The 57,671-nt window shown below is 70.5% G+C and carries 46 protein-coding genes (1 of these 46 cut by a window edge); 31 read left to right on the forward strand and 15 right to left on the reverse strand.

What is annotated here, in order from left to right:
* Positions 1-233: 233 nt before the first annotated feature.
* The 3 genes from ygiD to ACFU95_RS18680 are packed head-to-tail and all read left to right on the forward strand — an operon-like array spanning position 234 to position 2,877.
* The gene (gene ygiD, locus ACFU95_RS18670) at positions 234-1,043 is read left to right on the forward strand and encodes a 4,5-DOPA dioxygenase extradiol (protein ID WP_383828525.1); all 810 of its coding nucleotides are present in this window, start codon (positions 234-236) and stop codon (positions 1,041-1,043) included.
* An 8-nt stretch (positions 1,044-1,051) separates the two neighbouring features.
* Entirely contained in the window at positions 1,052-1,969 is a 918-nt protein-coding gene (locus tag ACFU95_RS18675) for a protein-ADP-ribose hydrolase (RefSeq protein WP_383828527.1), read from the forward strand.
* A 26-nt stretch (positions 1,970-1,995) separates the two neighbouring features.
* Positions 1,996-2,877: an NAD-dependent protein deacetylase of SIR2 family gene (locus tag ACFU95_RS18680; protein WP_383828529.1), complete on the forward strand. Its 882-nt coding sequence runs from the start codon at positions 1,996-1,998 to the stop codon at positions 2,875-2,877.
* A 305-nt stretch (positions 2,878-3,182) separates the two neighbouring features.
* Here ACFU95_RS18680 and ACFU95_RS18685 read toward each other — a convergent pair whose 3' ends face one another.
* Positions 3,183-3,890, reverse strand: coding sequence for a TetR/AcrR family transcriptional regulator (locus ACFU95_RS18685; protein ID WP_383828531.1), 708 nt, complete (start codon positions 3,888-3,890; stop codon positions 3,183-3,185).
* A gap of 40 nt (positions 3,891-3,930) precedes the next feature.
* Positions 3,931-4,692: an SDR family oxidoreductase gene (locus ACFU95_RS18690; RefSeq protein WP_383828533.1), complete on the reverse strand. Its 762-nt coding sequence runs from the start codon at positions 4,690-4,692 to the stop codon at positions 3,931-3,933.
* 292 nt (positions 4,693-4,984) lie between these two features.
* Between ACFU95_RS18690 and ACFU95_RS18695 the strand changes: the two genes are divergently transcribed.
* The gene (locus tag ACFU95_RS18695) at positions 4,985-7,066 is read left to right on the forward strand and encodes a HelD family protein (protein ID WP_383828535.1); all 2,082 of its coding nucleotides are present in this window, start codon (positions 4,985-4,987) and stop codon (positions 7,064-7,066) included.
* A gap of 92 nt (positions 7,067-7,158) precedes the next feature.
* Positions 7,159-7,452 carry a DUF4193 domain-containing protein gene (locus ACFU95_RS18700; RefSeq protein ID WP_383828537.1) on the forward strand — a complete coding sequence of 98 codons (294 nt, stop codon included), beginning with the start codon at positions 7,159-7,161 and terminating at the stop codon, positions 7,450-7,452.
* A gap of 69 nt (positions 7,453-7,521) precedes the next feature.
* Here ACFU95_RS18700 and ACFU95_RS18705 read toward each other — a convergent pair whose 3' ends face one another.
* The gene (locus tag ACFU95_RS18705) at positions 7,522-8,079 is read right to left on the reverse strand and encodes a carboxymuconolactone decarboxylase family protein (RefSeq protein ID WP_383828539.1); all 558 of its coding nucleotides are present in this window, start codon (positions 8,077-8,079) and stop codon (positions 7,522-7,524) included.
* A complete protein-coding gene (locus ACFU95_RS18710; RefSeq protein WP_383828541.1) occupies positions 8,076-8,870 on the reverse strand; it encodes an IclR family transcriptional regulator in 795 nt (264 codons plus the stop codon). The genes ACFU95_RS18705 and ACFU95_RS18710 overlap by 4 nt, the downstream gene beginning before the upstream one ends.
* Before the next feature lie 181 nt (positions 8,871-9,051).
* Here ACFU95_RS18710 and ACFU95_RS18715 point away from each other — a divergent pair, with 181 nt between their 5' ends.
* The 6 genes from ACFU95_RS18715 (at position 9,052) to ACFU95_RS18740 (ending at position 13,792) form a co-directional block, all read left to right on the forward strand.
* A complete protein-coding gene (locus ACFU95_RS18715) occupies positions 9,052-9,810 on the forward strand; it encodes an SDR family NAD(P)-dependent oxidoreductase (protein ID WP_383828542.1) in 759 nt (252 codons plus the stop codon).
* A 39-nt stretch (positions 9,811-9,849) separates the two neighbouring features.
* Complete coding sequence (locus tag ACFU95_RS18720; RefSeq protein WP_383828544.1) at positions 9,850-10,638, forward strand: SDR family NAD(P)-dependent oxidoreductase; 789 nt, start codon at positions 9,850-9,852, stop codon at positions 10,636-10,638.
* Between the two features lie 83 nt (positions 10,639-10,721).
* Positions 10,722-11,600, forward strand: a complete 879-nt coding sequence (locus ACFU95_RS18725) for a fumarylacetoacetate hydrolase family protein (RefSeq protein WP_383828546.1) — start codon at positions 10,722-10,724, stop codon at positions 11,598-11,600.
* 31 nt (positions 11,601-11,631) lie between these two features.
* Entirely contained in the window at positions 11,632-12,492 is an 861-nt protein-coding gene (locus tag ACFU95_RS18730) for a fumarylacetoacetate hydrolase family protein (protein WP_383828547.1), read from the forward strand.
* Positions 12,493-12,830: 338 nt separating this feature from the next.
* On the forward strand, positions 12,831-13,553 hold the full coding sequence (gene tcmP / locus ACFU95_RS18735; RefSeq protein ID WP_383828549.1) for a three-Cys-motif partner protein TcmP: 723 nt from the start codon (positions 12,831-12,833) through the stop codon (positions 13,551-13,553).
* Positions 13,553-13,792, forward strand: coding sequence for a hypothetical protein (locus ACFU95_RS18740; protein WP_383828551.1), 240 nt, complete (start codon positions 13,553-13,555; stop codon positions 13,790-13,792). The genes tcmP and ACFU95_RS18740 overlap by 1 nt, the downstream gene beginning before the upstream one ends.
* A 40-nt stretch (positions 13,793-13,832) precedes the next feature.
* Here ACFU95_RS18740 and ACFU95_RS18745 read toward each other — a convergent pair whose 3' ends face one another.
* Positions 13,833-14,573: a DUF5131 family protein gene (locus ACFU95_RS18745; protein ID WP_383828553.1), complete on the reverse strand. Its 741-nt coding sequence runs from the start codon at positions 14,571-14,573 to the stop codon at positions 13,833-13,835.
* Positions 14,574-14,982: 409 nt separating this feature from the next.
* Positions 14,983-16,335, reverse strand: coding sequence for a diacylglycerol/lipid kinase family protein (locus ACFU95_RS18750; protein ID WP_383828555.1), 1,353 nt, complete (start codon positions 16,333-16,335; stop codon positions 14,983-14,985).
* Between the two features lie 130 nt (positions 16,336-16,465).
* Between ACFU95_RS18750 and ACFU95_RS18755 the strand changes: the two genes are divergently transcribed.
* Entirely contained in the window at positions 16,466-16,999 is a 534-nt protein-coding gene (locus ACFU95_RS18755; protein ID WP_383828557.1) for a hypothetical protein, read from the forward strand.
* Here the strand turns inward: ACFU95_RS18755 and ACFU95_RS18760 are convergent.
* Positions 16,989-18,158, reverse strand: coding sequence for a serine hydrolase domain-containing protein (locus ACFU95_RS18760; protein WP_383828559.1), 1,170 nt, complete (start codon positions 18,156-18,158; stop codon positions 16,989-16,991). The genes ACFU95_RS18755 and ACFU95_RS18760 overlap by 11 nt on opposite strands.
* Positions 18,159-18,484: 326 nt before the next feature.
* Here ACFU95_RS18760 and ACFU95_RS18765 point away from each other — a divergent pair, with 326 nt between their 5' ends.
* Positions 18,485-20,194, forward strand: coding sequence for a sigma-70 family RNA polymerase sigma factor (locus ACFU95_RS18765; protein WP_383828561.1), 1,710 nt, complete (start codon positions 18,485-18,487; stop codon positions 20,192-20,194).
* Here the strand turns inward: ACFU95_RS18765 and ACFU95_RS18770 are convergent.
* Positions 20,130-20,915 (reverse strand): glycerophosphodiester phosphodiesterase, encoded by a 786-nt coding sequence (locus ACFU95_RS18770; protein WP_383828563.1) that lies wholly within the window; start codon positions 20,913-20,915, stop codon positions 20,130-20,132. The two genes, ACFU95_RS18765 and ACFU95_RS18770, sit on opposite strands and share 65 nt — an antisense overlap.
* A 50-nt stretch (positions 20,916-20,965) precedes the next feature.
* Positions 20,966-22,027 carry an adenosine deaminase gene (locus ACFU95_RS18775; protein ID WP_383828565.1) on the reverse strand — a complete coding sequence of 354 codons (1,062 nt, stop codon included), beginning with the start codon at positions 22,025-22,027 and terminating at the stop codon, positions 20,966-20,968.
* A gap of 419 nt (positions 22,028-22,446) precedes the next feature.
* Between ACFU95_RS18775 and ACFU95_RS18780 the strand changes: the two genes are divergently transcribed.
* Positions 22,447-23,013 carry a DUF4190 domain-containing protein gene (locus ACFU95_RS18780; RefSeq protein ID WP_383828567.1) on the forward strand — a complete coding sequence of 189 codons (567 nt, stop codon included), beginning with the start codon at positions 22,447-22,449 and terminating at the stop codon, positions 23,011-23,013.
* 216 nt (positions 23,014-23,229) lie between these two features.
* Here ACFU95_RS18780 and ACFU95_RS18785 read toward each other — a convergent pair whose 3' ends face one another.
* Complete coding sequence (locus ACFU95_RS18785) at positions 23,230-23,784, reverse strand: NADAR family protein (protein ID WP_383828569.1); 555 nt, start codon at positions 23,782-23,784, stop codon at positions 23,230-23,232.
* A 198-nt stretch (positions 23,785-23,982) separates the two neighbouring features.
* Between ACFU95_RS18785 and ACFU95_RS18790 the strand changes: the two genes are divergently transcribed.
* From ACFU95_RS18790 to ACFU95_RS18820, 7 genes are all read left to right on the forward strand, one after another.
* Positions 23,983-25,518 (forward strand): gamma-aminobutyraldehyde dehydrogenase, encoded by a 1,536-nt coding sequence (locus ACFU95_RS18790; protein ID WP_383828571.1) that lies wholly within the window; start codon positions 23,983-23,985, stop codon positions 25,516-25,518.
* Positions 25,519-25,590: 72 nt separating this feature from the next.
* Entirely contained in the window at positions 25,591-26,838 is a 1,248-nt protein-coding gene (locus ACFU95_RS18795; protein WP_383828573.1) for a PotD/PotF family extracellular solute-binding protein, read from the forward strand.
* 7 nt (positions 26,839-26,845) lie between these two features.
* Positions 26,846-28,009, forward strand: coding sequence for an ABC transporter ATP-binding protein (locus ACFU95_RS18800; RefSeq protein ID WP_383828575.1), 1,164 nt, complete (start codon positions 26,846-26,848; stop codon positions 28,007-28,009).
* The gene (locus ACFU95_RS18805; RefSeq protein WP_383828577.1) at positions 28,009-28,938 is read left to right on the forward strand and encodes an ABC transporter permease; all 930 of its coding nucleotides are present in this window, start codon (positions 28,009-28,011) and stop codon (positions 28,936-28,938) included. The genes ACFU95_RS18800 and ACFU95_RS18805 overlap by 1 nt, the downstream gene beginning before the upstream one ends.
* On the forward strand, positions 28,939-29,739 hold the full coding sequence (locus ACFU95_RS18810; RefSeq protein WP_383828579.1) for an ABC transporter permease: 801 nt from the start codon (positions 28,939-28,941) through the stop codon (positions 29,737-29,739). It abuts the gene before it with no gap.
* Positions 29,740-29,761: 22 nt separating this feature from the next.
* Positions 29,762-31,189, forward strand: coding sequence for an NAD(P)/FAD-dependent oxidoreductase (locus ACFU95_RS18815; protein WP_383828581.1), 1,428 nt, complete (start codon positions 29,762-29,764; stop codon positions 31,187-31,189).
* A gap of 121 nt (positions 31,190-31,310) precedes the next feature.
* Positions 31,311-31,754 (forward strand): hypothetical protein, encoded by a 444-nt coding sequence (locus ACFU95_RS18820; protein ID WP_383828583.1) that lies wholly within the window; start codon positions 31,311-31,313, stop codon positions 31,752-31,754.
* Here ACFU95_RS18820 and ACFU95_RS18825 read toward each other — a convergent pair.
* Together ACFU95_RS18825 and gabT are read right to left on the reverse strand one after the other, a co-directional pair.
* Positions 31,690-32,556 (reverse strand): phosphatase PAP2 family protein, encoded by an 867-nt coding sequence (locus tag ACFU95_RS18825; protein WP_383828748.1) that lies wholly within the window; start codon positions 32,554-32,556, stop codon positions 31,690-31,692. The genes ACFU95_RS18820 and ACFU95_RS18825 overlap by 65 nt on opposite strands.
* Before the next feature lie 222 nt (positions 32,557-32,778).
* A complete protein-coding gene (gabT, locus tag ACFU95_RS18830; protein WP_383828585.1) occupies positions 32,779-34,113 on the reverse strand; it encodes a 4-aminobutyrate--2-oxoglutarate transaminase in 1,335 nt (444 codons plus the stop codon).
* A gap of 232 nt (positions 34,114-34,345) precedes the next feature.
* Here gabT and ACFU95_RS18835 point away from each other — a divergent pair, with 232 nt between their 5' ends.
* From ACFU95_RS18835 to ACFU95_RS18845, 3 genes are all read left to right on the forward strand, one after another.
* Positions 34,346-36,487 carry an ATP-binding protein gene (locus tag ACFU95_RS18835; protein ID WP_383828587.1) on the forward strand — a complete coding sequence of 714 codons (2,142 nt, stop codon included), beginning with the start codon at positions 34,346-34,348 and terminating at the stop codon, positions 36,485-36,487.
* A gap of 135 nt (positions 36,488-36,622) precedes the next feature.
* Complete coding sequence (locus tag ACFU95_RS18840; protein ID WP_383828589.1) at positions 36,623-38,299, forward strand: PucR family transcriptional regulator; 1,677 nt, start codon at positions 36,623-36,625, stop codon at positions 38,297-38,299.
* Between the two features lie 285 nt (positions 38,300-38,584).
* A complete protein-coding gene (locus ACFU95_RS18845; RefSeq protein ID WP_383828591.1) occupies positions 38,585-40,030 on the forward strand; it encodes an aldehyde dehydrogenase family protein in 1,446 nt (481 codons plus the stop codon).
* Between the two features lie 112 nt (positions 40,031-40,142).
* Here ACFU95_RS18845 and ACFU95_RS18850 read toward each other — a convergent pair whose 3' ends face one another.
* The gene (locus tag ACFU95_RS18850) at positions 40,143-42,983 is read right to left on the reverse strand and encodes a glycoside hydrolase family 3 C-terminal domain-containing protein (protein WP_383828593.1); all 2,841 of its coding nucleotides are present in this window, start codon (positions 42,981-42,983) and stop codon (positions 40,143-40,145) included.
* Between the two features lie 389 nt (positions 42,984-43,372).
* On the opposite strand from ACFU95_RS18850, the gene ACFU95_RS18855 reads away from it, so the two are divergent.
* From ACFU95_RS18855 to ACFU95_RS18885, 7 genes are all read left to right on the forward strand, one after another.
* On the forward strand, positions 43,373-45,052 hold the full coding sequence (locus ACFU95_RS18855; RefSeq protein WP_383828595.1) for an extracellular solute-binding protein: 1,680 nt from the start codon (positions 43,373-43,375) through the stop codon (positions 45,050-45,052).
* Positions 45,052-46,113 (forward strand): ABC transporter permease, encoded by a 1,062-nt coding sequence (locus tag ACFU95_RS18860; protein WP_383828597.1) that lies wholly within the window; start codon positions 45,052-45,054, stop codon positions 46,111-46,113. The genes ACFU95_RS18855 and ACFU95_RS18860 overlap by 1 nt, the downstream gene beginning before the upstream one ends.
* Positions 46,110-47,036: a carbohydrate ABC transporter permease gene (locus tag ACFU95_RS18865; protein WP_383828599.1), complete on the forward strand. Its 927-nt coding sequence runs from the start codon at positions 46,110-46,112 to the stop codon at positions 47,034-47,036. The genes ACFU95_RS18860 and ACFU95_RS18865 overlap by 4 nt, the downstream gene beginning before the upstream one ends.
* A gap of 158 nt (positions 47,037-47,194) precedes the next feature.
* Positions 47,195-49,423: a WD40/YVTN/BNR-like repeat-containing protein gene (locus tag ACFU95_RS18870; RefSeq protein ID WP_383828601.1), complete on the forward strand. Its 2,229-nt coding sequence runs from the start codon at positions 47,195-47,197 to the stop codon at positions 49,421-49,423.
* Positions 49,423-51,408 carry a beta-galactosidase gene (locus ACFU95_RS18875; RefSeq protein WP_383828603.1) on the forward strand — a complete coding sequence of 662 codons (1,986 nt, stop codon included), beginning with the start codon at positions 49,423-49,425 and terminating at the stop codon, positions 51,406-51,408. Before ACFU95_RS18870 ends, ACFU95_RS18875 begins: the two co-directional genes overlap by 1 nt.
* Positions 51,405-53,594 (forward strand): glycoside hydrolase N-terminal domain-containing protein, encoded by a 2,190-nt coding sequence (locus tag ACFU95_RS18880; RefSeq protein ID WP_383828605.1) that lies wholly within the window; start codon positions 51,405-51,407, stop codon positions 53,592-53,594. Before ACFU95_RS18875 ends, ACFU95_RS18880 begins: the two co-directional genes overlap by 4 nt.
* A gap of 50 nt (positions 53,595-53,644) precedes the next feature.
* Entirely contained in the window at positions 53,645-54,361 is a 717-nt protein-coding gene (locus ACFU95_RS18885) for a hypothetical protein (RefSeq protein WP_383828607.1), read from the forward strand.
* 35 nt (positions 54,362-54,396) lie between these two features.
* On the opposite strand, the gene ACFU95_RS18890 is transcribed toward ACFU95_RS18885, so the two are convergent.
* On the reverse strand, positions 54,397-55,584 hold the full coding sequence (locus ACFU95_RS18890; RefSeq protein WP_383828609.1) for a sulfotransferase family protein: 1,188 nt from the start codon (positions 55,582-55,584) through the stop codon (positions 54,397-54,399).
* 109 nt (positions 55,585-55,693) lie between these two features.
* Positions 55,694-57,671 carry the 3' portion of a TIM-barrel domain-containing protein gene (locus ACFU95_RS18895; protein ID WP_383828750.1) on the reverse strand. Its footprint extends 104 nt past the window's final position, so only the last 1,978 of its 2,082 coding nucleotides appear in the window; its start codon lies beyond the right edge, outside the window; it ends in the stop codon at positions 55,694-55,696.

Consider the following 57,671-nt stretch of genomic DNA (forward strand, 5'->3'; position numbering starts at 1 on the left):
ACACCTACAGTCCCGACGCCGCCGCGGCCGGCAAGACCTGCCTCCCATACACATCCGACGCCGCCGACGAAGAGAGCGGTGTCGATCTAGGTGGTGGGAGTCTCGCTCAAAAGGAGGTGGGGGGGGGCGGGGGGGGGGGGTGGAAGTGGGGGGGGTGAGAGGGTTCGGGCCCCGTTGGGGGCGTGGGGAGACACGCGGGAGGGGGTCCCGGACCCCGTACCCGAGGAACCCCCGTGAACGCAGCTCCCTCCGCCACGATGCCGGCCGTCTTCCTCGGCCACGGCAGCCCCATGAACGCACTCGAGGACAACGAGTGGACCCAGGGCTGGACCGATCTGGCCCGCTCCATGCCCCGCCCCAAGGCGATCCTGTCGATCTCCGCCCACTGGTACGTTCCCGGCGTCCGGGTCACCACCGCCGCACAACCGCGCACCATCCACGACTTCGGCGGATTCCCGCCCGCCCTCCACCAGGTGCAGTACCCGGCCCCCGGCTCGGAGGAGCTGTGCCGCCGGGTCACCGAACTCCTCGGCCCGAACCCGGCCGTCGCCGCCGATCAGCGGTGGGGCCTGGACCACGGCACCTGGTCACTGCTGGTCCACATGTACCCCGAGGCCGACATCCCCGTCGTCCAGCTCTCCGTCGACGAGAACCTCACCCCGCGCCACCACTACGAACTCGCCAGGCGCCTGCGCCCGCTGCGCGACGAAGGCGTACTGGTCCTCGGCTCCGGCAATGTCGTGCACAACCTGCACACCTACGCCTGGGGCCTGACCCGCGACGAACTCTTCGACTGGGGCGTCCGTTTCAACCAGCGCATCCGCCAAGCTGTCCCCGCCGGACAGGTGGACGAGCTGATCGATTACGAGGACTGCGGCGAGGACGGTCAACTCGCCGTCCCCACCCCCGAGCACTACCTGCCGTTCCTCTACGTCATCGCCCAGTGCCGCCACGACGAGGGCATCACCGAACCGGTCACCTTCCCGGTCGACGGCTACGACGGCGGCGGCTCGATCTCCATGCTCGCCGTGAAGATCGGCTGACCCCCGCCATGCCCACCGGCTTCCTCCCCCTGAACGCCTACCGCGACGCTGTCGCCCTGGACTCCGTGTCCCGGCCACTCGCCGAACCCGCCCCACCCGGCGAACTCACCACCCTGACCCGTACTGCACTGCGGCTGCTCGCCGACGACCCGGCCGTCGCACACCTCGGTCTCACCACGACAGACCTGGAACAGGTGGACGACACCCGGGCCCGGCTACTGCTGCGCACCATCCTGACCGTACGACCACCCGGACCCCTGCCCGCCGAGGCGGCCCGGGCACTCGACGCCCTCCTCGACGGCGAACGCCTCACCCGGACGGGCACCGACCCGGGACACCTGCCCCTGCTCGCCGAGCAACTGCCCGAGACCTCCTACCCGGCGGCCGACCGAACCGTGCTGTGGCAGGGCGACATCACCACCCTCGCCGCCGACGCGATCGTGAACGCCGCCAACAGCGCACTGCTCGGCTGCTTCGTCCCCCTGCACCCCTGCATCGACAACGCCATCCACAGCGCCGCTGGCCCCCGCCTGCGCGATGACTGCCACACGATCATGGAACTGCAGGGCCACCCGGAACCCACCGGCACCGCCAAGATCACCCGAGGGCATCGGCTGCCCGCCCGCTATGTCCTGCACACCGTCGGCCCCATCGTCGACGGCCCCCTGCACCCCGAGCACGAGCGGGCCTTGGCCTCCTCCTACCGGGCCTGCCTCGATCTCGCGGCCGAAACGGGCGGCATCCGCACCGTGGCCTTCTGTTCCATCAGCACCGGCGTCTTCGGCTTCCCCAAGGCCCCGGCCACCCGCATCGCCTTGGACACCGTGGCCGACTGGCTCCACACCCACCCCACCGCCCTCGACCGCGTGGTCCTCAACGTGTACGAGGACGACGACCACGCCACCTACCTGCACGCACTGACCTGATCCGCCCCCGAAGGAACCGCCCCGCGATGAACACCCCCCATGCCGTCCCGGACCCCGGCCCGGCAGCCGCCGACACCGTCCGCACCTGGCTGGCCGAGGCCGACCGCGTCCTGATCACCGCGGGCGCCGGACTCAGCGCCGCCGCCGGATACGACTACGGCGACACCACCCGCCTCCAGGAACTCTTCCCCGCCCTGTATCGGATGGGCCTGCGCTCCCGCTACATCGTCGGCGTCCAGCTCCCGCCCGCCCTGTGGTGGGCCTACTGGGCCGTCCACATCGACGACATCCGCTACTCACCCGCCCCCAACCCCCTCTACCAGCAGCTGCGCAACGTCGTGGGGGAGAAGGAGCACTGGGTGATGACCTCGAACGTCGACGCTCTCTTCGCCCGCAACGGCTTCGACCCGGACCGCGTCTTCACCCCCCAGGGCGACTACGGCCGCTACCAGTGCACCGTCCCTTGCAGCCGCATCACCTGGGACAGCCGCCCCCTGGTCGAAACCCTGCTCGCCGCGTACGACCCCGCCACCGGCGAGATCACCGACCCGGCCGTGCTTCCCCACTGCCCCAACTGCGGTGAGGACGTGGAGATCAACGTACGTATAGGGCCCGAATTCATCGACGACCCCTACCTGCCCGCAGGCGCCAGGCTTCAGGAGTGGCTAAACGCCGCCGAGCCGGCCTCCAGGCTGCTGATCCTGGAGTTCGGAGCCGGATTCAACACCCCCGGCGTCATCCGCACCCCCGGCGAACACCTGACCCGCCACATCCCCGGCACACGCCTTGTTCGCGTCAACCCCACCCACTCGCAGACCCCTGTCGACCTGGGCGATCGCGCCCTGCCCGTTCCCTTCGACGCGGACCGCCTGCTCGACGCGCTGAGCAACGGATCCGCCTTCGGGTAGGCCATTTCCGATCTGGGCCCACAGGTGATGGATCGCATACCTGCCGGATACGGGCGCAGCCCCAGGGGGTCCACTGAGGGTGCAGGGTGCGCTGGCCGGCCATGGTGTGCCGGTGTTGGTCGCTGTGTCCGCGAAGCCGTGTACGTCATAGCAAGTGTCGGCTGGCGGTGCCGTCGAGGCGTCCAGGCGGGACAGTAGGCAGCACGCGTAGCCGAGTTCACCGGCAGGTCCAGGCCGAAGGCCGCACCGAGCAGGGCAGAGGTCCCCTGGCCACACAGCCTGCTCGGCGATGTCGCTTACAACGATCAGCGGGCCGCACGCCAGGGGTTGGTCGCGTAGCGGTCAAGCATGAAGGCGACGGCTTCTTTTACGACGGTGCCATGGACGGGGTCGGGCGGAACGAAGTCGTCGCGTACGAGTTGTGGCCACAGGAGCTGGCCGCAGATCAGGGCGAGGAACTGTTCGGCCACGGCAGAGGCCGGCTGCGTGTGGCCTTCGGCTGATCGGAAGTCGAGGGTGCCCGCTTGTTCCTCGGCTTCGAGGTACTGGCGCAGCCGGTCGAAGAACGGTCCGCGGTCGATGGCGAAGCCGGTGCCGACGGAGTCGGCGAGTTCGGGCAGGCGTGGCAGTTCGGTGATGACCAGGCGGCACAGGGCGGCGGTGCCGGGCCTGGCGAGGAGGCAGGCGTAGTCGCAGCCGATGTGAGTGAGGCCGTGGTGGGGGTCGCCGGGCGCGGGTGCCTCGGCGTACTCCACGGGCAACTGCCACTGCTCGCAGGTGACGGCCGAGAACAGAGCGGACTTGGACTGGTACCGCTTGAACAGGGTGCCGGTGGAGACGCCCGCCTCCCTGGCGATCTGGGCCAGGGAGGTCTTGTCGTAGCCGTGGGCCAGGAACAGGTCGCGGGCGGCGCTGATGATGCGTGCCCGGTTCTCCGCCTTGACCCGCGCGTGGTAGCCGGTCGGAGGTGTTTCTCCACAAGCGTTCGCCTGGTCACGGTCTACGCCCGTCATCTTCCTGCCTCTCTCCCGACCACTGAGGCATCCTGCCACGTCAGAGAATCGTCTGGCCTCCGTCCAGGACCAAGTCCTGGCCGACGGTGAACGCGGCGGCGTCGGAGGCGAGGTACACCACGGCCTCCGCGATCTCCTCGGGCCTGCCCATGCGCCCGAGCGGGACGTGGGAGGCGATGTTCTCCAGGAGGACGGCACGCTGTGCCTGGTCCTCGATCCCGAGCTTGGCGGACGAGTAGAGAGGGGTGTCCACCGGGCCCGGGCTGATGGCGTTGAACCGGATGCCGTGCGAGGCCAGCAGGTCCGCGTTCCACGACTGCATCAGCGACGACACGGCCGCCTTGGTGGCGGCGTAGGCGTTGGCCATTCCGTAGCCGCCGTGTGCGCTGTTGGACGAGTTGATGATCACTGACGACGGGTTCGCCAGGACTGGCAGCAGGGCCTGTGTGAGGAAGAAGACGCCCTTGACGTTGGTGTCGAAGAGCTGGTCGAAACTGTCCTCCGTGTGAGCCTCGAAGGGCCGCCAGTCCGAGACGCCGGCGTTGAGGAACACCACGTCCAGCCGCCCGAAGTGCCTGCCCACCTGCTCCACCAGATCACGCTGCGCGTCGAGGTCGCGGGCGTCCGCCCGCACGACGGGCACCTCCTCGCCGAGGATCTTCCGGGCCTTCTCGATGCTGTCGGGAGTGACCCCCGTGACCAGTACACGAGCCCCTTCCGCGAGGAACCGCTGTGCGGTCTCCAGGCCGATCCCGCTCGTGCCACCGGTGATGAGGGCGTGCTTGCCCGCAAGACGATTCATAGTGCTGGGTCTTTGCCGAGATAGGAGGTAAGTCGATGGACTTACTGTTTGACTGTAATCTCGCGCCCGCCGTGATGGCAAGTCGTTGGACTTACCATCACGACGAGCGTGCGAGGGTGCGTTTGCGGCTGTGTATTGAGTCTCAACTGGCCGACGGTGTCGGCGAATTCGCATCTCCCCAGGTCAGGGAGCATTTGCGTCCATCGGGTGATGATCTTCTCAAGTAAGTCAAGACTTACTTTCAAGAAATTTCCTCCTCATAGTGGGTGCTCGACCCGAGAGGAGCCCCCTGTTGTCACAGGAGCACGACCCCGCTGTACGCCAGGTCGATCTGGAACGAACCCACGTCTCCACGTTGTACGAGCTGCTCACCGAGCGGCTTTCGGAAGCACTCGCGAGCCAGGCGGCGGTACTCAAGGCCCGGCCCGAGAGCGCCGGTGAGGCGCACGAACGAGAGATCGCCACCGAACGGCTCACCAAGGAGATCGGCCGCCTGCGGGGGGCCGAGAACGGGCTGGTCTTCGGCCGGGTCGACTGGACGGACGGCACCACGCTCCGTGTCGGACGGATCGGCCTGCAGAGGCAGGACGACGATCTGCCCCTGCTGGTGGACTGGCGCGCGACTGCGGCACGTCCCTTCTACGAGGCGACCCCCGTCCACCCCATGGGGCTGCGACGCCGCAGGCATCTGCGCCTGGAAGAGCGCACGGTGGTCTCGGTCAGTGACGAAGTCCTGGACGGGACTGCCCCGACGGCCGAGGACGTCGTCGGTGACGGCCCGTTGACGGAGGCCCTGTCGGCGCGGCGGACGGGGCGGATGCAGGCGGCCGTCGCGACGTTGCAGTCCGAGCAGGACGACATCGTGCGCTCCGCGCACCGCGGGGTGACCGTGGTGCAGGGCGGCCCCGGCACCGGCAAGACGGTGGTCGCCCTGCACCGGGCGGCGTACGTCCTCTACGCCTTCCCGCGCGCCGCCGCGCAGGGCGTCCTGGTGGTCGGCCCGAACGCGCGGTTCCTCGACTACATCTCCCAGGTCCTGCCTTCGCTCGGCGAGAACGACGTCGTCCTGGCCACCTGTCAGGAACTGGCCGGAGTGTTCCCGGACGCCGCGGAGCCCTTCGACGTGGCGCGGCTCAAGGGCGGCACCGCACTGGCCGACGCGCTGGGTGACATGGTGCGCCTGAGGCAGGCCCCGGACGGCGACTTCACCGTGCGGGTCGGGCACGAACTGATGCGGCTGCCGCACGAGGTCGTCGCCTCGGCACGCGACGCTGCCGTGGCGACCGGGCTGGGGCACAACCCCGCGCGCCAGGTGTTCAAGGAGCTGCTGGTCGACGCCGTCACCGATGCGCTGGAGCGCAGCATGGGCGACATCCTGGAGCAGATCGACGCCGAGGTCGCCCAGTTGACTCGCCGGAACCTCGACCGCATGACCGGCGTCGACTACCACTCGGACCGCGACGGCGCCGCCTCGGGACCGGCCGACGAGTTCGACGCGGAGGCCGTCCGGGCCGGCCTCCTGGACGACGCCCATGTCGACCGCCTCGTGGAGACGCTGTGGCCGTGCCTGGTACCCGGCGATCTCGTTCGGGCTCTGCTGGCGGATCCGGAGGCTCTCGCCGCGCAGTTGCCGCTGCTCACCGACGACGAGCGGGCCGGCCTGCTGCGTGAGCCGGACGCCCCGTGGACCGACGCCGATGTGGCGCTGCTGGACGAGGCCGCGAGCCTGATCGAGGGCCCGCCCGAGCGGACCTACGGGCACGTAGTCGTCGACGAGGCGCAGGAACTGACCGCCATGCAATGGCGGATGATCGTAAGGCGCTGCCCGGCAAGGGCGATGACACTGGTGGGCGACTTCGCCCAGTCGAGCCCGGTCGCCACGGCCCGCGACTGGAAGGAGGCACTGAGCCCGCATGTCGGCCCGCGGTTCAACCTCCACAACCTGACCATCAGTTACCGCACCACCCAGGAGATCCTGGAGACGACCAAGGATCTTCTCGCGCGGATCGCTCCGGGCCAGGTACTGACCCGGTCCCTGCGCAGTGGCGAGGCCCCCCGGACCGTGAGCACGCCGCTGGACGCGCTCGTCGCCTCCGTGGTCACGGAACTCAAGGACCAGAGCGCCGCGCACCCCGGCGAACTGCTCGGGGTCATCTGCGCGGACACACGGCTGAGCGAGCTGACGGCCGCGGGTATCACGCAGTACGCACGCCTCGTGCCGGCGTCCGAGGCACGCGGGCTGGAGTTCGACGGGGTTCTCGTGGTGAGCCCGCAGGAGATCATCGCCGCCCGCCCCGGCGGGGAGCGGGACCTGTACGTCGCCCTGACCCGCGCCGCCAAGCGGCTCTGCACGATCACCGACCAACCCGCCTGACGGTCCATCCGCCGGTACGGATTCGACGTCAGCGCAGGACCTCGCGCCGCACGTGGCACGAGCACATGAAGAGCACAGACAGAGAAGGTGGCATGGCAACCGACTTCGACGCCCCTCGCAACGACGGCGTCAACTCCGACGACCTCGACGAGTTCAAGACAGGGCGCGACCCCAAGACCACTACCGCCCTCGACATCAACGAGTTCGAGATCGAGGGCCTTGAACTGCCTGGCGCCGACCTCTCCAAGGAGGAACTGGCCATCCAGGTACTGCCCGCCACGGAGGACGAATTCATCTGCGCCTCCTGCTTCCTCGTCCATCACCGCAGTCAGGTGGCCGCGCGCGGAGGGAGGGCACCCATCTGCCGGGACTGCGACGACGCCTGACGCCTGTCGTGGAGGGCCGCCGGTAGGGCCGTTTCGGTCATTGCCTCACATCCGGCTTCCTCCCCCGCGTCAATCGACTCCGAATACCCGCATCTGGAGGGCCAGCGTGCCGTAGTAGCCGACCAGCGCGGTGAGCTCGAAGAGTTGCGGCGGAGTGAGGGCTGCCACCGCCTCCGCGTACTGCTCGTCCGTGAGGCCGTGCCTCTTCAGCAGCAGCCGGGTGACGCGCACCACCGCAACTTCCTCGGGGTCGTCGAGGGTCGGCTCGATACCGTCGCGGACGGCGCCCATCTCCTGGTCGGTGAGGCCTGCTCGGCGACCCACACGCTCGTGCGCGTACTGCTCGAACCGGCTCTGCCAGTCGGCCGCGACGATGAGGATCGCGAGTTCGCGGGCCCGGTCCGACAGCGTTCCGCGGTATCGCAATGCGCTGCCGAGTTGTTGCAGCGCATGGCCGACCTCGGGGTGCAGCAGCATCGCGTTGAAGGGGCCCTCCAGCCCGCCGTCGGCGTCGGTCAGGGCGAACGTCTGCGGGCCCGCTGCCCTTGGACCGCCGGTGATCTCCTGGTACAGCGCGCTCTGCTCCGGAGTGAGATCCGTTGGCCGCAGTCTCGCGATCCGGCTCACAGGGCCACACCCGCGCGGTGCCCAAGGCGCAGCGAGATCTCCGCGCAGGTGTCCAGCAGGGGTTGCTTGAACTCGTTGAGCAGGCGCTCGACGTCGTAGCCGACTGCCTGGACGGCCACGTTGACGGATGCCACCACCTTGCCGCTCTGGTCGCGCACCGGCGCGGCGATGGACCGCAGCCCGTGTGCGACTTCCTGGTCCTGGAGCGCGTACCCGCGTTCCCGGATCAGTGCCAGCTGTTGGTCGAGGGCGGTACGGGAGCGCACGGCATGCGGGCCCGCTCCTTCGACGAAGGACTCCGGCCGGAGGAGTGCGTCGAGCTGTCCGCCGTCGAGGTAGGCCAGCAGCACTTTGCCCATGGAGGCGTACACCGCGGGCAATGTCGAGCCGACCTGGATGTTCGCCGTCACCAGTTCGGAGTTCCGCAGCCGCACGAGGTACAGCACCTGGTCGCCCGACAGCACTCCCAGGTTGACCGTTTCACCGGTATTGTCCGACAGGGTCTGCAGTGGACCCGTCGCGGTCTGCACCAGATCGAGGCCCTGGAGTGCGGCGAAGCCCAGGGTGAGTACCTTCGAGTCGGGGCGGTAGCGGCCGTCCGGCAGTTGCTCCAGGTATCCCTCGGACTCGAGCGTTGCGACGATCCGGAACAGGGAGCCCATCGGGATCCCTGTCTGCTCGACGAGGTCGCTCACGCGCAGTGCCGGTCTGCGCTCCGAGAACATCGCGAGCACGCGCAACCCCTTGGCGAGCGCCTCGATGCGGTACTTCGCGCGGTCATGCTCGGCCACTGTCGCCCCGTTCTCGCTTTATGAAGACTACTTTCACTCATTGAAAGTTAGCGCCCTGACCGACTCTCACGCAAGCCTCACCCGAAGCAAACCGCGCCGTGGCTCTTGCCTCCAATCTGCCTCACAGGTTACGGTCACGATGAATTCGAAAGTTGATTTCATTCAATGAAAGCCAGGTCGAATGAGTCGGTCGCTGGGGCTAGAAGGAAGCAGGGTTCTGATCGCCGGTGCGGGTGGCCTCGGCTCCGCCTGCGCGGCGGGATTCAGCGAGGCCGGAGCTCAGGTGGTCGTCTCGGACCTCAGTGAACAGCGGCTCACCGCGCTGGACGCCGAGCTCGGCCTCACCGAAGCCGGCGGCGGAGTGGTCACCGCGGATCTGAGCCGGGCGGCGGACTGCCGGTCCGCGGTCGACAAGGCGGTCGCCGTACTCGGGGGTCTGGACTCGTTCGTTCATGCCGTCGGTGTCAACAACCGTCAGCCGGTGCTCGACTTCTCCGACGAGGAGTGGGACCAGGTGCTGACGGTCAATCTGTCGAGCGCTTACTGGCTGGGGCAGGCGGTGGGCAGGGTGATGAGCGGGCAGCGCCACGGCAGGCTCGTCTTCGTCTCCTCGGTGTCCGGCCTGCTCGCCCACGCCAAGCACGGGCCGTACGCGGCGTCCAAGGGCGGCATCAACCAGCTGATGCGGGTGATGGCGCACGAGTGGGCCGCAGACGGAGTGGGCGTCAACGCGGTCGCGCCCGGCTACATAGAGACGGCGCTGACCACCGAATACCTCAACCGGCCCGGGGTGCGGGAGGACCTGACATCTCTGGTACCCGCGGGCCGGTTGGGAACCCCCTCGGAGGTCGTCGGCCCCACGCTGTTCCTGGCCTCACCGCTGGCCTCCTTCGTCACGGGCCAGGTGCTCTACGTGGACGGTGGACGCACGCTCGTCTAGAGAAACCCGCTTCGGCACAGATCGAGAAAGGCAGTTCGAATGATCGAGGGAACTCAGCCGTCCGGCCGATTCACCGGCAAGAAGATCGTGGTGACCGGTGCCGGCACGGGGTTCGGCGCGGCGATCGCCGAGCGCGCGGCCCGGGAGGGGGCCGATGTCGCCGTGCACTACAACTCCTCCAAGGCCGGTGCCGAGTCGACCGCGGAGCGGGTCCGTGCCCATGGCCGCGAGGCGGTCATCATCCAGGCCGACATCAGCACCTGGGACGGCGTACGGTCGCTCACCGAGCAGGCCTTCGAGCAGTTCGGGGTGGTCGACGTACTGGTCAACAACGTCGGGGACGTGGCGTCCGAGCAGATGTCCTGGCGCGACCTCACCCCCGAGACCCTGGACCGGGTGCTCGACGTCGACATCAAGGGCACCCTGCTGTGCACCCACGAATTCGGCGCGCGCATGCTCGACCAGGGACACGGCTCCATCGTGAACATCGGCTCCACGGTGATCGTGCGCGGCAGCGCGCGGGCCCCGCAGTACGCCGCCTCGAAGTACGCCATCGTCGGTCTCACGAAGTCCTACGCCGCGGCCTTCGCGCCCACGGTCCGGGTGAACGTGTTCGCTCCCGGGTTCATGGAGACCGAGATGACCCGCGGCCGTGCCGACTGGCAGTCCGGGCGCCGGGACAAGCTCATCTCCATGACGCCGCTCGGCCACATCCCGGCCCCCGAGGAACTCGCGGGTACCGCCCTGTTCCTGGCGAGCGAGGACGCCGCCCACATCACGGGCGGACTGATCATCGCCGACGGCGGCTTCAACATGGTCGGTGCCTGAGCGCACGGCACCTCGCCCAGTGCGGCGATTTTCCACCGGACAACGAGAACTTCTCACCAGGTGTCAAGAACAAGGAGAACGTGGTGAAGCTGATCACCTTTGACGTCGGTACGGAATCAGGGCTCGTCGGCAGCCTCGACGGGGAGACGGTCGTCGAACTGGATGTGCCCAGCACCCGCGAGTACTTCGAGCGGGGCGGCGCGGAGCCGACCGGCCGGACCTTCGCGGGCGCGGACGTACGACTGCGGGCGCCGATCGTGCCGAAGAAGTTCTTCCACACCTCGGGCAACTTCCGTGAGCACGAGGACGAGTCGAAGCAGGTGGGCTGGTCGCATCCGATCCACAAGGGGATCGTGTTCTTCCAGAACGTCGACGCGATCGTGGGACCGGACGAACCCGTCGTCTATCCGGAGCACCTGACATCCGAACTCGACTACGAGCTCGAACTCGCCATCGTGATCGGCAAGCCGGGCAAGTTCTTCACCGCCGAGGAGGCGGTCGACCACATCGCGGGATACGTCGTCTTCAACGACATCACCGCGCGCGACATCCAGCGCAAGGAGATGGCCTCGGGAGTCTTCTCGTACTGCAAGGCCATCGACACCTTCTGTCCGCTCGGCCCGTACATCGTCACGGCTGACGAGATCCCCGACCCCCACAACCTGAAGATGGAGCTGAGGGTCAACGGGGAGGTACGGCAGAGCTCCAACACCAGCCGCATGATCGTGAGCATCCCCGAGCTGGTCGCCTACCACTCGCCTCAGGGCTACAGCGCCGGAGACCTGATCACCACGGGCACCGTGTCCGGCGTCGCCGGCTTCCGCCCGGACGCCGAGGACTACTACCTGCGGCCCGGTGATGTGGTCGAGGCGGAGATCGAGGGAGTGGGCATGCTGCGCTCCCCGATCGTCTCCTGGAAGGACGCCTACGGGCAGCCCGCTCCGCCCAAGGTCACCTGGTGACCGGCCCCGCGACCACTACGGAGGTGTACCCGTGAGGCTTGTCACGGTGGGCGACAGGCTCGCACTGCTGCACAACGGCCGCGCCGTCGACGTGGCCGCGGCGAGCGAGGGACGCTTCGAGAGCGACCCGATGACCGTCTTCGAACGCTGGGCGGAGTTCACCGCCTGGGTCTCGGCGTACGTCCCCGCTCCCGACGCCGGCGAGCCGGTCGAGGTACACCGCCTCGGCCCGCCGGTGCCCCGGCCCCGGCAGGTATTCGCCGTCGCGCTGAACTATCCGCCGCACGCGGCGGAGGCCGGCTACCGGCCCCCCGACGACCCCCTGGTCTTCACCAAGTTCCCCACCTGCGTCACGGGTCCGGACGCGGTCGTCGAGCTGCCGGGCGAGAAGGTCGACTGGGAAGTCGAACTCGTCGCGGTGATCGGCACGGCCGGCCACCGGATCCCTCAGGAGGAAGCCTGGGCGCACGTGGCCGGCCTGACCGTCGGACAGGACCTGTCCGAACGGGCCGTACAGATGCTCGGCACGCCACCGCAGTTCAGCCTGGGCAAGTCGTTCCCCGGCTTCGGGCCCACCGGCCCGGCCCTGGTGACGACCGACGAGCTCGCCGACCCTGACGATCTGGAGATCTCCTGCTCGGTGTCGGGAACCGTCGTACAGCGGTCCCGCACCAAGGAAATGATCTTCTCCGTGCCGGTGCTCGTCGCCCGGATCTCCGCCGTCTGTCCGCTCCTTCCCGGTGACCTGATCTTCACGGGCACACCGGCGGGCGTCGGAAACCGGATGAATCCGCCTCGGTACCTCACTCCCGACGACGAACTGGTCAGCCGTATCGAAGGGATCGGTGAGATTCGCACGCGCTTCTCGACGACCGGCGGCGTGCGCCCGTAGGCGACACGAGAGCCCTTGGGATCTGGCCTCGCATCTTCGCGAGGTGGGATTGGGCTGTCCATGGCCCTCTTGTCCGGGATGGGCCAGTGGCTCACTGTGCGTAACGGCATGTAGTGGTCCGCTAACAGGCTGGGGGATCATGTCGACGGGGACAGCTGGGTCCTACTGGCAGGGCAAAGCCCTGCCCAGCGTGTTCAAGCACGACTTGCTGCGCCGCTACATACCACCGTTCGATGGCATGACCGGCGCCCAGGCTCAAGACCGGCGTGTGGTGTATCTCGACGGCTACGCCAGGTGAGGGCCGGTACGAGAGCGGGGAGCCGGGATCCGCGGAGATTGTGCTGCGGGTCGCCTCCTACTATCGCTCGCGTGGTCTGAACCTGTCGTGCTTCTTCGTGGAGCAGCAGGCCAAGTCGTTCGAGCGGTTGTTGGGGGTCATGCGCGGATACCAGGCACGCGGCGTGGAGGCCCACGCTCACCAGGGTGAGGTCGACGACGTCCTGGACGACGTCGTGTCGCGTGCCACGGGGGTGCCCCTGTTCCTCTTCCTGGACCCATGCGGGCTCTGTCTGCCGATGGAACGGTTGGCTGATGCGCTGGCCCGTCGTCGTCCCCAGCGCCGTCCGGCGACCGAGCTGCTGATGAACTTCAGCATGATGGCGGTGCGCCGCCTCGGCGGCCACGTTCGCTCGCCCAAGGGCAACGAGAAAAGCCTGGAGCGCTTCGATGCTGTCTGCGGCGGCCGATGGTGGCGGGACCACTTCACCGGCGGCGGCGCCGAGGAGGACGCTGCGGAGACAGTGGCTGCCGAGTATGCCCGCCGGCTGAAGCAGCGCACCGGCATGTTTGTCCACTCGGTGCCCGTCGCCAAACACCGACGTGGAAACCCGTTTATCACCTGGTCTTCGCGACTCGTAGCCCGTACGGCCTGTGAGTGTTCGGCGACGCGGTCGCCCGGGCCCGTGCCGAATGGTGGAAGACGCTGGAACTGCAGGAGGAGCAGAAAGACCCTGATGCCCTGTTCTCTGCGGCCTCGGTGCTGCGCCCGGACCCTGCTGTAGTGGAAAAGGAAGCCGTTGCCGTGATGGCGGCCAACCTTGCGCGGCTGTTGCAGCGGGGACGCCCCGTGAAGCTCGTCGACCACACGCTGGAACTGTTCGGAGACTACTACGGTCAGGTTACTGAACCGGTCGCTCGCAAAGCCGTCAAGTACCTGTACGGGGAAGGCGGGACGCCGACCACCGGCGTCGGTGGCGACAGGACCCGTGAACTGATGGTGCTACCGCCGACGCAGAGTTGACCAAGGCGTCCGCCCCGAGCCGTCGCCCGCCAGGCGCAGATCACGCTGTGACGGGCAGCGGCATTTCATCCCAGGTCCGGTCCCCGAGCACGCGCCCGGACGCCTTCGGCGTACGCCCGCCCCACTGCTTGAAGTAGAACGCGACCCCGGCATCCAGGCAGGTGTCGCGGATGTGGGTGATCCACTCCTCTTCCAACGGCCGGAACCCGGGGCCGGACTCGCCGCCGGCGATGACCCAGTGGATGTCCGCCAGATCCAGGCCGTCCAGCCGCCCCAGCAACGGCTCGCACGACAGGAAACGGACCGCGGCGGGGACTTGCCGTAGGTCATCGACACGCGGCAGCTCGTTCACGCTTTCCACAGAGACACCCATCCACAGGTTCTCCGGCCACTCCAGCCGGTCGGAGACCTGCCGAAGCCGCCGTGCGCGTTTGGTGAGCACCTGATAAGTGTGCTGCGGGGTGTCGGCAATCACGTTGAAGACTCGGCGTACGTAGTCGAGCGGGACGCGAGCGTGGAACAGGTCGCTCATCGAGTTCACGAACACCGTCCGCGGGCTCTTCCATCCGTACGGCACGTCCAGTGCGTCTGGGTGGAGCGTCAGTCCGAACCCTGGACCGGAGGTCCGTGGGTCACCGTCGGCCTGGTACTTCGCCGACCCCATCGCCTTCAGCCGTTTCGCCAGGGTCAGCGCGTAGCAGTTGTCGCACCCCTTGGAGACGCGGTCGCACCCCGTGGTCGGGTTCCATGTCGTTGAACCGAGCCCTATCCCTGAGGGCACAGCGAAACTCTGCAGTTTCCTCAATGACTCGCCGCACCACGTGGTACTGGCATCCAATCATCCGTCAGCTGTCCTGTACCCAGCCCCCCCCCCAAAAAAATGGAACACGTGTGCCTATATTTTCGGCGGGTGGTGCGCAGCGAATCAGCCAACTCCCGCTCCGCGAGGGGTTCCTGGCGCGCGATTATCCGGTCTTCGTCGCGGAAGGGCTCTGGTGCGACGGAATCCAGGGCGGGGAGAAGCGGATGGCTCCAAGGGCTGGACCGGTGCTCGGTTGCGATGACACCTCTCCTGACCTGCGCTGTACCAAAGTGCCAACCATGTCTCTGATTCTGTTCCTCCGGACGCCGAAGCTAGTTGGCATCAGTGCAGGTCACGAGCGTTGCCTAGTGCCAACTACCGCTCCCGGTCACATCCGGTGCCGGTGATGCACCGCGGCCGTCCGCCCCACCGTCGCCGCCAGCTTGCGCAGCCGCCGCCAGTCCATGCGGGGAACGGGCTGCGGGGTGCCCGGGCGTCTGCGGGGGACGCGGACGCGCAGGACGCCGGGGGCGATGCGGCAGTGGACCGGGGCCGGCAGGACGAGGGCCTCGCCGTCGATGCCGGCCTCGATCTCCGGGCGGTCGGCCTCGATGACCACCTCGGGCGCGGTCAGGATGGTGAGGCCACCCGGTGCGGGGTCGAGGAGCAGACCGGCGGCCTCGGCCGCGTTGTCGACCCGGATGCCGAGGACGCCGAGGACCGCCGCGTCGAGGCGGTCCCGGCGGCCGAGGCCGAACGGGTCGTCCGTGCGGTAGGGGTTGTTGCTGACCAGCAGGGCATGCGGAGCGTCGAGGGTCCTGTCCGCCGCGCGGGCGGTCAGTCGCGGGCCCTGCTGACGGGTGAGCAGGTCGGGCAGCAGCTCCAGGCTGGTGCCGATCTTGTCGTCGCGGTAGCCGGGGCTCTGCACGATGGCCGCGTACGCCCCGAAGGACGCGTTGTTGACGAAGGCCCGGCCGCCCGCGTAGCCGAGGTCGACACGGAGTTCCACGCCGTCGGTGAGCGCGTCGAGGCAGGTGGAGGGGTCCTCGCGGTCGAGGCCGAGGTCCATGGCGAAGTGGTTGCGGGTGCCGGCGCTGATCACCAGGAACGGGATGTCGTACGCGGCGGCGACGGCCGCGACCAGTGCCTGGGTGCCGTCACCGCCCGCCACGCCCAGCAGGTCGGCGCCCTCGTCCACGGCCTTGCGGGCCAGGGCGGTGACGTCCTGGTGCTCGTCGGGATCGAGCAGGACGACGCGGGCGCCGAGGCGCTCGGCCTTCTCCTGGAGCGCGAAGCGGACCACCTTCCCGCCGCCCGAGCGCGGGTTCATGATCAGGTACGGCCGCCGCGGCGGCGACGCCTTGCGCTCCCGCATCACCCGGACCCGGGAGCTGCCCGTCCCCCGCAGCGCGTAGCGGCCGCTCCAGACGGCCAGCGCCCACAGCGCGACGGACGCCAGCAGCGCCCAGAACAGAGTGGCCGCGAACAGGGCGACGAGGGCGGCGGGGAGGGCCACGGCGAGGACGGCGGCCGCCCAGCGCAACGGGCCGCGCAGGGTCAGCGTCCACCACACCGCGATCGCGCTGAGGCCCAGGCCCGCCGCCCCGGCCACCAGCAGGACGACCCCGCCGACGCCGCCGTACGCGAGCGGCACCAGTACCGCGAGCCCCGCGGCGGCCAACGCCGTCCGCGCCGCCCACCGCTGTGCGCGGTAGGCCCGCCCGCTCAAGTCCAGGGCCATGATTCCTCCGTTCGCCGCGGACATCGTAGGGCTGGTCGGGCTCCGGCTGGACAACCGAGGTCAGGGCGGGCGGGGGCGGAAGCGAGGGGAGTTTTTTGAACACGTTCAAGAATGGGCGTACGCTGACCCCATGAGCGACAGAGCCGCCCTGCTCAAGGGCATCCGCGTCTGGCTGGTCTTCTTCGTCGTCTGCCTCGTGCTCAGCGGCGCCACGGCCTTCCCCCTGGTCCATGAACTGCGCTGGACCGAGGACCTGTTGCGCGCCCTGTCCGCGCCGGAGCACCTGCCGGGCCTCATGGACAGGATCGAGCGGGTCCGGCGCGGGCTGGACGCCGCCGACGCCGACCACCCCTTCCTCCTCTACGGCACGGACTGGCTGGCCTTCGCACATCTCGTCATCGCCGTCGCCTTCTACGGCCCCTACCGCGACCCGGTCCGCAACATCTGGGTCGTCGAGTTCGGGATGATCGCCTGCGCGGGCATCGTCCCGCTCGCCCTCGTCTGCGGGCCGATCCGCGACATCCCCTTCTGGTGGTCGGTGATCGACATGTCCTTCGGCGTCTTCGGAGTGATCCCGCTGTATGCCGTTCGACGGAAGATCAAGCGGCTGGAGGCGCTGACGCCGCCGCCGGCGCCCCCGGCCGCGGTGCCCGTCAGCGGTTGAACGCCGGGAAGGCGAAGCGCTGGGCGATGGCCAGGCCGTCGCCCTTCGCGTCGGTGGAGTTGACCGAGTAGACCACCGTGCGGGACAGGTCACGGGTGGCCGCGACGACGGTGTGATAGCCGGGGCGGGCGCCCGTCTTGGCCCAGATGACCTTGCCGTTCAGCTCGAAACGCTGGAGCCCGGCACCCATGGTGGCCCCGTCGACGTCCGGGACCGTGAAGATCTCCTTCAGCTGCGGCTCGGGCACGACCTGCCCGCGGAACAGCGCGAACAGCAGCCGCTCCAGGTCTCTTGTCGTCGAGATCATGTCGCCGGCCGCGAACCGGTCGGACATGTTCCACTCGGTCACGTCGACCAGCTTGCCGTCGATCCAGTCGTATCCGCGGTTGTGCGGGCCGTGGATACGCGGGTCCGGGCCGGCCGGGAACGAGGTGTGCCGCATGCCGAGCGGACGGAGGATCCGCGCGGACGCCTGGTGGGCGTAGGAGTCGCCGGTGACCTTCTCGATCAGCATGCCCAGCACGGTGTAGTGGATGTTGCCGTACCGCTGGTGCTCGCCGGGCGCGTGCTCGGGGTCGGGGCCCTTGGCGACCGACGCGGCCACCACCTCCTCGGGGGTCAGCGTCTCGAAGCGGTGCTCGTAGCCGTCGTCGACGTCCTCGCCGAGGGAGGCGCCCGGCTGGAGGCCGCTGGTGAAGTTCAGCAGCTGCCGGACGGTGATGGGCGCGAAGTCCTTCGTGAGCAGGCCGGGCAGGTACCGCTGCACGGTTCCGTCGAGGGAGATCCGCCCCTCGGCGGCGAGCTGGAGCACGATCGCCGACGTCACGATCTTCGTCGTCGAACCGGCCCGGAAGCGGGCGTTCTCCAGCGCGGGCGCACCGGTTCGCATGTCCCGCACTCCGGCCACCCCGTGCCAGCTCCCCTTGCCGCCCACGCGGATCAGCGCGGCCGTCGCGTCCTGGTCGGGCAGTCCGGCGAGTGCCGCGCACAGGGCCTCGACGTCGGGGCCGTCCGCCGGGGAAGCCTCGATCGCCCGCGCGTCGCACGACGACGACACGGGCCGCGCGGACTGCGCGGACGCCGTCCCGGCCAGCGGCAGTGCGGTCAGCGTCAGGGCGAGCGCGGAGGTGAGGAGGGCGGGAAGCGGGCGTACGGGCATCTGCTGCTCCTGAGGTCGACGAGATGTCGTGATCATCGTCAGGGCGGGACGGGCCCGGCCGAATCGTCGGCGAGGAGGGCCCGCACCCTGGTGCAGCCCGGAGCAAGTGCCGTACAGGACAAGGGTGTTGTGAGGGTTCGCCCTTACGGGGCGAAAAAGTGTTATCGCCGCCCCCTTCACCGCGTCTCCACTCGCGTCCCCCCGTCCCCACACCCGGGAGACCTCCCCGTGCCCCTCCCCACGACTCGTCCGCACCGCAAGCGGAATGTGATCTCCGATATAGCCAACAGTGCTGGTCAGGCTGAGAAGGTGCGTACGGGCAGCGAATGACCTGGGAGAGGACGCACGTGGACGAGGGAGCCCGCAGGCAGTGGCGCTCCACCATCGCGGCGGCGCAGGCCGGTGACCGGCAGGCGCTGGACGAGCTGGTCGAGGGGTGGCTGCCGCTGGTCTACAACGTGGTCGGGCGGGCCCTGAACGGCCATGCCGACGTCGACGACGTCGTCCAGGAGACCATGCTGCGCGCCGTCGACAACCTCGGCTCGCTACGGGACCCGGACAGCTTCCGCTCCTGGCTCGTCGCGATCGCCATGCGGCAGATACGGGACCGGGCGCGCCGCAGGCAGACCGCCCCACTGGACGAGTCGGCCGCGCGCGAGGCCACCGACTTCGCCGAACTCACCGTGCTGCGGCTCCAGCTGGAGGGGCAGCGGCGCGAGGTCGCCGAGGCGGTGCGCTGGCTGGACGACGAGGACCGGCAACTGCTGTCGCTGTGGTGGCTGGAGGTCGCGGGCGAGCTGACCCGGCGCGAACTGGCCGCCGCGGCCGGGATCAGCCGGCAGCACGCCGCCGTGCGGGTCCAGCGGGTGAAGGAACGGCTGGAAACCGCGCGCGGCATCGTACGGGCACTGGACGGCGCCTGCCCCGGCCTGCGCGACCTCACCGCCCGCTGGAACGGCCGCCCCGACTCGGTCTGGCGCAAGCGGCTGGCCCGGCACATCAGGGGCTGCGGCTACTGCGGGGACACCCACGAGGCCGTCGTGCCGGCGGAACGCCTCCTCGTCGGCATCGCGCTCGTCCCCGTCCCCGTCGGCTTCACCCTCTCCCTGGCCCTCGGCGGCAAGACGGCGGTCGCGGCCACGGCGACCTCGGTCGGCTGGTCCGCGAAGGTGATGGCCGCGCTCACCCAGCCCGCCGTGGCGGTGACCGCCGGGGCGACGATCGTCGCGGGCGGCGCGTACGTCGTCACCCAGACCCCGGACGCGCCGCCGCCCGCGGTCGCCCCCACGGCCGCGAGCACGGCCCGCCCGCCGTCGCCCACGCCGCCCGTGTCACCGTCGGCCACGCCCTCACCGTCACCCTCGGCGTCGCCGTCCCGGACGCGAAAGGTCGAGCTGTACGGCACGGTCGTCGACGCCGTCGACCAGGCCCCCGACCCGAACGCCGAGCCCGCCGCGCTGCCCCGCCGCCCCGAGTCCGGCATCACCAGCACCGGGGGCGCGAAGGCCGTCATGCAGCACCGCGGCGAGAGCGTGACGCTGAGCGGACAGGGCTACGTCCTGGTGCGCTGGCAGATCGCACCGCACGACCGGCCGGGCGCGCTGGCCATGCCGACCTGGACCGGCCTGAAGGGCGAGATCTTCCACGTCGCCTCCGGCGGCGGCCGCCGTATGGACGACGTCATCGGCGACGGGTCCGACCGGGGTTACGTCACCGGCATGGGCGGCCCGGACATCGGCTACACGGTCCTGCCCGACGGCACGCAGCAGATGTGGCAGAACGAGTACTTCTACCTCGACGGCACCGTCGTCCTCCACCAGAACGAGCGCGGCGCCTCCTACGGCCTGACCGTCATGACGTCCAGCTGGGACAAGGCGAACGAGGACGTGCGGTACGGCCCTCCGCAGGGCGCCATCCGCTACGGCCTGGTCCGCGACAACGGCGAGGACACCGCGCCGGTCCCGCAGTACGTCACCCGCGGGACACCGGCCGACCCGGCGACGGTGGCTCAGCGCTCGCGCGTGTCGCCGCCGTAGCGGTCCTGGGCCGCCCGCGGTCGCGGCGCCCGCGGGTGCCGCGCTCACGCAGGCCGAGGAGGACGTCGATCCGGTTCGTCGTGATCGAGTCGACGCCGAAGTCCAGCAGGCGGCGCAGGGACCGTCGGGTGTCCGGGGTCCAGACGGACAGCAGGTGGCCGCCACGGTGGACGCGCTCGGTGAGGGCGCGGTCGACCAGGCCGAAGCGGTAGTTGAGCCACCGCGGGCGTACCGCCGCCAGCAGGCCGGGGCGCGGCGGGGCCAGCGTCGTCCAGGTCAGGGCGATCTCGGCGGCCGGGTCGGCGGCGCGGACGGCGAGCATGGCCGGGGCGCCCGCGCAGTAGTACACGCGATCCTGCGCCCCGCACTCGCGGACCACGTCCACGATCCGGCGCGCCGCCCGCACGTCGGGCGTGCCCGGCAGGTCGAGCATCACCCGGCTCCCGTCGCACGCCGCCAGCGCCTCCGCCAGCGTGGGCACCCCGCCCGCCGTCAGCCCCCGCACCTCGGCCGCCGACAGCGCGAGCAGCGGACGGTCCTGCTCCCACAGCCGCGTCAGCGTCTCGTCGTGCAGCAGCACCGGCACGCCGTCCTTGGTGAGGCGTACGTCGATCTCCACCGCGTCCGCGCCCCGTTCGAGCGCGGAGCGCAGGGAGGCGAGCGTGTTCTCGCGGACGCGGTAGGGGTCGCCGCGGTGGGCGACGGCGGTCACGTTGTGCATGAGGCCATTTCCGGTGGGGACGGGGGCGGGGCCGGTCGGCTCAGGTCGGCTCAGGAGGCGAACCAGTCGGTGGTGTACGTGTCGATCTCGGCGGCGATCCGGGCCTTGCCGGGCTCGTCGAGGAAGGACGCGTCGACGGCGTTCCTCGCGAGGTCGGCCAGGCCACGCTCGTCGAGGTCGAGGAGGCGGGCGGCGACCGCGTACTCGTTGTTGAGGTCGGTGCCGAACATCGGCGGGTCGTCGGAGTTGACGGTGACGACGACGCCGGCCTTCGCGAACTCCTTGATCGGGTGCTCGTCGATCGTGCGGACCGCGCGCGTGGCGATGTTGGAGGTCGGGCACACCTCCAGCGGGATCCGGTGCTCGGCGAGGTGCGCGAGCAGCTTCGGGTCGCGCGCCGAGCTGGTGCCGTGACCGATGCGCTCGGCGCCCAGGTGGGTGAGGGCGTCCCAGACCGTCTCCGGTCCGGTGGTCTCGCCGGCGTGCGGCACCGAGTGCAGTCCGGCGGCGATCGCGCGGTCGAAGTACGGCTTGAACTGCGGCCTCGGTACGCCGATCTCGGGCCCGCCGAGCCCGAAGGAGACCAGGCCCTCCGGGCGCAGCCGGTCGTCGGTGGCGAGCCGTGTGGTCTCCTCGGCGGACTCCAGGCCGGCCTCGCCCGGGATGTCGAAGCACCAGCGCAGCACGGTCCCGAACTCGGCCTCGGCGGACTTGCGGGCGTCCTCGATGGCGGCCATGAAGGCACCGGCCTCGATGCCGCGGCGGGTGGAGGAGAAGGGGGTGATGGTCAGCTCGGCGTAGCGCACCTGCTGGCGGGCCAGGTCGCGGGCCACCTCGTAGGTCAGCAGCCGTACGTCCTCCGGCGTGCGGATCAGGTCCACGACGGACAGGTACACGTCGATGAAGTGGGCGAAGTCCGTGAACGTGAAGTAGTCGACCAGGGCCTCGGCGTCCGTGGGGACCTTGGAGTCGGGGTGGCGGGCGGCGAGTTCCGCGACGATGCGGGGGGAGGCGGAGCCGACGTGGTGGACGTGCAGTTCGGCCTTGGGCAGTCCGGCGATGAAGGCGTGCAGGTCGCGCGGGATGCGGGCGTCGACGAGACGGTCGGTCAAGGTTCCTCCCCAGGAACGGCGTCCTCGGCCGGCGCCGCGGGCGGCGGGACGCGGGTGATCGGCTGATCGGTGACTCGGGGTCATCGTATGCCGGAGCCGTGCCGGGGATGCCCGGGCCTTAGCATGACGGCACGTACGACAGAGGGGGGCCGGGCATGTCCGACGACGCGCACAGGCCGGAAACAACGGGGGAGGCGCCGGCTGGGGAGCCGGGCGCCTCGTCGGACCAGCGGCCGATGACATCCTTGAGCAAGGGGGACAAGGGGGACAAGGGGGGTAAGGGGGACAGGGGTGCACCCCTGGGCGAGCCGGATCCGTGGGCTCCTCCGGTCGCGGGCGCGCAGGGGGCTCCCTCCGCGTCGGGAGGGCCCGGACACACCCTCGCCTCGAACGTGCCGCCGTCCTGGCCCGCTCCGTCCGTGCATGATCAGCAGACCGTCGCCTCCATGCCGTCCTCCGGTGTGCCGTCCGAGCCGCGGGACGCGGTGGCGGCGCCGCCACCGTGGATGAACCCGTCGGTCGGCCACCACCCGGCGGCGCCGCACGGCTCGACGGCCAACCCCTTCGCGCCACCGACGGCGTCCGTTCCCTACGCCGCCCATGGTGAACCCGTTCCTCCGCCGCCCATCGGGCCCGACGGGCCGGGGCCGGTGCCGTACGGCTATCCCGGTCCGGGGGGCTACGGCTACCCGCCGGGGCCGGGGGCCGGGGGCTACTACGGCTGGCCCGGGATGCGGGCGCTGCCGAGCAACGGGATGGGCACGGCCGGGCTGGTGCTGGGGATCATCTCCGCCGTGGTCTTCTGTCTGTGGCCGGTGGCCATCGTGGTGGGCGTGCTGGGCGTGATCTTCGGTGCGATCGGAAGGGCCAAGGCGCGGCGGGGCGAGGCGACGAATCCGGGTCAGGCTCTCGCCGGGATCATCTGCGGGGCGGCGGGTGTGGTCCTGGGGCTGGGGATGGTGGCGCTGCTGATCGTGGCGCCGTAGAGCGCCCGCCTTTCCTCGCCCCCGCCGCCCCTACCCGTCCCGTCCCGTCCTCCTGGGGCTCCGCCCCAGACCCCGCTCCTCAAACGCCGAAGGGGCTCTGGGCATTTCAGCCCGTCCGGCGTTTGAGGACGAGGCCCTTTAAGGGCCGAAGCGGGGGTCTGGGGGCGGCAGCCCCCAGGGATGGGACGGGTAGGGGCGGCGGGGGCGAGGAAAGCCCTACCCCCGCAACCGCTCCCGCGCCCCCATCAGCGCGAACCCCAGCAAGTTCGGCCCCCGCCACCGCTGAGGATCCCCCGCTCCCTCATCCCCCGCGGCCAGCCCGATCCCCCACACCCGATCCACCGGACTGGCCTCCACGAGCACCCGATCCCCGGTCCCCAGCAGAAACCCCCGCAGATCCGCGTGCGCGGCGAACTTGTGGACCGACCCCTCCACGACGATCCGGAACCGCTCCCGCTGCCAGAGCGCCTCGTCGAACCCCCGCACCAGCCGCCCGGCCTTCTTCGCCTCCGACGGATGCCCGGCGGCCAGCACCCGCCGCTCCGCCTGAGCGTCCTCGAACAGCCGTGCCTTCTCGGCCATCATCCAGTGCTCGGCCGTCGCGTACGACACGCCGTCCACGGTGAACGGCGACGCCCACCACTGGCTCAGACAGCTCGCGCTCACCTGTCCGTCCGGACGTGGCCGGTGCCCCCAGAAGTGCAGATACTTGACTCTCGTCCCCGCACGGATCTCCTGGATCAGGACATCCCAAGAATCGATCTTCGCCATGTGCCCGAGTCTGACAGGCGCCACCGACAATCCGTCCCTGGTTTTCAAGGCCAACTCGACACCTGGTCGACAGATTCCGTCGCGTAACCAAAAGGCAACAACGGAATCACTTGTTGGAGCCTTCCTGCTCTGTCAGGATCGGCACTCAAATCGAGCCTGAGCCACGCCGGCCCCCTCATGGGGCACGGAGGGAGCGACATGCACAACCCGGGCACCGCCACCCCGGAACGATTCCCGGCCCAGGACCGCTTCGCGGACGGCGCGCAGTACATCGCGGGCCGGCCGGCGAAGGGGACCTCGGGGCGTACCCATGCCGTCGTCGACCCCGCCACCGGCGAGGAGGTGTACACCTACGACCTGGCCCACCCCGACGACGTCGACGCGGCCGTCGCCGCCGCGCGTGCGGCCTTCCCCGGCTGGGCCGGCGCCACCCCGGGCGAGCGCTCCGACGCGCTGCACCGCTTCGCCGCCGTGCTCGCCGAGCGGGCCGAGGAATTCGCCCGCGCCGAGTCCCTGCAGTGCGGGAAGCCGCTGAAGCTGACCCGCGAGTTCGACGTGCCCGGCACGATCGACAACACCGCCTTCTTCGCGGGTGCCGCCCGGCATCTCCAGGGGCAGTCCGCGGGGGAGTACTCCGGCGACCACACCTCCTACACCCGTCGCGAGCCCATCGGCGTCGTCGGGTCCGTCGCCCCCTGGAACTACCCGCTCCAGATGGCCGCCTGGAAGGTCCTCCCGGCGATCGCCGCGGGCAACACCATCGTGCTCAAGCCCGCCGAGCTCACCCCGCTGACCTCGCTGCTCTTCGCCCAGGCCGCCACCGACGCCGGGATCCCGGACGGTGTCGTCAACATCATCACCGGGACCGGCAGGGAAGCCGGCGAGCACCTCGTCGGGCATCCGGACGTCGCCATGACCTCCTTCACCGGGTCCACGGCCGTCGGCAAGCGCGTCGCCGAGATCGCCACGGCGAGCGTCAAGCGGATCCATCTCGAACTCGGCGGCAAGGCGCCCTTCGTGGTCTTCGACGACGCCGACCTCGAAGCCGCCGTCCACGGCGCCGTCGCGGGCGCGCTCATCAACACCGGTCAGGACTGCACGGCCGCCACGCGCGCGTACGTGCAGCGACCGCTGTACGAAGCCTTCGTGGAGCGCACCGGCGCCCTCATGGAGAGCGTCCGCCTCGGTGATCCGTTCGCGCCGGGTACCGATCTCGGGCCGCTGATCTCCCACGCCCAGCGCGACCGGGTCGCCGGTTTCGTCGACCGTGCGCGTGCCTACGCGCGCGTGGTCACCGGCGGCGAGGCGCCACAGGGCGAGCTCGGCAACGGCGCGTACTACCGGCCCACTCTCGTCGCCGACGCACCCCAGGACAGCGAGATCGTCCAGTCGGAGATCTTCGGGCCGGTCCTGGTCGTCCTGCCGTTCGGCAGCGACGACGAGGGGATCCGGCTCGCCAACGACACCCCGTACGGGCTCGCGGCCTCCGCGTGGAGCCGCGACGTCTACCGGGCGAACCGCGCCACCCGCGAGATCAAGGCGGGGTGTGTGTGGGTCAACGACCACATCCCGATCATCAGCGAGATGCCGCACGGCGGCTACAAGGCGTCCGGCTTCGGCAAGGACATGTCCGCGTACTCGTTCGAGGAGTACACGCAGATCAAGCACGTCATGTTCGACAACACCGCGGTCGCCGCGAAGGACTGGCACCGCACTGTCTTCGGGGACCGATAGTCAGACCAGACAGGAGCGGCCGGCCGACCGACCCGCGGCCTGCCGCCCTCCCTCCGAAAGGGCACCACGCGCATGGAGCAGTACGAGCCCGACCGCCTCTCCCCGGCCCAGGTGGCCGCCATGCGGCGCAGCCTGCGCAACGGCCGGGCCGCCATGACCCGCCGTTCCCTGCTGCGCGCCTCCACGGGCGGCGCGCTCGCGCTGGGCGGACTGGGGACGCTCAGCGCCTGCGGGATTCCCGCGGCCGGCAAGACCGAGGGCGGCATGTCCGCCGAGGACCACTCGGCGAAGGAGAAGCAGGTCAGCTTCTCCAACTGGACCGAGTACATGGACGTCGACGACTCCGGCAAGCACCACCCGACGCTGGAGCAGTTCACCCGGCGGACCGGCATCAAGGTCAAGTACACCGAGGACATCAACGACAACAACGAGTTCTTCGGGAAGATCAAGCCGCAGCTCGCCGCGGGCCAGGACACCGGACGCGACATCATCGTCCTCACCGACTGGCTCGCCGCGCGTCTCATACGCCTCGGCTGGGTGCAGAAACTCGACCCGTCCAACCTGCCGCACGCCTTCACCAACCTGTCCCAGCAGTTCCGCGACCCCGACTGGGACCCGGGACGGGCGTACTCCTACCCCTGGCAGGGCATCTCGACGGTCATCGCCTACAACAAGAAGGCGCTCGACGGCGTCGAGGTGAAGACGGTCTCCGACCTGCTCGACAACCCCAGGCTCAAGGGCCGCGTCGGCTTCCTCACCGAGATGCGCGACACCGTCGGGATGACCCTGCTCGACATGGGCAAGGACCCGGCCAGGTTCACCGACGACGACTACGACGCGGCCATCGCCCGCCTCCAGAAGGCCGTCGACAACAAGCAGATCCGCCGGTTCACCGGCAACGACTACACCTCCGACCTCACCAGCGGCGACTTCGCCGCCTGTCTCGCCTGGGCCGGTGACGTCGTACAGCTCAAGGCCGACAGTCCGGACATCGACTTCCTCATCCCGGACAGCGGCTACATGACGTCCAGCGACAACATGCTGATCCCCAACAAGGCACGTCACAAGACGAACGCCGAGCGGCTCATCGACTACTACTTCGAGCCGAAGCCCGCCGCCGAGCTCGCCGCCTACATCAACTACGTCTGTCCCGTGGACGGCGTGAAGGAGGAGCTCGCGCAGATCGACGAGGACGCGGCGAACAACCCGCTGATCCTCCCCGACAAGGCCATGCAGGCCAAGTCCCGTGCCTTCCGTTCGCTGAGTTCGAGGGAAGAGACGGCCTACGAAGAGAAGTTCGCGAAGCTCACAGGGGCGTGACCACACCATGACGAACGACACCAGCGGCGACGTCCGCCTCTCCGGCATAGCCAAGACCTACGGCTCCTTCACCGCCGTACACCCGCTCGACCTGACCGTGCCGCAGGGTTCCTTCTTCGCCCTGCTCGGCGCCTCCGGCTGCGGCAAGACCACCACCCTGCGCATGATCGCCGGTCTGGAGGAACCTTCCTCCGGCACCGTCCACCTCGGTGACCAGGACGTGACCGCCCTGCCGCCGTACAAGCGTCCGGTGAACACGGTCTTCCAGTCGTACGCCCTTTTCCCGCATCTCGACATCTTCGAGAACGTCGCCTTCGGCCTGCGCCGGCGCGGCATCAAGTCGGTGAAGAAGCAGGTCGAGGACATGCTCGACCTGGTCCAGCTCGGCGAGCAGGCCCGCAAGAAGCCGCACCAGCTCTCCGGTGGCCAGCAGCAGCGCGTCGCCGTGGCCCGCGCGCTGATCAACCACCCCAAGGTGCTCCTCCTCGACGAGCCCCTCGGCGCCCTCGACCTCAAGCTGCGCCGCCAGATGCAGCTGGAGCTCAAGCGCATCCAGACCGAGGTCGGCATCACCTTCGTGCACGTCACGCACGACCAGGAGGAGGCCATGACGATGGCCGACACGGTCGCCGTGATGAACGCGGGCCGCGTCGAACAGCTCGGCTCGCCGACCGACCTGTACGAGAACCCGCGCACGACCTTCGTCGCCAACTTCCTCGGCACCTCCAACTTCATCGAGGCCGAGGTCGACTCCAGGGGCGGCGGCGACATCGTTCTGAAGGCGGGCGGCGGCAAGCTCGTCCTGCCCGAGGCGCGCTGCTCAGCGGCCACGACGACCGGGGGCAAGGTGCTGGTCGGCGTCCGCCCGGAGAAGATCTCCCTCACCCACGCCGACGACGCGGGCGAGATCCCCGAGGGCCGCAACCGCATCACCGGCAAGATCACCAATGGCAGTTTCATCGGCGTCTCCACGCAGTACGTCGTCGACAGCGCCGTCTGCCCGGACTTCGAGGTCTACGTCCAGAACGTCGACCGCGACACGCGTCTGGTCCCCGGCGCCGACGTCGTCCTGCACTGGAGCCCGGCCCACACCTTCGGCCTCGACGAGGCGCAGTCCCTGCTTGCTGGGACAACGGGCTCCGCCGGCGTAGAGGAAGGTGCGGCCGCCTGATGTCGACGCTCACCGAGGCGCCACCGCCTCTGACCCCGACCGCCCCCGAGAAGAAGCCACCCCGCAAACGCGGCCGTCTCGTCCCGTACTGGCTGCTGCTCCCCGGCATCCTGTGGCTGCTGGTCTTCTTCGCGCTGCCGATGATCTACCAGGCCTCCACGTCCGTGCAGACGGGCTCCCTGGAGGAGGGCTACAAGGTCACCTGGCACTTCGCCACCTACTGGGACGCGCTGACCGAGTACTACCCGCAGTTCCTGCGCTCGGTGCTCTACGCCGGCTCGGCGACGATCCTGTGCCTGGTCCTCGGCTACCCGCTCGCGTACCTCATCGCCTTCCGCGCGGGCCGCTGGAAGAACCTGATCATGATCCTGGTGATCGCGCCGTTCTTCACCAGCTTCCTGATCCGCACCCTGGCCTGGAAGACGATCCTCGCGGACGGCGGCCCGGTCGTCGGCGCCCTCAACACCCTCCACGTCCTGGACGTCACCAGCTGGCTCGGCATGACCTCCGGCGACCGGGTGCTGGCCACGCCGCTCGCGGTGGTGTGCGGTCTGACGTACAACTTCCTCCCGTTCATGGTCCTGCCGCTCTACACCTCGCTGGAACGCATCGACGGCCGGCTCCACGAGGCGGCGCACGACCTGTACGCCAAGCCGATCACCACCTTCCGCAAGGTCACCTTCCCGCTGTCGATGCCGGGCGTCGTCTCCGGCACCCTGCTGACCTTCATCCCGGCGGCCGGTGACTACGTCAACGCGGACCTGCTCGGCTCCACGGACACCCGCATGGTCGGCAATGTCATCCAGACGCAGTTCCTGCGGATTCTGGACTATCCGACGGCCGCGGCGCTCTCCTTCATCCTCATGGCCGCCATCCTCGTCATGGTGACGGTCTACATCCGTAAGTCCGGCACGGAGGATCTGGTTTAAATGACCTTCGTCAACTGGCCCAAGCGTCATCTCGTCGTCATAGCGGGACTGCTGACGCTCGCTTATCTCCTCCTGCCGAACGTCGTCGTCACGGTCTTCTCCTTCAACAATCCGAAGGGGCGCTTCAACTACGAATGGCAGGAGTTCTCCACGGCCGCCTGGCAGGACCCGTGCGGCGTGTCCGACCTGTGCGGATCGCTGTCCCTCAGCCTCCAGATCGCGTTCTGGGCGACGGTGGGCGCCACGCTGCTGGGCACGATGATCGCCTTCGCGCTGGTCCGCTACCGCTTCCGCGCGCGGGGCGCCGTGAACTCGCTGATCTTCCTGCCGATGGCGATGCCCGAGGTCGTGATGGCGGCCTCGCTGCTCACCCTGTTCCTCAACATGGGCGCCCGGCTCGGCTTCTGGACGATCCTCATCGCCCACATCATGTTCTGCCTGAGCTTCGTCGTGACGGCGGTGAAGGCGCGGGTGATGTCGATGGACCCGCGGCTGGAGCAGGCGGCCCAGGACCTGTACGCCGGCCCGGTCCAGACGTTCGTCCGGGTCACCCTGCCGATCGCCGCCCCCGGTATCGCGGCGGGCGCGCTGCTCGCCTTCGCGCTCTCCTTCGACGATTTCATCATCACCAATTTCAACGCGGGCTCCACCGTCACCTTCCCGATGTTCGTCTGGGGATCGGCCCAGCGCGGAACGCCCGTTCAGATCAACGTCATCGGTACGGCCATGTTCGTCATCGCCGTACTGTTCGTCCTGGCCTCCATGGTCATCAGCAATCGCCGTACCAAGCAAAAGGCGTAAACCCCTGTAGGGAGTTGAAATCATGGCCCCAAGCGCCATGAGTCGTGGCAACAACTGGACGAAATCCCTTTCCGACGCCCAGCCGGTCGTGTACTGGCTGGACGACCCCGGCAGGCCCCACCCCGAGCCCGCCCTCACCAGTGCCGAGACCTGCGATCTGCTGGTCGTCGGCGGTGGCTACAGCGGACTGTGGAGCGCGCTCATCGCCAAGGAGCGCGACCCGCAGCGGGATGTCGTCCTGCTCGAAGGCCGCGAGGTGGGCTGGGCCGCCTCCGGCCGCAACGGCGGATTCTGCGCCGCCTCCCTCACCCACGGTCTGCCCAACGGACTCACCCGCTGGCCGGACGAGATCCACCGGCTTCAGGAACTGGGCGCCCGCAACCTCGACGAGATCGAGAAGGCGGTCGCCCGCTACTCCCTGGACTGCGACTTCGAGCGCACCGGCGAGATCGACGTCGCCACCGAGACCTACCAGGCCCGGGAACTGCGCGACTGGTACGAGGAGTTGCGGGACAAGGGCCTCGCGGACGGCGTCGAGTTCCTGGACGGGGAAGCGGTAAGGGCACAGGTCGACTCACCGACCTTCCAGGCCGGCCTCCACGACCGCCGGGGCGTCGCCATGGTCAACCCGGCCAAGCTGGCGTGGGGCCTGAAGCAGGCGTGCCTCGACCTCGGCGTCCGCGTCTACGAGCACACCCCCGCCCTCACCCTGAAGCCGTACGGCGCCGGCATGGCCGTACGCACCCCCTACGGCCAGGTCCGTGCCCGCAAGGTGGCGCTCGGCACCAACATCTTCCCGAACCTGGTCAAGCGCGTCCGCGCCTACACCGTCCCGGTCTACGACTACGCCCTGATGACCGAGCCCCTCACCGACGACCAGCTCACGTCGATCGGCTGGCAGAACCGCCAGGGCCTCGGGGACTCGGCCAACCAGTTCCACTACTTCCGCCTCTCCGCCGACAACCGCATCCTCTGGGGCGGCTACGACGCCATCTACCCGTACGGCGGCCGGGTCCGCGCCGAGTACGACGACCGCCCGGAGACGTACGCCAAGCTCGCCGGGCACTTCTTCACCTGCTTCCCGCAGCTGGAGGGCGTCCGGTTCACGCACGCGTGGGGCGGCGCCATCGACACCTGCTCGCGCTTCTCGGCGTTCTACGGGACGGCCCACCAGGGCCGGGTGGCGTACGCGGCGGGCTTCACGGGCCTCGGCGTGGGTGCCACGCGGTTCGGCGCGGACGTGATGCTGGACCTGCTGGCGGGGGAGCCCACGGAGCGGACGCGGCTCGAGATGGTCCGCAAGAAGCCGCTGCCCTTCCCGCCGGAGCCCTTCGCCTGGACGGGCATCGCGCTCACCAAGTGGTCGCTGGCCCGGGCCGACGCGCACGGCGGGCGGCGCAACCTGTGGCTGAAGGCCATGGACCGCCTCGGCCTGGGCTTCGACAGCTGAAGCCGAATGTGATGCAGGTCACCATGAACTGGTGGCGAAAACCCGCGTAATGCCCGGCGCTGGCCTCCCTCTCCCTCGTGACGCGATCGGCGTCCACGCAGAGAACAGGGAGGTCATCGTCATGACAGGGGCGAAGACGGCGGTCGAGTGGCTGGCATCCGTTGCGCCGGATCCCGAGGCGTGTCGCTGGGAATGGGAGCGCAACCCCCTCGGGGTCACGTTGCTGCCGGCGGGCAAGGCGTGGGACGTGCTCATCCTGCCGGCCGAGCTCGGCTATCCGACCCTCGACGTCCTCACCCGCATCCTCGACCAGCCGGGCCCGGTCCTGGTCGACTTCGGCGACTCGCGCATGGGCTTCCTCGTGCCGCCCGGCACGGCGGCCCGCTGGCTCGGCACCGGCATCCGGACGGCCGGGGCCGGCACCTGGATCGTCGTGCCCTACCCGGGCCGCTCCGCCGGTGCCGTCCGCTGGCTGGTCCCGCCGGACGGCACAGGAACCCTCACGGACCCGGCTCTCCTCGAACTGGCCATGCACGAGGCTGTCGCCGGCCTTGCCGACGACTGAGGCGGGTGTCGCGACGGTCCCGTCGGGCGAGGTACAGCCACAGCAGCGTGAGCAGCACCGTGCACAGGAGCCAGCTGGCCACCACGTCCAGTGGCCAGTGGTAGCCGCGCCGCACCAGCCCGAAGCCGACGCCGAGGTTGAGGGCGGCGCAGGTGACGAGGAGTGCGCGGCGGGCGGGTGCGGAGGTCAGCCACGGGAAGAGGAGCAGGGCCGCGGCACCGTAGGCGATGGCGGCCGTGGCCGTGTGGCCGGACGGGTAGTAGCCGGTGGCGGGCGGTACGACGGGGGTGCCGGGGCGGTCGGTCAGCAGCTTCAGCGGGACGACCAGCGCCGGGACCAGCGCCATGAGCAGGGCCGCGGAGGTGGCCGGCAGCCACCATTGGTGTGTACCGATGCGGCGATGCCGCCAGGTGACGTACCCCAGGACCACGGCGAGGACCGGCACCGCGACCGGCACATTGCCCAGGTCGGCGAGGAGTTCGGAGAGGCGGTCCGGGTGGACGAGGGCCCGGCTGGCCGCCGCGTCGGCGTCCAGAAAGGGGCCGACGCTCATCACCTGCCAGGTGATGAGCGCGAAGAGAAGGGCGGGAAGCCCGAGAAGGAGGAAGAGGGAGGTCGGCCGCCCCGGAACAGGGGGGGTGGTTCCGGGGCGGCCGTCCGGACCGGATCGTCGCACGCCCCGGGGGGTTTGGGGCGAGCGACTGTCCGATCGGTGAGGAGATCCGGAGCCGGAAGCTCCGGGTGTGTGCGCGAGGGCACGACCAGGTCGAAGCTGGGGAGGCCTCGGCCCGATGTCGCCCAGAGTCCCCTCTGGGCGGGGTGTATCTCTCATCTGGTTAGAACCTACGACAGGGCGATGGCGTTAGACAGACGGAATCGCGTCCTGACATCCACCTCGCACACCTTCTTCACACGCTCTGACGGTAGCCGCCCCAGCCCCGGAATCGCGAACGATGACAGGGCTGGGGCGGATGGGGTTCCCGGGACGGGGACCCCGGCGTTCACCAGTGGTTTCGCTGTGACCTCAGATGCGGGTGAAGGCCTGCTCGATGATGTCGAGGCCCTCGTTCAGGAGGTCCTCGCCGATGACCAGCGGGGGCAGGAAGCGCAGTACGTTGCCGTAGGTGCCACAGGTCAGGACCAGCAGGCCCTCGGCGTGGCAGGCCCTGGCGAGCGCGCCGGTCGCCTCAGGGTTGGGCTCCTTGGTGGCGCGGTCCTTGACCAGCTCGATGGCGATCATGGCGCCGCGGCCCCGGACGTCGCCGATGATGTCGAACTTCTCGGCCATCGCCGTGAGGCGGGCCTTCATCGTGGCCTCGATCGCCTTCGCCCTGGCGTTGAGGTCCAGCTCCTTCATCGTCTCGATGGAGCCGAGCGCACCGGCGCAGGCGACCGGGTTGCCGCCGTAGGTGCCGCCCAGGCCACCCGCGTGCGCGGCGTCCATGATCTCGGCGCGGCCCGTCACAGCGGCGAGCGGCAGGCCGCCGGCGATGCCCTTCGCGGTCGTGATCAGGTCGGGGACGATGCCCTCGTCCTCGCACGCGAACCACTGGCCGGTGCGGCAGAAGCCGGACTGGATCTCGTCGGCGACGAAGACGATGCCGTTGTCGGAGGCGAACTTGCTGATCGCCGGGAGGAAGCCCTTGGCCGGCTCGATGAAGCCGCCCTCGCCGAGCACCGGCTCGATGATGATCGCGGCCACGTTCTCCGCACCGACCTGCTTGCTGATCTGGTCGATGGCCTGCGCCGCGGCCTCGGGACCGGCGTTCTCCGGACCGGTCGGCCAGCGGTAGCCGTACGCCACCGGCACCCGGTAGACCTCGGGCGCGAACGGGCCGAAGCCGTGCTTGTACGGCATGTTCTTCGCGGTCAGCGCCATCGTCAGGTTGGTACGGCCGTGGTAGCCGTGGTCGAAGACGACGACGGCCTGACGCTTGGTGTACGCACGGGCGATCTTGACGGCGTTCTCGACGGCCTCGGCGCCCGAGTTGAACAGCGCCGACTTCTTGGCGTGGTCACCCGGGGTGAGCTCGGCGAGGGCCTCGGCGACCTCCACATAGCCCTCGTACGGGGTGACCATGAAACAGGTGTGGGTGAAGTCGGCGAGCTGGGCGGACGCCCGGCGTACGACGGCCTCGGCGGACGCGCCCACGGACGTCACGGCGATGCCCGAACCGAAGTCGATGAGCCGGTTGCCGTCGACGTCCTCGATGATGCCGCCGCCCGCGCGCGCGGTGAACACGGGCAGCACGGAGCCCACGCCCTGCGCGACCGCGGCGGTACGACGGGCCTGAAGCTCCTGCGACTTCGGGCCGGGGATGGCGGTGACGACGCGGCGCTCCTGCGGAAGTGCGCTCATGAGGGGCTCCTGGGGGGTGTTGCGGACGCTTGTCTTCTCTTTTCTCGCAGGCTAGGGCGGGGAGTGGGGGGTGGGCATGCTCCATGTGGGCGTTGTCAGGAGGACGGGTTGTCCGTGGTGGACATAGCGTTTCGCGAAGGCGCCCGGCCGCGTAAGCGGTGAACTCCCCGTGCAAGGGCGTTAGATTGGCTCGCTGATGGTGGACGGAACGGCTGGTCAGGGGGCAAGGGCGATGGACAGCGACGGGACGCAGGACGCGCGGGGTACGCACGCGACGCCTGTACCGCGCCCGGCGGTGCCCCCGGAGGCGCCGGCGATGCCGCCGAGGCCGACGCGGGCGCCCGGTACGGGAGCGGGGCCGGACGGCTCGGCGTTCCTGACCTGGCTGCGGGCGCCGCGACCGGAGGCGCAGCCCGGCGTGTGGCGGTTCGGGCATGTGCCCCGGCCGGACGAGGAGCCCGAGCGGATCCCGACGCGGCAGCTGCTCAGCGGGGCGCTGATCGCCTTCCTGGTCGGGTGGCTGATCTGGTCGCTGCTCTGGAACGGCTATCTCGGCGGCTGGTGGGTGCTGCCCCTGGAACTGTTCACACCGGACTCCTGGCGCGAGAACAACGACGCCGTCGGCAACGCGATCCTCTGGTACGGCTACTACACGCTGATCGCCCTCACCATCATGTTCGGCGTCGGCCGTCTGGGCCGCTGGGGCGAGGTCTGGCGCCGCTTCGGCCCGCCCGCCTGGAGCAGGACGGCCCCGGCGCTCGAGCGGGGGCCCGCCCCCGAGCAGGACCCCGCGTCCTGGCCCGCGCTGCGCGCCGCCGGTGCCGCGGACGCCGCCGAGCGGCTCACCGCCGACGCCCGGTCCGGGCTGATGCGCGACGTCGACTACGCCCGGCTCACCCGCGCCTGGCAGGGCGTGCGCAGCGGGCGGCACAACCTCGCCACCTTCAGCGGCGCCGTGCTCAAGGACGGCGCCGCCGCCTGTCTGCACCCGTCGGGCGAGCGCGACGTGCCCGCCCGGGTGGCCCGGCACGACCTCGTCAGCGGACAGGTGCGGCTCGGCACCACCGCCGACGACCCGCGCAACCCGTACGCCTACCGGGGTGCCGGGCTCGGCCTCGGACCCGACCTGCTGGGCACCTCCCTGCTCGCCGTCGGGCCGGCCGGGTCCGGCAAGACGGGGACCATCGTGCGGCCGCTCGCCGAGTCGCTGTGTCTGCACGCGCTCGCCGGACGGGCCGCCGTGGTGGTCGTGGGCGCGGCAGGCGCGGGGCTCGGACCGGAGAACGCCTTCGACATCGTCGTACGGATCGGAAATCCGGACTCGGTCTACGACCTGGACCTGTACGGCGGCACCGCCGACCCCGACGAGGCCGCGGCCGTGCTCGCCGAGGCGCTCGTCGGAGACCTGGCCGACCCCCACCCCGGCAGCGACAGCCGTCGCTCCACCACCGTGCTGGCCCAGCTGCTCGGGCCGTTCCGGGCGGTCCACCAGCGCTTTCCGTCCGTGGCCGAGCTGCGGCAGCTGCTGGACGGTGCGCCCGGGGCGCTCGGCGCGCTGCGCACAGCGCTCGAGGGGTCCGGCCAGGAGGGCCTGCTGCGTGAACTCGACGCCCGCGAACGGCAGTTGGGGCATCCCGGCGATGTGGCGGCCGTGCTCGCGGACCGCGTCGCGCTGCTCGACCGGCCGGCCTTCGCCACGTTTTTCAAGAGCACGGCCTTCGACACATCGGGGCAGTCGCGGCCGTTCTCGCTGAAGGCCCTGGACCACCCCGTCCGGGTCCGTATCGATCTCCCCGCGCGCGGGCACGCCGAGGCCTCGCGCATGTTGGCGCGGCTGGTGCTGGCGCAGTTCACGGCGAGCATCGCGGTCCGGGAGGACCGGTCGCTGTTCGCCTGCCTGGTGCTGGACGACGCGACCGGGGTCGTGACGCCCGAGGCCGTCCGGGGGATCCAGCGGCTGCGGTCGGGCAACGCGGGCGCGGTGCTGACGCTGCGCACCCTGGACGACGTGCCGAGGCCGCTGCGCGGGCCGCTGCTCGGGTCCGCCGGGTGCCGGATGGCGCTGGCCGGGGTGACGCCGTGGGACGGGCAGGACTTCGCCGAGGTGTGGGGCAAGGAGTGGACCGAGGCGCGGGACGTCACCGACCGGCAGATCATCGCGGAGACTCCGGCCGGGAAGGCGGTGCACGCGCTGCGGCGGGTGATCACCGGCAAGGCGCCGACCGCGCGGGCGGTGACCGTGCGGCAGGTCGAACGGGAGCGCTGGTCGGCGTCCGAGCTGGCGCACGGGGTGCCGCCGGGGCACGCGGTGCTGTCGCTCACCAGCGTCAGCGGTGAGCACGCGCCGCCGCTGCTGGTGGATCTGCGCGGCTGACCTCGGGGTACGGGGGCCATCCGGGCGTGCGGCCGCGCGGTGACCGTACGGTGAGGCAGAATCGGCACAGGTCGTTCATACATGGCGGCCAAAAGATCACAGGGATCGCACAGATCACCCGATAGTGAAGGCCTCATGCCCCCGACGCTCGCCTCGCTGGTTCATCACTCCGCGCTGAAGCTGACCGTGCGGGCGGGCGAGGACCGCCTGGACGTGCCCGTGCGCTGGGCGCACGTCAGCGAGCTCGCCGACCCGGTCCCCTATATGGAGGGCGGGGAGCTGCTGCTGGTCACCGCGCTCAAGCTGGACGCGGAGAACCCCGAGGTGATGCGTCGCTATGTGCGGCGGCTGGCCGGGGCGGGCGTGGTCGGGCTCGGCTTCGCGGTCGGCGTCAACTACGAGGAGATCCCGGGGGCGCTGGTCGACGCGGCGGTGGAGGAGGGCCTGCCGCTGCTGGAGGTGCCGCGCCGCACGCCCTTCCTCGCCATCAGCAAGGCCGTGTCGGCGGCGATCGCGGCGGACCAGTACCGGGCGGTGACGGCCGGGTTCGCGGCGCAACGGGAGCTGACCAAGCAGGCGTTGAGCGACGGGCCGGAGGGACTGCTGACCGCGCTGGCCTCGCAGGTGGACGGCTGGGCGGCGCTGTACGACGCCTCCGGTGCCGTGGTCGCGACCGCGCCGGAGTGGGCGGGGCGGCGGGCGGCCCGGCTCACGGCGGACGTGGAGCGGCTGCGGGACCGGCCCGCGCCGGCGTCGTCCGTGGTGGGCGGGCCGGAGAACGAGGACCGGGTCGAGCTGCACACCCTGGGCACCGGGCGCCGGGCCCGGGCCGCGCTGGCCGTGGGGACGGCTGCGGCGCTCGGCACGGCGGAGCGGTACGCCGTCCACTCGGCGATCGCGCTGCTGACCCTGACCACCGAGCGGTCGCGGTCGTTGCAGGCGGCCGAGCAGCGGGTGGGGGCGGCGGTGCTGCGCATGCTGCTCGCCGGGGAGCCCGATCATGCGCGGGCCGTGGCGGGAGACCTCTACGGAGGGCTCCTGGACGCTCCGTTCCGGGTGATCGTCACCGAGGCGGCGTCGGTGTCGGCGGCGCGGGTCGTCGACTCAGGGGCGCGGGCGGTACTCACCAAGCCGTCCGCCGCGGCGCTGGTGGCCGCCACCGGCGTGAACGGCGATCCGCTGGGTGCGCTCACCGAGATCGTGGAGTCCGCCGCGGCCCGGGCCGGGGAGGCGGTGCTGGTGGTGCCGGAGGGGGAGGGGGACACGGCGCGGCTGGTGGTGCTCGCGGCGGACGGGGGCGCGGCTGTGGCGGCGTGTGCCCAGTACGCGGCGGCGCTGGAGGCGGCGCGGTCGGGCGCGGTACCGGAGCAGGCGGATGCCGACGAGGACGAACTGGTCGTGGGGCTCTCGGCGCCGGCCGGGCCCATCGCCGCCGCGGCGGCCTACAAGCAGGCCGAGCAGGCGCTGTCGGTGGCTCGGCGGCGGGGACGGGTGTTGGTGGAGCACGAGCAGCTGGCGGCGGGGTCCGTGCTGCCGTTGCTCGCGGACGACGCGGTGAAGGCGTTCGCGGACGGGCTGCTGCGGGCGCTGCACGAGCATGACGCGACGGGGCGCGGGGATCTGGTCGCCTCGCTGCGGGCGTGGCTGTCGCGGCACGGGCAGTGGGATGCGGCGGCCGCGGATCTCGGGGTGCACCGGCACACGTTGCGGTACCGGATGCGGCGGGTCGAGGAGATCCTGGGGCGGTCGCTGGACGAAGCGGATGTGCGGATGGAGCTCTGGCTGGCGTTGAAGGCGACGTCGGCGGAGTAGGTGGGTTCGCCCCCGCCGCCCCTACCCGTCCCAGCCTTGGGGGCGCGCCCCCAGACCCCCGGTTTCGGCCCTGCGGGCCTCGTCCTCAAACTCCGGACGGGCTGAACCCAGGCGGCGGGGGCGAGAACTCCTTGGCCGCCACCCACCGGCCACCCACTCCGCCAAACCGGCACACCCCCCGCCCCCACCACTCCACCCCGGACAAGTACCCCTCCGCCCCCACCCCCCTACCGTGGACCCCGACACACCAGGACACCCCCAACGCGGAAGGGCCGGGAAATCCAAATGACTTCCACTCACGCCTTCTGGCTCGCCGGCCGCCAGGTCAGCGGCGAGGACAGCTTCGATGTGACCTCCCCGTGGGACGGGCGGGTCGTCGGCAGGGTGAGCGTGCCGACGGACGCGCAGACCGAGGAGGCCGTGGCCGCCGCGTACGCCGTCCGCGACGACTTCGCGGCGACCCCGGCCCATGTGCGTGCCGCCGCCCTCGACCACGTCAGCAAGCGGCTCGCCGAGCGGACCGAGGAGATCGCCCGGCTGATCTCCGGCGAGAACGGCAAGCCCATGAAGTGGGCCCGCGGCGAGGTCGGCCGTGCCGTGTCCGTCTTCCGGTTCGCGGCCGAGGAGGCCCGCCGGTTCAACGGCGGCGAGGCCCAGCGGCTCGACACCGACCTCGGTGGTCAGGGTCGGCTCGCCCTCACCCGGCGGTTCCCCAAGGGTGTCGTCCTGGGCATCGCGCCCTTCAACTTCCCGTTGAACCTGTGCGCCCACAAGATCGCCCCGGCCATCGCCGCCGGCGCGCCGATCATCCTGAAGCCCGCCCCGGCCACCCCGCTCTCCGGGCTCGTCATCGGTGAGCTCCTCGCCGAGACCGACCTCCCGGCCGGCTCCTGGAGCATCCTCCCGGTGCCGAACGACCGTATGCCCGCGCTGGTCCAGGACGAGCGCCTGCCGGTCATCTCCTTCACCGGCTCCGAGAAGGTCGGCTACGCGATCATGGACTCCGTGCCGCGCAAGCACTGCACCCTGGAGCTGGGCGGCAACGGCGCGGCGGTCGTGCTCGCCGACTACGCCTCCGACGCGGACCTCGACTGGGCCGCGACCCGCATCGCCACCTTCTCCAACTACCAGGGCGGCCAGTCCTGCATCTCCGTGCAGCGGGTGATCGCGGACGCGTCCGTGTACGACCGGCTCCTGCCGCGCATCGTCGCCGCCGTCGAGGCCCAGGTCACCGGTGACCCGAACGACGACGCGACCGATGTCGGCCCGCTGGTCAGCGAGGACGCCGCCCGCCGCGTCGAGGAATGGGTGGACGAAGCCGTCGCCGGCGGTGCCGCCCTCCTCACCGGCGGCAAGCGTGACGGCGCCTCCTACGCGCCGACCGTCCTCACCGACGTACCGGCCGACGCCACCCTCGCGTGCGAGGAGGTCTTCGGGCCCGTCCTCACCGTGCACAAGGCAGACGGGGAGGCCGCCGCCTTCGCCGTCGCCAACGACTCCAAGTACGGCCTCCAGACCGGCGTGTTCACGCACGACCTGCAAACCGCCTTCCGGGCGCACCGCGCTCTGGAGGTCGGCGGTGTCGTCATCGGCGACGTTCCCTCATACCGCGCCGACCAGATGCCGTACGGCGGCGCCAAGCAGTCCGGCGTGGGCCGTGAGGGCGTGAAGTTCGCGATGGACGACTACACCTACGAGCGGGTGCTGGTCCTCACCGGTCTCGCTCTCTAGTAAATGGGACTCTAGTAAATGGGATCCATTTTCAGTTAGGCTTTCCGAAGAGGCCCGGCACCGATGCCTTCCGGTGCCGGGCCTCTTTTTTACGTCAGCTTCTTCCGGACCCTCAACCGGAGAAGCCGACGTGCGCGAGCCGCACCGGGCCGCGCAGTCTGAGGTGGACGTCCCGCACACCCTCGGCGATGATCCCGGCGCGCGGTGTCGCGTAGTCGTACGGGCTCGCGTCGTCCGCCGCCTCGGACGTCAGGACGGCGAGCACCGCGCCCCCGTCCAGCGACACCTCGACCACACCGTCGCCGGAGAGCGCCGCCGTCACCTCGGTGACACCGTCCGCGAAGTCGCAGTCCCGGTAGATCAGCCGACCCGACCCGCCCTGGGCCGGCGTCACCGCGTCGCCCGCCGTCTTGGTGCGGTCGACGATCGCGATGCCGCTCTGCTCGTCGAAGTCGGCCGCGGCCAGCCCGCGGTGCAGGACGGGACGCGGGGCGGACGCCTCGCCGTCCAGGATCACCGTCGTCCGCAGGCGGACGTCCTCGCTGGAGGCGCCGACCAGCACCTCGTACGGTCCGGGCTCGCGGCGCAGGCCACCCCGTGACACATCCCAGAAGTCGAAGGCGGACAGCGGGACGTCGAAGCTCAGCTCCCTCCTCTCGCCGGGTGTCAGCCGCACCCGGCTGTGCGCCACCAGCTCGCGGCGCGGGCGCGGCACCGTCGGGTCCACGGCGCGGGTGTAGAGCTGGGCCACTTCGTCGGCCGGCACATCGCCGGTGTTGGTGACCGTGAAGGAGACGTGCAGCGACTCGTCCGTCGTACGGGTCGTGAGGTCGGCGTAGGAGAAGGTCGCGTACGACAGGCCGTGGCCGAACGGGAACAGCGGGGTCCCCTCGAAGTACAGATACGTCTGACGGCTGCCGATCACGTCGTAGTCGAGGAGGTCGGGCAGGTCCGTGTCGGCGGCGTACCAGGTCTGCGGGAGGCGGCCCGCGGGGGAGACGTCGCCGGCGAGGACGCGGGCCAGGGCGGTGCCGGCCGCCTGGCCGCCGTGGGACATCCAGAGCAGCGCCGGAAGGGCCGCGTGATCGACGGCGTAGGGGTACGCCGAGACCAGCGCCAGCACCGTGTTCGGGTTGCCGGCGCGGGCGGCGCGCAGCAGGCGCTCCTGGTGCGCCGGGAGGTTCAGCGTCGAACGGTCCTCGGTCTCGCGGCCGTGGATGTGCGGGTCGTTGCCCGCGACCACCAGGACCACGTCCGCCTGCGAAGTGATCCGGGTTACAGCGTCTTCGCCGCTTTCGACGACGATGAGCTGGAAAGTTTCCGGATTCGCTTCGGCAACCCGCACGCCGTCGGCGGCGACTGAGACGTGGCGACCCGTACCCATGTGCCGGAGGAGGTGTCCGTTCTCATGCGCTTCCAGGCGGAAGGTCTCCTGGACGACCCAGCCTCCGGGCTGGTCGGCGGAGGCGCGGACACAGCCGTCCTCGGCGACCGAGAGATAGCGGCCGTCGGGGGCCCGCAGGGTCAGCACGCCCTCGCCCCAGTCGACGAGCGCGAACTCGGTGCCGGCCGGGTCGGTGGTCAGCGGGGGCAGATCGGTACGGCCGGCGAGCAGGGCCGGGTCGAGGGCGCCCTCGGCGCCGCGCACCTCGTCGGCGGCCTCCGCCCGGGGAACGTGCAGGAAGGCTCCGGTCGACGTCTTCAGCAGGACCCGGTCCACGCCCTCCGCGAACTCCACCCGCTCCGCGCCGAACCGCTCGTACAGGCCCTCCAGCGGGGTGGAGCGGTGGATGAGCGTGCCGCTGTACCAGTCGAGCTTGCACTCGTCGGCGAGCAGACCGACCACCGCCAGCCGGGTGTCCGGGGCGAGCGGCAGCAGGCCGCCGCTGTTCTTGAGCAGGACGACCGACTGCTCGGCGGCCTCCTGGGCGAGGGCGCGGTGGGCCGGGGTGTCGAAGTCCTTGGTGAGCGCGTGCGGGTCGTACTCCGGGTCGAACTCGCCGAGGCGGAAGCGGACCGAGAGCTGGCGGCGGACCGCCGTGTCGATGTCCGACTCGGTCAGCAGGCCCCGGTCCAGGGCCCCGCGCACCCGGGCGGTGATCTTCGAACTGTCGGTGCCGTGGTCGGTGAAGCTGTCGACACCGGCCAGCAGCGCGGCGGCCGTGGCCTCCTCATGGGTGTCGAAGTAGTGCTCGGAGTCGACCAGGTTGGACGGCGCGCCCGCGTCCGAGCAGACCAGCAGGTCCTCGTCGGTCCAGGTGCGCAGGTGCTCGCGCAGATACGGCGAGACGTGGTTGGGGCGGCCGTTGACCAGGTTGTACGCCGGCATCACACCGGCTGTCCCGCCCGCCTCGACCGTCTCGCGGAAGGCGCGCAGATCGTACTCGTGCAGGACGCGCGGGCGGACCGAGGACGAGGTGACGTCGCGGCCCGTCTCGTTGTTGTGGGCCAGCCAGTGCTTGAGGACGGGCGCGGTGCGCCAGTACGTCGGGTGGTCGCCTCGCAGACCGCGGGTGTAGGCGGTGGCGATGGCCGACGTGAGCTTCGGGTCCTCCGAGTAGCCCTCCTCGTTGCGGCCCCACAGGGGGTGGCGCAGGAGGTTGACGGTGGGGGCCCAGACGTTCAGCCCCACGCGCTCGTCACGGGCGCGCATCGCGCGGGTCTCCTTGGAGACGGCCTCGCCGACCCGTCGTACGAGTTCGGTGTTCCACGTCGCGCCGAGACCGACCGCCTGGGGGAAGACGGTGGCCGGACCCATCCAGGCCACGCCGTGCAGGGCTTCCTGGCCGGTACGGAACCCGTCGATGCCGAGTCGCTCGACGGCGGGCGCGAACTGGTGCAGGAATCCGATCTTTTCGTCGAGCGTGAGCCGCGACAGAAGGTCGTCGATGCGCTTCGCGAACGGCAGTTGACGATCGCGGAAAGAAGGCGTAGGCGGCGTTTGTGCGGTCACTTGGGGATCCCCTTGCGGTGGAGCGGCGAGGCGCTTTCGAAGCGCTTCGATGCTGATTCGATCCGGGGGTGGGTGTCAAGACACCCCGGCGCAACAACTCCGACTCCTGACCGTTATTTCAAGCGGCACATAAGGGGGAAGAAGCGGGCGGGCGGATCCTCCACACCTCGGAGGAATCTTGGAATCGACCCTTGTGCGCCCCCATGCCTTCACTTAACCTCGCAGCAACATCGAAGCGCTTCGACTAGTTCGACCACGAGGCTCGCCCGCTTCAGGGGTGCCCCTCGGCCGTGGTCGCAGAATCGCTTCAGCTCAGCCAGTTCCACTTAAGACACCGCAGCCGACGGCCTACCGCCGGGTGTCCAGGTGCGCCATGAAGGGTTGACGCAATGACGCCGAACGCCGACTCCGCCCCCTCCGGACCCAGCCGGAGAAGCTTCCTCGCCTCCACCGCGGTCGCCACCGCAGCGGTGGCCGGTGGGATGCCCCTGCTCGCCGCCTGTGGCGGTTCGGAATCCGGCTCGCGTGAGGGGACCACGTCGGGCAAGGCAGCGGACAAGCTGCTCCCGACGTACGTCGCCAGCACGGTCGCCCAGCCGGACCTGCCGTCGAAGAACGGTTCGGCCGCCGGCTACACCGGCAAGGTCGACCTCGCGGCCCTGAAGACCTCGGTCCCGGAGAAGCTCGGCACCGGCGCCCCCGTCAAGATCATGTCCCCGTTCTGGGGCTCCCCGCCGAAGCCCGGCAACCCCTACTACACGGCGCTCGACAAGGCGGCGGGTACCAAGATCACCTGGCAGAACCAGGACGGCAACACCTACGGCGAGAAGCTCGGCGCCGTCCTCGCCTCCAGCTCCATACCCGACATGGTGGTCGTGCCGAGCTGGGAACTGGTCGGCAAGATCTCCAACGCGGTCACCGCGAAGTTCATGGACCTCGGCCCCTACCTGGCGGGCGACAAGGTCAAGAAGTACCCGAACCTGGCCGCCATCCCCTCCGACGCCTGGCGCATGGGCATCTTCGGCGGCGCCCTGCGCGGCATCCCGATGCCGGCCGCCACCGCGTCCTTCATCGTGCCCTACTACCGCAAGGACATCTTCGACAAGAAGGGCTGGTCGGTCCCCAAGTCGCCCGACGAGTTCCTCAGCTGGGCCAAGGAGGCCACCAGCGCCAAGGCCAAGGTGTACGCCTGCGGTGACATGAACTGGACGGCGTGGAACATCTTCGGTGTCCGCCCCTCCCAGACGCTCGGCTGGGACATCGGGGACGACGGCAAGCTGACGTACCGCGTCGAGCAGCCCGAATACCTCGAAGCCCTGGAGTGGACCCGCAAGCTGTTCGACGCGGGCGTCGTCCATCCCGACGACAAGGCGCGCTCGGGCGACGTGGGGAACCGTTTCACCGCCGGTCAGATCCTCGTCTACAACAACGACATGTCCCACTGGTACGGCAAGACCGCCGAACAGGCCGCGTCCAACCCGGACTTCGAGATCGAGGGCATGGACATCTTCGGCGCGGACGGCGGCGACCCCAAGCTGACCGCGGCCCAGCCCGCCGGTATCTGGTCGCTCATCCGCAAGGGCGCCTCGAAGACGACCATCGAGAACGCCCTGGCCGCCGCCGACTTCGCCGCCGCGCCCTACGGCACCAAGGAGCGGATGCTCGTCGACTACGGCGTCGAGGGCACCCACTACACGGTCAAGAAGGGCGTCCCGGTCAAGAACGACCTGGGCAACTCCCAGGTGGTCAACGCCTGGGTGATGCTGGCCGCGCCCGCCGCCTACCTCGCCCACCCCGACTTCCCCGACGTCGCCCGCAAGCAGGTCGAGTGGCAGCAGCGGATGGGCGCCTTCATGAAGAAGACGTCCACGTACGGCATGAACATCGTCGAGCCGACCCGCTACGCCAATCTCTCCAGCCAGTTCGAGCAGCTGGAGATCGACTACGTGCGCGGCAACCGGAAGCTGTCGGAGGTCCAGGCGGCCATCTCCACCTGGAAGTCCTCCGGCGGCGACAAGCTGCGCGACTGGTACAAGGAGCTCATCGACAAGAACGGCAGCGGCAACTGATGTCTCTCACGGCCGGGAGCAGGCCCGACGGGACTCGTCCCCCCGCGGCCGTCGAGGAACCGACGGCCGCGGTCGCCACCGCCGTGGTGAAGGACCGGGTGCCGGGCAGGGCGGGCCGGGCGGGCCAAGCGGGCAAGGTTCCCTTCCGGATCCGGCTGCGCCGCGACCGCACGCTCATCCTGATGACGCTGCCCGTCATGGTCCTGCTCCTGCTCTTCAACTACGTCCCGCTGCTCGGCAACGTCGTCGCCTTCCAGGACTACGACCCGTACGTCTCCAGCAACGGCGTCACCGCGATCTTCCACAGCCCCTGGGTCGGCGTGGAGCAGTTCTCGCGGATGCTCGACGACCCGCTGTTCTGGAGCGCCGCGAAGAACACCATCGTCCTGTTCATGCTCCAACTGGTGCTGTTCTTCCCGATCCCCATCGCCCTCGCGCTGCTCATCAACAGCGTGATCCGGCCCCGGGTGCGGGCCGTGGCGCAGGCGATCATGTATCTGCCGCACTTCTTCTCGTGGGTCCTCGTGGTCACCGTGTTCCAGCAGATCTTCGGCGGCGCGGGCATCATCGCCCAGACCCTGGAGAACCACGGCTGGAGCGGCTTCGACCTGATGACCAACGCGGACCTCTTCAAGTACCTGGTCACCGCGCAGGCCGTCTGGAAGGACGCCGGCTGGGGGATCATCGTCTTCCTCGCGGCGCTGGCCGCCGTCAGCACCGACCTCTACGAGGCCGCCGCCATGGACGGGGCGGGACGCTGGCGCCGCATGTGGCATGTGACGCTGCCCGCGCTGCGCCCGGTGATCGCGCTGCTGCTGGTCCTGCGGGTGGGCGACGCGCTGAGCGTCGGCTTCGAGCAGTTCCTGCTCCAGCGCAACGCGGTCGGTGCGGGGGCCAGCGAGGTCCTCGACACCTACGTGTGGAACATGGGTATCCAGAACGGCGACTTCAGCTACGCGGCCGCGGTCGGCCTCGTCAAGGGAGCCATCGGAGTGTGTCTCGTCCTGGGTGCGAACAAGTTCGCGCACCTGCTCGGCGAGCAGGGGGTGTACAAGAAATGAGCCTCAACACGCAGCTCATCCGCAGCCTCAAGGCTCCCGCCCGCCCCGTGTGGGAGGAGCCGCCCAGCAAGGCCGGTCTCACCGCCAAGAGCGGCTTCCTCCTGCTCTGCTGCCTGGGGGTGCTCGGTCCGCTGTGGATCGTCATCGTCACCAGCCTCTCCCCGAAGTCGGTGATCGACCAGGTCGGCGGCCTCGTCGTGATCCCCCAGGGCATCACCTTCGTCAACTACACCGAACTGCTCAGCGGCGGCCAGGTCAGCCGGGCGATCATGGTCTCGGTCGGGGTCACACTCGTCGGCACGTTGTTCTCGATGGCGGTGTCGGTGCTCGCGGCCTACGGGCTGTCCCGGCCGGGCAGTCTGGGGCACCGGTTCTTCCTGATGACCATGATGGCGACGATGTTCTTCGGCGCCGGGCTCATTCCGACGTATCTGCTGGTGCAGTCGCTCGGGCTCACCGACACCTATCTGTCGCTGATCCTGCCGAGTGCGGTCAGTGTCTTCAACATCCTGGTGCTCCGGGCGTTCTTCATGGGGATCTCGCCCGAACTCACCGAGTCCGCCCGCATCGACGGGGCCGGTGACCTGCGGATTCTGCTGACCATCATCATGCCGCTGTCGCGGGCTGTGCTGGCTGTCATCTCGCTGTTCTACGCGGTCGGGTACTGGAGCGCATGGTTCAACGCCTCCATCTATCTCACCGACCAGCAGATGATGCCGCTGCAGAACGTGCTCATCCAGCTGGTCCAGAAGAACACCGAGGCGCCGACCGGGCTGAGCCAGGCGGTGCGGACCGGGCAACTGTCCGCGCTGGGGTTGCAGATGGCCGTCATGGTCCTCGCGCTGATCCCGGTCGCGGTCGCTTCTCCCTTCGTCCAGCGGCACTTCAAGAAGGGCATGCTGACCGGCGCCGTCAAGGGCTGACGGTCCTTTCGGGAGAACAGCGCCGTGGGGCCATCGGTCGTTCGCGGTCTGCGGACCGTCGTGGCTGGTCGGGCCCACGCGGCGGAGCCGCAAATCGATGCAGCCCCGCGCCCCCAGGTAGGTATCCGCGTCCCCCTTTGCAAGAACGAGGTACGTCAATGCGCATGTCCCAGCCCAGCAGAAGAACCGTTCTCGCCGGCACCGCGGCCGCCGCCGCGCTCACCACCCTTCCGCCTCTCGCGGCGCGCGCGGCCGCCGCTGAGCCCACTGCCGCCGCTGCCGCCGGCCCGGCGTACCGCTGGCGCACCGCCATGATGGGCGGCACCGGATTCGTCACCGGCGTCCTCTTCCACCCCTCCGTCCGCGGCCTCGCCTACGCCCGTACCGACATCGGCGGCGCCTACCGATGGGACGACCGGACCGACCGCTGGATCCCGCTGACCGACCACCTCGGCTGGGACGACTGGAACCTGCTCGGCGTGGAGGCCATCGCCGTCGACCCGGCCCACCCGAACCGGGTGTACCTCTCCCTCGGCACGTACGCCCAGTCCTGGGCCGGCAACGGAGCCGTGCTGCGCTCCGACGACCGTGGCGCCACCTGGGCCCGCACCGACCTCACCGTGAAGCTCGGGGCCAACGAGGACGGGCGGGGCGCGGGGGAGCGGCTGCTCGTCGATCCGCGGGACAGTGACACGCTGTGGCTGGGCACCCGGCACGACGGGCTGCTCAAGTCGACCGACCGGGGCGCCACTTGGCAGGCCGTGAGCTTCCCGGCCACGCCCGCCGCCACCGGCCAGGGCGTCACGCTCCTCGTCGCCGCGGGCCGTACCGTCTACGCCGGCTGGGGCGACTCCGACGGCACCGCCGGCAAGCCCAACCTGTACCGCACCTCCGACGGCACGACCTGGGAGGCGGTCCCCGGTCAGCCCACCGGCACCGCCGCCAAGGTGCCGATCCGCGCCGCGTACGACAAGCACGCGTGCGAGCTGTACGTGACGTACGCCAACGCCGCCGGCCCCAACGGCCAGTCCGACGGCAGCGTGCACAAGCTGCGTACGACGAACGGGAAGTGGACCGAGGTCACGCCGGTGCAGCCCGGCGGCGCGACGAGCGACGGCGGGACCGACAGCTTCGCCTACGGCGGTGTCGCGGTCGACGCCCGGCACCCCGGCACGGTCGTCGTCTCCACCAACAACCGCTGGGCGCTGGTCGACACCCTGTACCGGACCACCGACGGCGGCCGCAGCTGGAAGTCCCTGAAGGACAAGGCCGTCCTCGACGTCTCCGAGACCCCCTTCCTCACCTTCGGCGCCGACCAGCCCAAGTTCGGCTGGTGGATCCAGGCCGTCGCCGTCGACCCGTACGACTCCCGGCATGTCGTCTACGGCACCGGCGCGACCCTCTACGGCACCCGGGACCTGCAGCACTGGGCCCCGCAGATCCGCGGCCTGGAGGAGACGTCCGTCCGCCAGCTGCTCTCGCCCCCGGTCGGCACGGCACATCTGATCAGCGGCAACGGCGACATCGGCGTGATGTACCACGAGTCCCTCACGGCGTCACCCTCGCGCGGCATGGCCTCGAACCCCGTGTTCGGGTCGGCGACGGGGCTCGCGCAGGCCGCGGCCAAGCCGGCGTACGTCGTCCGCACCGGCTGGGGCGACCACGGCAACGGCGCCTACTCGAACGACGGCGGACAGACCTGGGCACCCTTCAAGGCGCAGCCCGCCATCGCCAAGGACGCCCCGGGTCCGATCGTCACCAACGCCGACGGCAGTGTGCTGCTGTGGTCCTTCGTGCACTGGGACGGCACCACGTACCCGGCCCAGCGATCGGCCGACAACGGCGCCACCTGGGCCGAGGTCGCCACCCTGCCGAAGGGCGCCGTGCCGGTCGCGGACCCGGTCGACCCGAAGCGCTTCTACGCCTTCGACACCGCCACCGGCATCCTCCACGCCAGCACCGACGGCGGCCTGACCTTCGCCGCCCGGGCCACCGGCCTGAAGTCGGGCGACAAGGAGTTCCAGCTGACCGCGGCCCCGGGCCGGTCCGGTGACCTGTGGCTGAGCCTCAAGTGGAACGGGCTGTACCGCTCCACCGACGGCGGTGCCACCTTCACCCAGGTCAGCAGCTGCTGGGCCGCGTACACCCTCGGCTTCGGCAAGGCCGCCGAGGGCGCCTCCTACCCGGCGGTCTACCTGGTCGGCTCCACCGAGACGATCACCGCCGTGTACCGCTCCGACGACGAGGCGAAGACCTGGACGCGGATCAACGACGACCAGCACCAGTGGGGCTGGATCGGCGCCGCCATCACCGGCGACCCGCGCATCCACGGCCGGGTCTACGTCGCCACCAACGGGCGGGGTGTGCAGTACGGGGAGCCCGTCTGATGCCGGAGGAGAAGGGGCGGCCCGCCCTGAGCGACGCCACCCGCGGCCGTCTGCTCTTCGGCGGCGACTACAACCCCGAACAGTGGCCCGAGAAGACCTGGCACGAGGACGTGCGGCTGATGAAGGCCGCCGGCGTCAACTCGGTCACCCTCGGCGTCTTCTCCTGGTCGAGGCTCGAACCGGAGTCCGGCGCGCGGGAGTTCGGCTGGCTGGACACGCTGATGGACCTGATGCACGACAGCGGCATCGGCGTCGTCCTGGCCACCCCGACCTCCTCGCCCCCGCCCTGGATGGGCCGGCTGCACCCCGACACCCTGCCCGTCACCGAGGACGGCCGCACCGAGTGGTGGGGCGGCCGCCAGCACTTCTCGCACTCCAGCGCCACCTACCGGCGCTACGCCGCCGCCATCACCGAGGACCTGGCCGCCCGCTACGGCGGCCACCCGGCCCTGACGATGTGGCACATCAACAACGAGTACTGCACCTTCGACCACGGCGACGAGGCCGCGGCCGCCTTCCGGCGGTGGCTGCGGGAGAGATACGGCACCCTCGACGCCCTCAACGAAGCCTGGGGCACCGCCTTCTGGAGCCAGGGCTACGACACCTGGGACGGCATCCTGCCGGCCCGCCGGCCGCACTACATGCGCAACCCCGCCCAGGTCCTGGACTTCCGGCGCTTCACCTCCGACATGCTGCTGGAGTGCTACGTCGCCGAACGCGACATCGTCCGCCGGCACACCCCGCACCTCCCGGTCACCAGCAACTTCATGCCGCTGTGGTTCGGGCAGGACGCCTGGCGCTGGGCCGAGGAGGAGGACGTCGTCTCCGTCGACCTCTACCCCGACCCGCGCGACCCGCTCGGCGCCCAGCACGGCGCCCTCGTACAGGACATGACCCGCTCCCAGGCGCGCGGCCCCTGGATGCTCATGGAGCAGGCGGCCGGCCCGGTCAACTGGCGGGGCGTCAACCACCCCAAGCCCCGGGGCCTGAACCGCCTGTGGTCCCTCCAGGCCGTGGCCCGCGGCGCCGACGCCGTCTGCTACTTCCAGTGGCGGCAGTCCCGGCAGGGCGCGGAGAAGTTCCACTCCGGCATGGTCAGCCACGCCGGCGAGGAGGGCCGTACCTACCAGGAGGTCAAGCAGCTCGGCGCCGACCTCGCGCGGATCGCGCCGGAGGTGTCGGGCCGGCACAGCGGCGCCGACGTCGCCGTCCTGCACGACTGGCACGCCTGGTGGGCCGGCGCCCAGGACGGCCGCCTGTCCCAGCGGGTCGACCACGCGGACGTGCTCAAGTCCTGGCACCGCGCCCTGTGGCAGGCCCACCTCACCACCGACTTCGCCCACCCCGAGCACGACCTGTCCGCGTACCGCCTCGTCGTCGTGCCGCAGCTCTATCTCCTCACGGACGCGGCGATCGAGAACCTCCTCGCCTACGTCCGCCAGGGCGGCACCCTCGTCTGCGGCTTCCTCACCGGCGTCGCCGACGAGGACGACCGGGTGCGGCCCGGCGGCATGGACGCCCGGCTGCGCGAGCTGTTCGGCATCCGGACCCTGCACGAGTGGTGGCCGCTGGACGAAGGGGAGGGCGTCGGCTGCGAGGGCTTCCGGGGAACCCTGTGGTCCGAGGAGCTGGAGGCCGACGGCACCGCCGACGAGACCGTGCCGTACCAGGGCGGTGAACTCGACGGACTGCCCGCCGTCCTGCGCAAGGACCGGGCCTGGTATGTCTCCACGCTCCCGGAGGCGGACGCGCTGCGCGACCTGCTCGCCCGCATCGCGGCCGGCGCGGGCGCCCGGCCGGTGCTCGACGGCCTCCCCGAGCAGGTCGAGGCGGTACGCCGGGGCGAGGTGCTGTTCGTGCTGAACCACGGCCGAGAGCCGGTGACCGTCGAGGTACCCGGCACCCACCACGACCTGCTGACGGGGACCGACGTCACGGACCGGGTCACCCTCGGCCGCCACGACGTGGCGGTACTGCGGCCATGACCCGAACCCCGGTCCACGGAACCTGGGAGCCGCAGCCGGCCGCCCGCTGGGAGGACGCCTTCCTCAGCGGCAACGGCCACCACGGCACCCTTGTGTTCGGCGACCCGAACGACGACCGCGTCATTGTCACCCATCACACCCTGGTGCGCCCCAACGGCAGCGACACCCGCCCCCCGCGGCTCGCCGCCGAACTCCCCGCCCTCCAGGACCGTCTCCTGGCCGGCGACCGCACCGCCGCGGAGGGCTTCACCGACGGCCGCCCGCTCCAGTGGGTGCAGCCCTTCCACCCCGCCTTCCAGATCCGGCTGCACCGACCGTCCGGCGAGGGGCACGGCTACCGCCGGTCCGTCGACTTCGCGACTGGCGTCGTCCGGGCCGAGTGCGCCGACTGGACCAGCCAGGTCTTCGTCTCCCGCGCCGACGACGTGATCGTGCAGCACATCACGTCACCCGGGCGCATTCTCGACATCTCCCTGGACCACGGCCTGCCCGGCGCCCCCGCCGGACTGGGCGTCGGGCACGGAGCCGTCCTCACCCCCGAGGGCGCCCTGCTGAGCCTGCGCGCCCGCTACCCCGACGCCGACCGTGCCTTCACCGGCGTCACGCTGATCGCCGTCACCGGCGGTACGACGGCCCTCGCCCCGCCGGGCGCGCACATCGAGCAGGCCCGCTCCGTCCTGCTCCTCACCCGGGTCCGGCGGCACACCGGCGAGCTCGACGTGAGCGCGGAGGGCCGCGCCCTGCGCGAGCTGGCGGCCACGGAGTTCGACGGGCTCCTCGCCCGCCATGTCGCCCTCCACCGCGCCGCCTACGAGCGCGTCACCCTCGACCTCGGTGCCGCCCCGGCCGACCGGGCCCTGCCCGGCTCCGAGCTGCTGAAGCGCCCGCATGCCGCCGCCCTGCCGGAGCGGCTGTTCGCGGCCGGCCGCTACCACCTGCTGTCCGCCAGCGGCCTCTTCCCGCCCCGGCTGACCGGCCTGTGGACCGGCGACTGGGACACGGCCTGGTCGGGCGGGTTCACCAACGACGCCAACCTCAACCTCCAGACCGCCTCCGCCGCGGCCGCCGCCCTCCCCGAGGTCACCGAGGCGCACGCCGCGCTGGTCCAGCGCCAGTTGCCCGACTGGCGCGACAACGCCCGCGCGGTCTTCGGCACCCGGGGCGTGGTGGCCCCCGCCCACACCGACGGCGAGTCGGGCCACTCGTACCACTTCAACCGCGCGTACCCCCTGCACCTGTGGACGGCCGGCGCCGACTGGCTGCTCAAGCCGCTCGTCGACCACGACGAGACGCACGGCACCCGCGACCCGCGCACCGCCGTCGCCCTCGCCGAAGTCGCCTTCTTCTACGAGGACTTCCTCACCCGGACCGACGACGACGGCCACCTGGTCGTCGTCCCCTCCTACTCACCCGAGAACCGCCCGGCGAACGCGAGCTGGGGCACGCTCAACGCGGCCATGGACCTCTCGGCGGCCCGGCACGCGCTGCGCACGGCCGCCGTCTACCACCCGGAGCACGCCGACCGCTGGCGGGCGCTCGCCGACCGCCTCCCACCGCACCGGACCAACGCCGACGGCGCCCTCGCCGAATGGGCCTGGCCCGGCCTGGAGGACACCTACGACCACCGCCATCTCAGCCACCTCTACGGCGTCTGGCCGCTCGACGAGATCACCCCGTACGACACCCCCGGCCTCGCGGCGGCCGCCCATCGCGCCCTCGAACTCCGCGGCGCCGAGAACGACTCCGCGCACGGCCACCTCCACCATGCCCTGATCGCGGCCCGCCTCAGGGACGGCGACCGGATCGCCCACGCCCTCGACCAGGTCCTGGGCGGCGACTTCTTCCACGCCTCCCTGATGAGCGCGCACTACCCGAACCGCGACGTCTACAACGCGGACGCCGCGCACACCCTGCCCGCCGTACTGATCGAGATGCTGGTGCAGTCGACCCCGGACCGACTGGTCCTGCTGCCCGCCCTTCCCCCCACCTTCCGGGAGGGCCGGCTCCGGGGCGTCCGCACCCGCTTCGGCGCCGAGGTCGACCTGACCTGGACGCCCGGGGGAGCCACGGCGGTCCTGAAGCCGTCCCGCTCCCTGCGCATCGAACTCCGGACTTCCTCCGGCGACGCACAACCGCTCGACCTGGTCGCCGGAGAAGACCGCGTCCTCACCCTGGGGACGTGGTAACCCCCCTCGCACATCCCCCGCAACTCCCCCCACCCATGGAAAGGGACACCATGGCAAAGAGCGCTCTGCGCAAGATCACCACGGCCGTGCTGGCGCCGGCGATGGCCATCGGCGCCGTCGTCGGCCTCGCCTCCGCCCCCGCCTCGGCCGCGGTCTGGAACTCCTGCGACCAGTGGGGCAACACCAGCCTCAACGGCTACACGCTCTACAACAACATCTGGGGCTCCGGCGCCGGCAGCCAGTGCATATGGGCCAACTCCGGCACCAACTGGGGTGTCTGGGCCAACCACCCCAACACCGGCGGCATCAAGTCCTACCCCAACTCCAAGAAGGTGATCAACAAGACGATCGCCTCGCTCGGCTCGCTCACCAGCAGCTACAACGTCACCGTCCCGTCCTCCGGCGCGTACAACACGTCGTACGACATCTGGGACACCGACTACGACTACGAGATCATGCTCTGGGTCAACTACAACGGAGCCGTCGGCCCGCTCGGCACCTCGCAGGGCAACGTCACCCTCGGCGGCCACACCTGGACCGTCTACAAGGGCACCAACGGAGCGAACGAGGTCTTCTCGTTCCTGCGGACCTCCGACTCCACCTCCGGCACCGTGGACATCAAGCCGATCCTCAACTGGATCTCCGGCACCAAGGGCTGGATGTCCTCCAGCGAGACCATCGGTGACGTCCAGTTCGGCTACGAGATCACCTCGTCGTCCGGCGGGCTGGACTTCAACACCAACAACCTGACCGTCAGCAGCAGCTGACGCACCACCGTGGCCGAGGCCGGCCGTGCCTCCCGTCAGGCGCGGTCGACCTCGGCCCGCAGCGCGTTGTAGTCCGCGAAGGCGGATTCCACCTCGGCGTGGCTCAGGTCGTAGCGGGCCAGGTCGTAGGTGTGGCGCCGGGTTCCCTTGGGGCGGGCGACGGCGCCGGGGAGACGGGCCGCCTCGGACTCGGTCCAGCGGGCGCCCACGGCCGCGTAGAGCCTGGGGGCGCCGGAGGCCGGATCGGAGCCCAGCCAGGAGTACGGCACGTCCACCAGCTGCTCCGCGGGGATGTCGGCCCGGGCCGCCAGACCGCGTGTCATGGCGCGGCTCAGCAGGGCGAGCCAGGTGGCGCCGATGCCGGCCAGGTCGAGCGGACGGGTGCTGACCGCCATGCCGTGCTCGATGAGACTGCAGAAGGACGCCACGGCGGTGACCGGGTCGCGGTGGCACCACACGATCGTCGCGTCGGGGAACACCGTGCGCAGCGCGTCCAGGTTCTCCAGGTGCATCGGGGACTTCAGCATCCAGCGGCGGCGCGGACGGCCGTACTGGAGGACCTGGTAGACCTGCTTGAGATACCGGTAGTCGGGGACGAAGTCCCGCTCGCAGTGCCAGTCCCGGTACTCGGGGATCCGGGCCTGGGAGAACGGCATCAGGGCGTGCGGGAGCGCGAACGTGCACTCCTCCGGGCCCTCGGCAGCCATCGCGTGGATGTCACGGAAGCGCGGTGCGAAGAGATCGGTGCCCTGGACCATCCGGCGCCCGGCCGTGACCGCCCTGCGCCGCTGCCGGGGCGGCAACTCCAGGTCGGGGGCCAGCAGTTCCCACAGCAGCGGGCTGCGGTGCTCCTCCGGCAGCGACAGCACGGCGTGGGTGACGGTGGTCGCCGTGCGTGGCAGGCCGACGACGAACACGGGCCTCTCGATCGGCTCCCGCTCGATCTCCGGACGCTCGGCGATCAGCCGCCGGACACGGGCCCGGTTGGTGAGATGCCGGCGCACATGCGTCTGCGCGGCCTGCCAGCCGACCGGGGTGAGCCGGTCGGCCCGCGCCCACCAGCCCAGCAGCGAGGCGAAGTCCTCGACGAACTGCCGGTCACCCGGCGCCTGCCCGGCCTCCCCGGCGATCCTGTCGAAGACCCGGCCGGGATCGCGCCGCGAGCCGAAGGCCGGGCGCACCAGCAGATCGGCCAGGGCGAGAGCGAGCGGAGACGAGGACATCCGGTGAACCTACCCCGTGGAACTCGCCTGCGGTGAACGGAAGTTGGCCGGACCCGCGAAGGAGGGTGGCCGGAAGACCTCCATCGTCCGGCCACCCCCTCCGGCACGGCTACTCCGCTACAGGCAGCCGCGCCCCGTCCCGCAGGAACAGCGGGATGCGGTCCAGCGGGGCGTCGACCGTCACGGTCGCACCGCCCTCGTACGTCTCCCCGGTCCACGCGTCCGTCCAGCGCGCGCCCGCCGGAAGGTACGTCGTCCAGGCCGTGGCGCCGGCCGTCAGCACCGGGGCGACCAGCAGGTCCCGGCCGAACAGGTAGGCGTCGTCGACCGACCAGGCCGCCCGGTCCTCGGGGAACTCCAGGAACAGCGGCCGCATCACCGGCAGGCCCTCCTCGTGGGCCTCGCGCATGACCTGGAGGACGTACGGCTTCAGGCGCTCGCGCAGCCGCAGGTACTTCTCCAGGATCGCGCCGGCCTCCTCGCCGTACGACCACACCTCGTTCGGACCGCCGGTCATGTCCGGGCCGAGCGGCATGCCCGGGTCGCGGAAGCCGTGCAGGCGCATCAGCGGGGACAGGGCGCCGAACTGGAACCAGCGGACCATCACCTCGCGGTAGGCCGGGTCGTCCGGGTCGCCGCCGTGGAAGCCGCCGATGTCCGTGTTCCACCAGGGGATGCCGGACAGCGCGGTGTTGAGGCCGGCCGCGATCTGGCGCCGCAGGGTCGGGAAGTCGGTGCCGATGTCGCCCGACCACAGGGCGGCGCCGTAGCGCTGGCTGCCCGCCCAGGCCGAGCGGTTGAGGGTGACGATCTCCTCCTCGCCGGACGCGCGCAGGCCCTCGTAGAAGGTGCGGGCGTTCTCGGCCGGGTAGATGTTGCCGACCTCCAGGCCCGGACCCGTCCAGTAGCGCAGGTTCTCCTGGAAGCCCGGCTTCAGCTCCGGCTCGCAGGCGTCCAGCCAGAAGGCCGTGATGCCGTACCGGTCGAGGTAGTTCTGCTTCACCTTCGACCACACGAACTCGCGGGCCTCGGGGTTCGTGGCGTCGTAGAACGCCACCTGGACCGTCGAGGCGACCTCCTTGTCCGGCCAGTCGGCGTGCGCCATCGGCCCGTACTGGGTGCCGATGAAGTAGCCGCGCTGCTCCATGACCGGGTGGTTCTCGGAGAGCGGGGAGACCGACGGCCAGACGGACACGACGAGCTTGATGCCGAGTTCCTCCAGCTCGCGCACCATCGCCGCCGGGTCCGGCCACTCCTTCGGGTCGAACTTCCACTCGCCCAGGTGGGTCCAGTGGAAGAAGTCGCAGACGATGACGTCGATGGGCAGGCCCCGGCGCTTGTACTCCCGCGCCACGGCGAGGAGTTCGTCCTGGGTGCGGTAGCGCAGCTTGCACTGCCAGAAGCCCGCCGCCCACTCCGGCAGCATCGGGGTGCGGCCGGTCACCGCGCTGTAGCGGCGCTGGCCGTCGGCCGGAGTGCCCGCGGTGATCCAGTAGTCGAGCTGACGGGCCGAGTCGGCGACCCAGCGGGTGCCGTTGTGCGCGAGCTCCACGCGGCCGATCGCCGGGTTGTTCCACAGCAGGGTGTAGCCCCGGCTGGAGGCCAGGACCGGGATGCCCACCTCGGCGTTGCGCTGGACCAGGTCGAGGACCAGGCCCTTCTGGTCGAACCGGCCGTGCTGGTGCTGGCCGAGGCCGTACAGCTTCTCGTCCTCGTAGGCGGCGAAGCGCTGCTCCAGACGGTGGTAGCCGTTGCCGACGGCCGTGTAGAGCCGCGAGCCCGGCCACCAGAAGTGGGCGCGCTCCTCAGCGAGCACCTCCTCGCCGTCCTCGGTGCGCAGGAACCGGATCAGGCCCTCGGCGTCGACCTCGACGGTCAGCGCGCCGACGGTCAGTACCCCCACACCGTCCTCGATCTTGACGGTGGACTCGGTCGCCGGGGCGGACTCCAGCAGCGCGCCGGGCAGTCCGTCCAGGACGGGACCGCCGAGCCGGGCACGGACCCGCACCGCGTCCGGACCCCACGGCTCGACCCGTACGGTCTCCTGGCGGCCGCTCCACTCCAGCGCACCGTCCCGCTCACGGAAC

Source organism: Streptomyces sp. NPDC057623 (genome assembly GCF_042800355.1).
Taxonomy (GTDB): domain Bacteria; phylum Actinomycetota; class Actinomycetes; order Streptomycetales; family Streptomycetaceae; genus Streptomyces.

Bases quoted from the DNA above. Each gene is read 5' to 3' on its own strand.
- ACFU95_RS18675 (WP_383828527.1), top strand. From the start codon at position 1,052: ATGCCCACCGGCTTCCTCCCCCTGAACGCCTACCGCGACGCTGTCGCC.
- ACFU95_RS18680 (WP_383828529.1), top strand. From the start codon at position 1,996: ATGAACACCCCCCATGCCGTCCCGGACCCCGGCCCGGCAGCCGCCGAC.
- ACFU95_RS18685 (WP_383828531.1), bottom strand. From the start codon at position 3,890: ATGACGGGCGTAGACCGTGACCAGGCGAACGCTTGTGGAGAAACACCT.
- ACFU95_RS18690 (WP_383828533.1), bottom strand. From the start codon at position 4,692: ATGAATCGTCTTGCGGGCAAGCACGCCCTCATCACCGGTGGCACGAGC.
- ACFU95_RS18700 (WP_383828537.1), top strand. From the start codon at position 7,159: ATGGCAACCGACTTCGACGCCCCTCGCAACGACGGCGTCAACTCCGAC.
- ACFU95_RS18715 (WP_383828542.1), top strand. From the start codon at position 9,052: ATGAGTCGGTCGCTGGGGCTAGAAGGAAGCAGGGTTCTGATCGCCGGT.
- ACFU95_RS18720 (WP_383828544.1), top strand. From the start codon at position 9,850: ATGATCGAGGGAACTCAGCCGTCCGGCCGATTCACCGGCAAGAAGATC.
- ACFU95_RS18750 (WP_383828555.1), bottom strand. From the start codon at position 16,335: ATGGCCCTGGACTTGAGCGGGCGGGCCTACCGCGCACAGCGGTGGGCG.
- ACFU95_RS18755 (WP_383828557.1), top strand. From the start codon at position 16,466: ATGAGCGACAGAGCCGCCCTGCTCAAGGGCATCCGCGTCTGGCTGGTC.
- ACFU95_RS18760 (WP_383828559.1), bottom strand. From the start codon at position 18,158: ATGCCCGTACGCCCGCTTCCCGCCCTCCTCACCTCCGCGCTCGCCCTG.
- ACFU95_RS18765 (WP_383828561.1), top strand. From the start codon at position 18,485: ATGACCTGGGAGAGGACGCACGTGGACGAGGGAGCCCGCAGGCAGTGG.
- ACFU95_RS18770 (WP_383828563.1), bottom strand. From the start codon at position 20,915: ATGCACAACGTGACCGCCGTCGCCCACCGCGGCGACCCCTACCGCGTC.
- ACFU95_RS18785 (WP_383828569.1), bottom strand. From the start codon at position 23,784: ATGGCGAAGATCGATTCTTGGGATGTCCTGATCCAGGAGATCCGTGCG.
- ACFU95_RS18790 (WP_383828571.1), top strand. From the start codon at position 23,983: ATGCACAACCCGGGCACCGCCACCCCGGAACGATTCCCGGCCCAGGAC.
- ACFU95_RS18795 (WP_383828573.1), top strand. From the start codon at position 25,591: ATGGAGCAGTACGAGCCCGACCGCCTCTCCCCGGCCCAGGTGGCCGCC.
- ACFU95_RS18800 (WP_383828575.1), top strand. From the start codon at position 26,846: ATGACGAACGACACCAGCGGCGACGTCCGCCTCTCCGGCATAGCCAAG.
- ACFU95_RS18805 (WP_383828577.1), top strand. From the start codon at position 28,009: ATGTCGACGCTCACCGAGGCGCCACCGCCTCTGACCCCGACCGCCCCC.
- ACFU95_RS18810 (WP_383828579.1), top strand. From the start codon at position 28,939: ATGACCTTCGTCAACTGGCCCAAGCGTCATCTCGTCGTCATAGCGGGA.
- ACFU95_RS18815 (WP_383828581.1), top strand. From the start codon at position 29,762: ATGGCCCCAAGCGCCATGAGTCGTGGCAACAACTGGACGAAATCCCTT.
- ACFU95_RS18820 (WP_383828583.1), top strand. From the start codon at position 31,311: ATGACAGGGGCGAAGACGGCGGTCGAGTGGCTGGCATCCGTTGCGCCG.
- gabT (WP_383828585.1), bottom strand. From the start codon at position 34,113: ATGAGCGCACTTCCGCAGGAGCGCCGCGTCGTCACCGCCATCCCCGGC.
- ACFU95_RS18835 (WP_383828587.1), top strand. From the start codon at position 34,346: ATGGACAGCGACGGGACGCAGGACGCGCGGGGTACGCACGCGACGCCT.
- ACFU95_RS18840 (WP_383828589.1), top strand. From the start codon at position 36,623: ATGCCCCCGACGCTCGCCTCGCTGGTTCATCACTCCGCGCTGAAGCTG.
- ACFU95_RS18845 (WP_383828591.1), top strand. From the start codon at position 38,585: ATGACTTCCACTCACGCCTTCTGGCTCGCCGGCCGCCAGGTCAGCGGC.
- ACFU95_RS18855 (WP_383828595.1), top strand. From the start codon at position 43,373: ATGACGCCGAACGCCGACTCCGCCCCCTCCGGACCCAGCCGGAGAAGC.
- ACFU95_RS18860 (WP_383828597.1), top strand. From the start codon at position 45,052: ATGTCTCTCACGGCCGGGAGCAGGCCCGACGGGACTCGTCCCCCCGCG.
- ACFU95_RS18865 (WP_383828599.1), top strand. From the start codon at position 46,110: ATGAGCCTCAACACGCAGCTCATCCGCAGCCTCAAGGCTCCCGCCCGC.
- ACFU95_RS18870 (WP_383828601.1), top strand. From the start codon at position 47,195: ATGCGCATGTCCCAGCCCAGCAGAAGAACCGTTCTCGCCGGCACCGCG.
- ACFU95_RS18875 (WP_383828603.1), top strand. From the start codon at position 49,423: ATGCCGGAGGAGAAGGGGCGGCCCGCCCTGAGCGACGCCACCCGCGGC.
- ACFU95_RS18880 (WP_383828605.1), top strand. From the start codon at position 51,405: ATGACCCGAACCCCGGTCCACGGAACCTGGGAGCCGCAGCCGGCCGCC.
- ACFU95_RS18885 (WP_383828607.1), top strand. From the start codon at position 53,645: ATGGCAAAGAGCGCTCTGCGCAAGATCACCACGGCCGTGCTGGCGCCG.
- ACFU95_RS18890 (WP_383828609.1), bottom strand. From the start codon at position 55,584: ATGTCCTCGTCTCCGCTCGCTCTCGCCCTGGCCGATCTGCTGGTGCGC.